The 57,671-nt window shown below is 60.2% G+C and carries 47 protein-coding genes, 1 rRNA gene, 1 other RNA gene and 1 pseudogene (1 of these 50 running past the window's edge); 40 read left to right on the forward strand and 10 right to left on the reverse strand.

What is annotated here, in order from left to right; all coding sequences use genetic code 11:
* Positions 1-32 precede the first annotated feature (32 nt).
* From rrf to VFO93_RS10195, 9 genes and pseudogenes are all read left to right on the forward strand, one after another.
* A 5S ribosomal RNA gene (gene rrf / locus VFO93_RS10160) occupies positions 33-144 on the forward strand.
* A gap of 167 nt (positions 145-311) precedes the next feature.
* A pseudogene (locus VFO93_RS22350) lies at positions 312-539 on the forward strand (BatA domain-containing protein); the annotation flags it as partial.
* Positions 540-893: 354 nt separating this feature from the next.
* Positions 894-2,360: a hypothetical protein gene (locus VFO93_RS10165; protein WP_325134259.1), complete on the forward strand. Its 1,467-nt coding sequence runs from the start codon at positions 894-896 to the stop codon at positions 2,358-2,360.
* 42 nt (positions 2,361-2,402) lie between these two features.
* A complete protein-coding gene (locus tag VFO93_RS10170) occupies positions 2,403-2,972 on the forward strand; it encodes a DUF4199 family protein (protein WP_325134260.1) in 570 nt (189 codons plus the stop codon).
* Positions 2,973-3,020: 48 nt separating this feature from the next.
* Positions 3,021-3,545, forward strand: coding sequence for a DUF4199 domain-containing protein (locus tag VFO93_RS10175; RefSeq protein WP_325134261.1), 525 nt, complete (start codon positions 3,021-3,023; stop codon positions 3,543-3,545).
* 16 nt (positions 3,546-3,561) lie between these two features.
* Positions 3,562-4,512: a glycosyltransferase family 2 protein gene (locus VFO93_RS10180; RefSeq protein WP_325134262.1), complete on the forward strand. Its 951-nt coding sequence runs from the start codon at positions 3,562-3,564 to the stop codon at positions 4,510-4,512.
* Between the two features lie 102 nt (positions 4,513-4,614).
* Positions 4,615-5,751, forward strand: coding sequence for a glycosyltransferase (locus VFO93_RS10185; RefSeq protein ID WP_325134263.1), 1,137 nt, complete (start codon positions 4,615-4,617; stop codon positions 5,749-5,751).
* A gap of 52 nt (positions 5,752-5,803) precedes the next feature.
* Positions 5,804-6,355 (forward strand): hypothetical protein, encoded by a 552-nt coding sequence (locus VFO93_RS10190; RefSeq protein WP_325134264.1) that lies wholly within the window; start codon positions 5,804-5,806, stop codon positions 6,353-6,355.
* Between the two features lie 2 nt (positions 6,356-6,357).
* Positions 6,358-7,494: a hypothetical protein gene (locus VFO93_RS10195; protein ID WP_325134265.1), complete on the forward strand. Its 1,137-nt coding sequence runs from the start codon at positions 6,358-6,360 to the stop codon at positions 7,492-7,494.
* A gap of 168 nt (positions 7,495-7,662) precedes the next feature.
* On the opposite strand, the gene VFO93_RS10200 is transcribed toward VFO93_RS10195, so the two are convergent.
* Positions 7,663-8,769 (reverse strand): glycosyltransferase family 9 protein, encoded by a 1,107-nt coding sequence (locus VFO93_RS10200; RefSeq protein WP_325134266.1) that lies wholly within the window; start codon positions 8,767-8,769, stop codon positions 7,663-7,665.
* 162 nt (positions 8,770-8,931) lie between these two features.
* Here VFO93_RS10200 and VFO93_RS10205 point away from each other — a divergent pair, with 162 nt between their 5' ends.
* Complete coding sequence (locus VFO93_RS10205) at positions 8,932-9,486, forward strand: helix-turn-helix transcriptional regulator (protein ID WP_325134267.1); 555 nt, start codon at positions 8,932-8,934, stop codon at positions 9,484-9,486.
* Between the two features lie 238 nt (positions 9,487-9,724).
* Here VFO93_RS10205 and purB read toward each other — a convergent pair whose 3' ends face one another.
* Positions 9,725-11,056 carry an adenylosuccinate lyase gene (purB, locus tag VFO93_RS10210; protein ID WP_325134268.1) on the reverse strand — a complete coding sequence of 444 codons (1,332 nt, stop codon included), beginning with the start codon at positions 11,054-11,056 and terminating at the stop codon, positions 9,725-9,727.
* Positions 11,057-11,240: 184 nt separating this feature from the next.
* Between purB and VFO93_RS10215 the strand changes: the two genes are divergently transcribed.
* From VFO93_RS10215 to VFO93_RS10225, 3 genes are all read left to right on the forward strand, one after another.
* Positions 11,241-13,394, forward strand: a complete 2,154-nt coding sequence (locus VFO93_RS10215) for a biosynthetic peptidoglycan transglycosylase (protein ID WP_325134269.1) — start codon at positions 11,241-11,243, stop codon at positions 13,392-13,394.
* A gap of 78 nt (positions 13,395-13,472) precedes the next feature.
* A complete protein-coding gene (locus VFO93_RS10220) occupies positions 13,473-14,048 on the forward strand; it encodes a glutathione peroxidase (protein ID WP_325134270.1) in 576 nt (191 codons plus the stop codon).
* 141 nt (positions 14,049-14,189) lie between these two features.
* On the forward strand, positions 14,190-15,083 hold the full coding sequence (locus VFO93_RS10225) for a 1,4-dihydroxy-2-naphthoate polyprenyltransferase (RefSeq protein WP_325134271.1): 894 nt from the start codon (positions 14,190-14,192) through the stop codon (positions 15,081-15,083).
* A gap of 102 nt (positions 15,084-15,185) precedes the next feature.
* Here VFO93_RS10225 and VFO93_RS10230 read toward each other — a convergent pair whose 3' ends face one another.
* A complete protein-coding gene (locus VFO93_RS10230; protein ID WP_325134272.1) occupies positions 15,186-17,276 on the reverse strand; it encodes a DNA polymerase III subunit gamma/tau in 2,091 nt (696 codons plus the stop codon).
* 189 nt (positions 17,277-17,465) lie between these two features.
* Here VFO93_RS10230 and ssrA point away from each other — a divergent pair.
* The 7 genes from ssrA to VFO93_RS10265 all read left to right on the forward strand — a co-directional run bounded on the left by ssrA (position 17,466) and on the right by VFO93_RS10265 (position 26,595).
* Positions 17,466-17,837: a transfer-messenger RNA gene (gene ssrA / locus VFO93_RS10235) on the forward strand.
* A gap of 897 nt (positions 17,838-18,734) precedes the next feature.
* A complete protein-coding gene (locus VFO93_RS10240; RefSeq protein WP_325134273.1) occupies positions 18,735-19,841 on the forward strand; it encodes an efflux RND transporter periplasmic adaptor subunit in 1,107 nt (368 codons plus the stop codon).
* A 129-nt stretch (positions 19,842-19,970) separates the two neighbouring features.
* Positions 19,971-23,153 carry an efflux RND transporter permease subunit gene (locus VFO93_RS10245; protein ID WP_325134274.1) on the forward strand — a complete coding sequence of 1,061 codons (3,183 nt, stop codon included), beginning with the start codon at positions 19,971-19,973 and terminating at the stop codon, positions 23,151-23,153.
* 3 nt (positions 23,154-23,156) lie between these two features.
* Entirely contained in the window at positions 23,157-24,593 is a 1,437-nt protein-coding gene (locus VFO93_RS10250; RefSeq protein ID WP_325134275.1) for a TolC family protein, read from the forward strand.
* A gap of 423 nt (positions 24,594-25,016) precedes the next feature.
* Positions 25,017-25,427, forward strand: coding sequence for a hypothetical protein (locus VFO93_RS10255; RefSeq protein ID WP_325134276.1), 411 nt, complete (start codon positions 25,017-25,019; stop codon positions 25,425-25,427).
* Positions 25,428-25,673: 246 nt separating this feature from the next.
* Complete coding sequence (locus VFO93_RS10260) at positions 25,674-25,988, forward strand: hypothetical protein (RefSeq protein WP_325134277.1); 315 nt, start codon at positions 25,674-25,676, stop codon at positions 25,986-25,988.
* 181 nt (positions 25,989-26,169) lie between these two features.
* A complete protein-coding gene (locus tag VFO93_RS10265; protein ID WP_325134278.1) occupies positions 26,170-26,595 on the forward strand; it encodes a hypothetical protein in 426 nt (141 codons plus the stop codon).
* Positions 26,596-26,675: 80 nt separating this feature from the next.
* On the opposite strand, the gene VFO93_RS10270 is transcribed toward VFO93_RS10265, so the two are convergent.
* The 5 genes from VFO93_RS10270 to VFO93_RS10290 all read right to left on the reverse strand — a co-directional run bounded on the left by VFO93_RS10270 (position 26,676) and on the right by VFO93_RS10290 (position 31,193).
* A complete protein-coding gene (locus VFO93_RS10270; protein ID WP_325134279.1) occupies positions 26,676-27,029 on the reverse strand; it encodes a hypothetical protein in 354 nt (117 codons plus the stop codon).
* Positions 27,030-27,074: 45 nt separating this feature from the next.
* Entirely contained in the window at positions 27,075-28,175 is a 1,101-nt protein-coding gene (gene uvsE, locus VFO93_RS10275) for a UV DNA damage repair endonuclease UvsE (protein WP_325134280.1), read from the reverse strand.
* Positions 28,176-28,359: 184 nt separating this feature from the next.
* Positions 28,360-29,055, reverse strand: a complete 696-nt coding sequence (locus VFO93_RS10280) for a carboxypeptidase-like regulatory domain-containing protein (RefSeq protein ID WP_325134281.1) — start codon at positions 29,053-29,055, stop codon at positions 28,360-28,362.
* A 111-nt stretch (positions 29,056-29,166) separates the two neighbouring features.
* Positions 29,167-29,880 carry a hypothetical protein gene (locus VFO93_RS10285; RefSeq protein ID WP_325134282.1) on the reverse strand — a complete coding sequence of 238 codons (714 nt, stop codon included), beginning with the start codon at positions 29,878-29,880 and terminating at the stop codon, positions 29,167-29,169.
* Between the two features lie 71 nt (positions 29,881-29,951).
* Complete coding sequence (locus VFO93_RS10290) at positions 29,952-31,193, reverse strand: metallophosphoesterase (RefSeq protein ID WP_325134283.1); 1,242 nt, start codon at positions 31,191-31,193, stop codon at positions 29,952-29,954.
* 116 nt (positions 31,194-31,309) lie between these two features.
* Here VFO93_RS10290 and radC point away from each other — a divergent pair, with 116 nt between their 5' ends.
* Both radC and VFO93_RS10300 read left to right on the forward strand, forming a co-directional pair.
* Positions 31,310-32,056, forward strand: coding sequence for a RadC family protein (gene radC / locus VFO93_RS10295; RefSeq protein ID WP_325134284.1), 747 nt, complete (start codon positions 31,310-31,312; stop codon positions 32,054-32,056).
* Between the two features lie 102 nt (positions 32,057-32,158).
* The gene (locus tag VFO93_RS10300) at positions 32,159-32,779 is read left to right on the forward strand and encodes a DUF1684 domain-containing protein (protein WP_325134285.1); all 621 of its coding nucleotides are present in this window, start codon (positions 32,159-32,161) and stop codon (positions 32,777-32,779) included.
* Here the strand turns inward: VFO93_RS10300 and VFO93_RS10305 are convergent.
* Entirely contained in the window at positions 32,776-33,378 is a 603-nt protein-coding gene (locus VFO93_RS10305; protein WP_325134286.1) for a Uma2 family endonuclease, read from the reverse strand. The two genes, VFO93_RS10300 and VFO93_RS10305, sit on opposite strands and share 4 nt — an antisense overlap.
* Positions 33,379-33,504: 126 nt before the next feature.
* Here VFO93_RS10305 and pheT point away from each other — a divergent pair, with 126 nt between their 5' ends.
* The 6 genes from pheT to VFO93_RS10335 all read left to right on the forward strand — a co-directional run bounded on the left by pheT (position 33,505) and on the right by VFO93_RS10335 (position 42,882).
* On the forward strand, positions 33,505-35,958 hold the full coding sequence (pheT, locus tag VFO93_RS10310) for a phenylalanine--tRNA ligase subunit beta (RefSeq protein WP_325134287.1): 2,454 nt from the start codon (positions 33,505-33,507) through the stop codon (positions 35,956-35,958).
* A gap of 314 nt (positions 35,959-36,272) precedes the next feature.
* Complete coding sequence (locus VFO93_RS10315) at positions 36,273-39,311, forward strand: pitrilysin family protein (RefSeq protein WP_325134288.1); 3,039 nt, start codon at positions 36,273-36,275, stop codon at positions 39,309-39,311.
* A 143-nt stretch (positions 39,312-39,454) separates the two neighbouring features.
* Complete coding sequence (locus VFO93_RS10320) at positions 39,455-39,754, forward strand: hypothetical protein (RefSeq protein WP_325134289.1); 300 nt, start codon at positions 39,455-39,457, stop codon at positions 39,752-39,754.
* A 37-nt stretch (positions 39,755-39,791) separates the two neighbouring features.
* A complete protein-coding gene (locus VFO93_RS10325; RefSeq protein WP_325134290.1) occupies positions 39,792-40,085 on the forward strand; it encodes a cell division protein ZapA in 294 nt (97 codons plus the stop codon).
* Positions 40,086-40,213: 128 nt separating this feature from the next.
* Positions 40,214-41,914, forward strand: coding sequence for a ribonuclease Y (gene rny, locus VFO93_RS10330; RefSeq protein ID WP_325134291.1), 1,701 nt, complete (start codon positions 40,214-40,216; stop codon positions 41,912-41,914).
* Between the two features lie 116 nt (positions 41,915-42,030).
* Positions 42,031-42,882: an N-acetylmuramoyl-L-alanine amidase gene (locus VFO93_RS10335; RefSeq protein WP_325134292.1), complete on the forward strand. Its 852-nt coding sequence runs from the start codon at positions 42,031-42,033 to the stop codon at positions 42,880-42,882.
* Positions 42,883-42,962: 80 nt separating this feature from the next.
* Here the strand turns inward: VFO93_RS10335 and VFO93_RS10340 are convergent, their stop codons facing one another.
* The gene (locus VFO93_RS10340) at positions 42,963-43,463 is read right to left on the reverse strand and encodes an acyl-CoA-binding protein (protein ID WP_325134293.1); all 501 of its coding nucleotides are present in this window, start codon (positions 43,461-43,463) and stop codon (positions 42,963-42,965) included.
* 198 nt (positions 43,464-43,661) lie between these two features.
* On the opposite strand from VFO93_RS10340, the gene asnB reads away from it, so the two are divergent.
* From asnB to VFO93_RS10400, 12 genes are all read left to right on the forward strand, one after another.
* The gene (asnB, locus tag VFO93_RS10345) at positions 43,662-45,566 is read left to right on the forward strand and encodes an asparagine synthase (glutamine-hydrolyzing) (RefSeq protein ID WP_325134294.1); all 1,905 of its coding nucleotides are present in this window, start codon (positions 43,662-43,664) and stop codon (positions 45,564-45,566) included.
* Positions 45,567-45,659: 93 nt separating this feature from the next.
* Positions 45,660-47,288 carry a hypothetical protein gene (locus VFO93_RS10350; protein WP_325134295.1) on the forward strand — a complete coding sequence of 543 codons (1,629 nt, stop codon included), beginning with the start codon at positions 45,660-45,662 and terminating at the stop codon, positions 47,286-47,288.
* 68 nt (positions 47,289-47,356) lie between these two features.
* Entirely contained in the window at positions 47,357-48,697 is a 1,341-nt protein-coding gene (locus VFO93_RS10355) for a UDP-glucose/GDP-mannose dehydrogenase family protein (RefSeq protein WP_325134296.1), read from the forward strand.
* Between the two features lie 122 nt (positions 48,698-48,819).
* Positions 48,820-49,767, forward strand: coding sequence for a UDP-glucuronic acid decarboxylase family protein (locus VFO93_RS10360; RefSeq protein WP_325134297.1), 948 nt, complete (start codon positions 48,820-48,822; stop codon positions 49,765-49,767).
* Positions 49,768-49,830: 63 nt separating this feature from the next.
* The gene (locus VFO93_RS10365) at positions 49,831-50,244 is read left to right on the forward strand and encodes an FdtA/QdtA family cupin domain-containing protein (RefSeq protein WP_325134298.1); all 414 of its coding nucleotides are present in this window, start codon (positions 49,831-49,833) and stop codon (positions 50,242-50,244) included.
* Between the two features lie 615 nt (positions 50,245-50,859).
* Positions 50,860-51,975: a DegT/DnrJ/EryC1/StrS family aminotransferase gene (locus tag VFO93_RS10370; protein ID WP_325134299.1), complete on the forward strand. Its 1,116-nt coding sequence runs from the start codon at positions 50,860-50,862 to the stop codon at positions 51,973-51,975.
* Between the two features lie 170 nt (positions 51,976-52,145).
* Complete coding sequence (gene gmd / locus VFO93_RS10375; protein WP_325134300.1) at positions 52,146-53,258, forward strand: GDP-mannose 4,6-dehydratase; 1,113 nt, start codon at positions 52,146-52,148, stop codon at positions 53,256-53,258.
* Positions 53,259-53,278: 20 nt separating this feature from the next.
* Entirely contained in the window at positions 53,279-54,202 is a 924-nt protein-coding gene (gene fcl / locus VFO93_RS10380; RefSeq protein ID WP_325134324.1) for a GDP-L-fucose synthase, read from the forward strand.
* Positions 54,203-54,397: 195 nt separating this feature from the next.
* A complete protein-coding gene (locus VFO93_RS10385) occupies positions 54,398-55,294 on the forward strand; it encodes an ABC transporter permease (protein ID WP_325134301.1) in 897 nt (298 codons plus the stop codon).
* 57 nt (positions 55,295-55,351) lie between these two features.
* Entirely contained in the window at positions 55,352-56,602 is a 1,251-nt protein-coding gene (locus VFO93_RS10390; RefSeq protein ID WP_325134302.1) for an ABC transporter ATP-binding protein, read from the forward strand.
* Positions 56,559-57,107: an acyltransferase gene (locus VFO93_RS10395; RefSeq protein ID WP_325134303.1), complete on the forward strand. Its 549-nt coding sequence runs from the start codon at positions 56,559-56,561 to the stop codon at positions 57,105-57,107. Before VFO93_RS10390 ends, VFO93_RS10395 begins: the two co-directional genes overlap by 44 nt.
* 2 nt (positions 57,108-57,109) lie before the next feature.
* Positions 57,110-57,671: the 5' portion of an alpha-1,2-fucosyltransferase gene (locus tag VFO93_RS10400; RefSeq protein ID WP_325134304.1), read on the forward strand. 329 nt of this gene lie beyond the right edge of the window; 562 of the gene's 891 nt are visible here — the first part of the coding sequence; its start codon is at positions 57,110-57,112; its stop codon lies off the right edge, out of view.

Consider the following 57,671-nt stretch of genomic DNA (forward strand, 5'->3'; position numbering starts at 1 on the left):
GCTGGTTGCCTGAACACGCAACCAACGCCAGCAATGGTGGCTTTAGCCCGGGTGTTCACCTCTTCCCATTCCGAACAGAGTCGTTAAGCCCCGGTGCGCCTATGGTACTGCCTTCACCGGTGGGAGAGTCGGTCGCCGCCAACTTTACACGTAGCTCCCCCTGCTTCGCTTTCACCAGCGACCAGCAGGGGGAGCTTTGCGTTTAAAGACCTTTTCAGCTATTGCTTTAATAGCTTACCCAAGGGACAATAGTCATACTTTTGGAGTTATGTCTGCGTCTTTTACAAGAAGACGAGTTTAACCGATAAAGTATGCAGTTTCTATTTCCAGGGTTTTTATGGGGGTTGTTGGCAGTAGGACTACCGATAGTCATTCATTTGTTACAATTGCGGCGGCCGCAACGGATACTCTTTACAAATACGGGCTTCATTCGGGAAGTAGAGCTTACGACCATGAAGCGGCGGCGCTTGCAAGAATTGCTCGTACTATTGCTTAGAGTGTTAGGTGTAGCTTTTCTGGTGCTGTTGTTCGCACAGCCCTTTATACCAGCTCGCCAATTAGCTGGGTTGAGTGGTAACGTTAACGTTTTGCTCGATGCATCACCTAGTATGCAAGTGCCGGGCGAAAGCCAGCAGCCTTTGCTACAAGAAGCGGTGAACAAAGCGAAGGCGTTGGGAAAGAATTTTGAAGCGGGAAGGCATTTCAAAATGCTCGGGCAGTCGCGTGGATTATTGACGCAGGCCGCTTACTTGAATGACGTGGTGACAACGCATGTGTCTGGTCAGCAGCGGGGTTGGGCTGACGTATTAGCTACCCAAGCGGGGCAGCCCGCGACGCAGGGGCCGCTGTACGTTTTTTCTGATTTTCAGCAAAGTGCTCGTAGTAAAGAGGCCATGCAGGCGCTAGCCAAAGACCGCGAGGTAGTGTTGGTGCCTCAAGTTGCGCGGCCTACTGACAACGTGTACGTGGATAGTGTATGGCTGGAAGATGCTTTTGTGCGGACGCAAGTCAACATCGGCTTGCATATCAGATTGAAAAACGGGGGCGGCACGGCGATAACTGACTGCCCGATAAAGGTGCGGCTAGGCAAGCAGCAGGTAGCGGCCTTTAGTGCGACGCTGGCGGCGGGCCAGGCTAGTACTACCGTAGTGCAGGTGCAACTCCCAGACAAGCAACTAGCGCTGGGGCAAGTAGTAACGGAGGACCGCCCGGCCATTTTTGACAATACCTTTTTCTTTACCCTTCAGCCTACGGCAGGTATTCAGGTAGTGGAAATAGGGTCAGAGCCAGTGGCAGCGCAGGCGTACCGGGCCGAAGCACTGTTCGCTTATACCTTCATGAAACCGCAGCAGGTGAATTTCAGCCAACTGCAACGCGCTAACTCGGTGCTGGTGCGTGAGGTGACAGCTATTGACCCTGGCTTGCAGCAGGCGCTGGCGAATGTGGTGCGGCGCGGGGCCAGCGTGGTAATAGTGCCGCCCGGTGGGGCAGTGGGCCGTGAGGCAACTACCCAGCTACTGCGGGCACTGGGCGTGGCCGGAGCGCAGTGGAACGCCTCCGCTGCCCCAGCAGTGCAGGAGGTAGCCATGCCCAGCCCGCGCGACCCGTTTTTTCGGGATGTGTTTGGGGCGCAGCCGCGGCAGGCGGTGTTGCCGCAGGTAGCGCCCGTGCTGAGCCTGGGGCGTGGGGGCACGGATATTCTGCGGCTGCGTGATGGCGACAGCTACCTGGCCGAATTTAAAAACGGAACTGGCCGAACGTATGTGTTCACGGCGCCATTCAGCAAGGCCTACGGCGATTTTACGGCGCAGGGCCTGTTTGTGCCGGTGCTATATCGGATGGCGATGCTGAGCTACCAGGCGCGGCAGCAGCCCGCCTACCGGCTAACGGCCCCGAGCGTGGCGCTGGAGTTGACGCCTGAGTTGATGGGCAAAGACCAGCAGGAAACGGCGTTTCGACTGGTGCGCGATAGCCTGACGCTTATTCCGGCGCAGCGGCTGCGTGGCAATACCCTGCAACTGGAGCTACCGCCCACGATGAGCCAGGCTGGCTTTTATGAGCTGCGCCGCGCGGGCCGGCTGGTGACTACGCTGGCGTTCAACGCCGACCCGAAAGAGTCGGAGTTAGCGGCTTACTCGCCGGCCGAGTTGCGGCAGCTAATAGGCCCCGACCACCCGAACGTGCAGGTGCTGGAGCCCGGTGCGGGCCCGGAAGCCCTGCTGCGCTACCGCGCCGAGCAAACGGGCCAGCCGCTGTGGCGCTACTGCCTACTGGCGGCGCTGGCGTGCCTGCTGGCCGAGGCGCTGGTGCTGCGCTTTGGGCGGCAAAAGGCGGCGGCCCGGCCGGCGGTGGCGGCGTAGGCGGGCTGCTACCTTGGGGCGGTCGTATCTTGCCGGCTGGTTATGAATGACGATATGGTGCCTTCGAATAAAGCGGCTGAGCGAGTGGCTACTGCCTCGGGCGCGGCGGCCGTGCGGCGGCTAGGGCTGCAATTTGGGCTGGCGGCTGGCGCGGCGTGCGCGCTGTGGCTGCTGTTTTTGCAATTAACGGATAACAACCCGCTGGGGCCTAAGCAATTGATGGGCCAGTTATTGGTGCCAATGGCCGCCGCCGGCAGCCAATGGTTGTTGCGGCGCACCCTGGCCCCGGCGCGGCCGGGCGTGGGGCGCGCGCTGGCAGTGGGCGGGCTTACGGTGCTGGTGGCGGCAGCCCTCGCGGCCGGTAGCCTGTGGGGGCTGGCGCGCAGCGTGGGCGAGCCAGCCTTGGCCCGCAACCGCACCGAAATGCAAGAGATAGTGCGAGTGCAGCAAGCCATTCGAGCCCCCGAAAAGCGCAACGCGCAGTTTGAGGCGGCGGAGATGCGGGAAGTTAGCCAGCTTACCGTCAATGACCTGACGGCGGCTACGTTCAAGCGGGTGCTACTGCTGGGGTTGCTGGGGGCGCTGCCGGCCGGTATCTTTCTGCGCAAATAATTGCCGCTGCAACCTATCACCATTCTTTCACCTTCTTTTACCTGAACCATGGAAGCTCCTGCTACCTCTACCTCGACCACCAGCGTAGGCACGCGCTACGGCCTGATAACGGGCCTGATAAGTGTCATTATTTCCTTTGGATTGAACATAACCCATTTGGAGCAGTCGCCGGCCAAATGGCTGACGCTGGTGGTAATGGTAGCAGGAATTATGCTGGGGCAGCAGGCTTTTAAAAAGCTCAACGGCGCGTTTATGAGCTACGGCCAGGGCCTGGGGGTAGGCATGGTAGTAGCGGGCGTTTCGGCCGTGCTGTCGGCGGCCTTCTCCTACATCTACGTCACGTTTATCGACCCCGAAATGACGGCGCGCCTCTTGGATAAAGCCCGTGCCGATATGGAGGCGCAGGGTAAGATGAGCGATGCCCAAATTGACCAGGCTATGCACTGGACCGAGATGTTTGTGCAAGGCCCGGCGCTGGTAGCCATTGCCTTGGTGGGTGGAATCGTAATGGGTCTGCTCATATCGCTTATCACGGCCGCCATTTTTAAAAACCCGAGACCTGAGTTTGAATAAGCTACCTGTTTTCCCGGTGGAAATCTCCATCGTGATACCCTTATTAAACGAAGCCGAGTCGCTGCCCGAGCTTACGCGCTGGATTCAGCGCGTGCTCGTGGCGCGCGGGCTTTCGTATGAAGTTATTTTGATTGACGACGGCTCGACCGACGACTCGTGGGCGGTAATTGAGGCGCTGGCGGGCCAGGACATGGCCTTGCGCGGCGTGCGCTTCAACCGCAACTACGGCAAGTCGGCGGCGCTCAACGTGGGCTTCGGGCTGGCGCTGGGCCGTGTGGTATGCACCATGGACGCCGACCTGCAAGACTCGCCCGAGGAGCTGCCCGAGCTCTACCGCATGGTAGTGGAGGATGGCTACGACCTGGTGAGCGGCTGGAAGCAAAAGCGCTACGACCCGCTTTCCAAAACGCTGCCCACCAAGCTATTCAACGCCGCTACGCGAGCCATTTCGGGCATTCAGCTGCACGATTTCAACTGCGGGCTCAAGTCGTACAGCAGCCGCGTGGTGAAGTCGATAGAGGTCTACGGCGAGATGCACCGCTACATCCCGGTCATTGCCAAGTGGGCGGGCTTCAAAAAGGTGGGCGAGAAGGTAGTGCAGCACCAGGAGCGCAAGTACGGCGTGACCAAGTTTGGGCTGGAGCGTTTCGTGTACGGCTTTCTCGACCTGGCCAGCATCACCTTCGTGGGGCGGTTTCGGCGGCGGCCCATGCATTTTTTTGGCACGCTCGGCACGCTCTCGTTTCTCATCGGCACTATGCTGACCTTGTGGCTGGTGGGGGAGAAGTGGTGGCTGGCCATTCACAACCTCAAGGCGCGCAGCGTCACCGACCAGCCGCTGTTCTTCATGGCGCTGGTGGCCGTTATCGTCGGGATGCAGCTTTTTCTGGCGGGCTTCCTGGGCGAGCTGATACAGCTCAATGGCCCGAAGCGCAACGACTACCTCATCCGCGAAACCATACGGTAAAAGTCATTTAACATTTATCAATTGACATTTAACAGCTTGCTTGGGAAGCTCGCAGTGTTGAGGCAAGCTGTTAAATGTTACTTGATAAACGTTAAATGACCAATGAACATCGTGATTATCGGCCCGGCCTACCCGCTACGCGGCGGGCTGGCTACTTACAACGAGCGGCTGGCGCGGGCCTTCCGGGCGGCGGGCGATGCGGCGCGTATCGTCACGTTTTCGCTGCAATACCCCGGTTTTCTGTTTCCCGGCCAAACGCAGTTTAGTACCGAGCCGGGGCCGGCCGACCTGGCTATTGAAGTCAGCCTGAACTCCGTGAATCCGCTGAGCTGGTGGGCGGTGGGGCGGCGGCTGCGCCGCGAGCGGCCCGATTTGGTGGTGTTTCGGTTTTGGCTGCCATTTATGGGGCCGGCATTGGGCACGGTGGCGCGGCTGGTGCGCAGCAACGGCCACACCCGCGTGGTAGCGATTACCGACAACGTGATTCCGCACGAAAAGCGGCCCGGCGACCGGCCGCTGACGCGCTACTTCCTCAGCGCCTGCGACGGCTTCGTGACCATGAGCCGGAGCGTGCTGGACGATTTGCAAAAGCTGGGCTTTACCAGCAAGCCCGCGCTCTACCGGCCGCACCCGCTCTACGACAATTTCGGGCCGGCCAAGCCCAAAGCGGCGGCGCTGGCCGCGCTGGGGCTCGACCCGGCCTTTCGCTACGTGCTGTTTTTTGGGTTTATCCGGGCGTATAAAGGGCTCGATATCTTGCTCGAAGCAATAGCCGAGGCGCGGGTAGCGGCGCTGCCGGTGAAGCTTATTATTGCCGGCGAATTCTACGAAGACGCGGCTCCTTACGAGGCGCTTATTCAAAAGCTGAATTTGGAAAGCCGGCTGGTGCGGGCGACCGATTTTATTCCGAATGAGCGGGTAGCCGACTATTTCTGCGCGGCCGACCTGGTGGTGCAGCCCTACAAAAATGCCACCCAGAGCGGCGTGTCGCAGGTGGCCTACCACTTTGGGCGGCCCATGCTTGTGACCGATGTGGGCGGCCTGGCCGAGCTGATACCTCACGGCGTGGTGGGCTACGTGGTGCCGCCCACGGCCCCGGCCATTGCCGGGGCGCTGGTCGATTTTTACGAGCACGACCGCGAGGAAGCCCTGGCCACCAACGTGCGCCACGAGCGCCGCAAGTTTTCGTGGGAGGTGATGGTGGCCGCGCTAAAGGAAGTAGCCGGGCTGGCAAGCTAATTGCGGGTTGGTTGCGGCTCCTGTAATTTTCTCATTAGCGCTACTTTACCCCATGAAAAAGCAACTGTTGACTTGCCTTGGAATTGCCGCTATGCTCGGGGCGGCCCGGCCCGCCGCCGCCCAAACGGGCCGCATCGCACACCTCAGCCACGGCGGTAGCACGGCTACGCTAGGCGAGGCCGAGGCGGCTGATAATTTTGGCATACCACCTAGGCGGAGCGAGGAGATGACCGATTCGCTGGTGTATCTCAACGACAGTTTGGCGCTGAGATACAGGCGCTACCGCTCGGTATCGTGGCAGGCGGGCGATGCTGAACTTAAGAAAGCTGCCTGGCAGTCGAGCAGCGAGCAAGTGCAATACTACTCGGGGGCCTACCATCCGCAGCGGTGGGAAGAAGCGGTGCAAGACTTGCGGCGGCAGTATCCACAGGCGAAGCTGCTAAAGTTTGAGAAACAGTTAAAAAAGCAGGGCCGCAGGAAATCAACCAGCCAAAGCCAGGCTTTTCCCAAGCGGCCGTTTCAATACAGCTTTTGGCGCGGGCTGGCCGGGGTAGCGGGCATGGGCGCAGTGGGCTGGCTGCTGGGGCGCAAGCACGCCGCGTAGCGGTGGCGCTGGCCTTTGCCCGGCGCTGGGCGCTGCTGTTCGGCGTGCTTTTCGCGGTTACCGTGCCGCTGGGCTACCGCGTGCTGCCGAGCCTGGGCGTGGCCCTGCGGCCCTGGCTCGAAGCCAGTGGGCAGGCACTACTCAAGCGGCCGGTAGCGTTGTTTTCCGACTCGGCCGACCTGTACGCCTACGCGGCGGGGCTGCTGCTGGCTACCGCGCTGGCCGCCGCCGCGTGGGCGGCCGGGGCGCGGCGCGCGGCCGCTACCGAGGCCCGGCTCTGGTACGGGCTGCATACGGGCGTAGCGTGGTTTCTGGCTTTGCAGCTGCTTGAATACGGTTTTGATAAAGTCTTCAAGCACCAGTTTTATTTGCCCGAGCCCAATACGCTGTACACGCCGCTCGGGCAGCTGCCGCCCGACCTCGCCTACTGGAGCGTGATGGGTGCGTCGCGTTCGTACAGCGTGTTCGCGGGGCTGCTGGAGGTGCTGCCGGGTTTGCTGCTGCTGTGGGGCCGCACGCGGCTGGTGGGCGGTATAATGGCCGTGGCGGTGCTGGCCAATGTGCTGGCGCTCAACATTGGCTTCGATATTTCGGTGAAGCTGTGGTCGGGCTCCTTGCTGCTGCTGGCGGTGCTGGTGGCCGCGCCGGGCCTGCGCACGGCCTACTACGCGCTGGTGCGCGCGTGCTACCGGCCGGCCCGCCCCATGCGTCCGGCTGGCTGGCAGGGGCGCTGGGTGGGCGCGCTGCGCGGCGTGGGGCTGGGCATTTTGCTGCTCGAAACGGCGGGCCCGTTTGGGGCCGAAGGCACTTTCAACGATGACCAATCGCCTCGCCCGCCGCTGCACGGGGCCTACGCCGTTGCCGCGCTGCGGCCTGCGGCGGCGGTGCCGCTGCGGCTGTTTGTGCATCGGCAGGGCTACTTGCTCACGCAGGCAGCCGACGGGCAGCTGCAAGCCTATAAACTGACCTACGCACCCGGCCGCTTGCTGCTGCGCGATGAAACGGGGCGCTCGGGCCAACTTAGCTATACCGTAAGTTCTGCGGGCTTGCGCTTGGTGGGCACGTTGGGGGCCGACTCGGTACTCTGGCTGGCCCGGCCGCTGCCGTGGCGGCAGTTGCCGCTGTTGCGGGGGTGGTAGGGTTTCTGGTTGTTGGGTACTTGTTGCGCCCATCCGTCATGCTGAGCGGAGCGCAGCGCAGTCGAAGCATCTCTACCGCTTCGTTGTTGAGCGTTGGGAATTAGTTCATCGGTAGAGATGCTTCGGCTGCGCTACGCTTCGCTCAGCATGACAGGTAGGCGCATCAATCTAAATCGGCACGCTTTCCCGCACGGCCTGGAACACCTTCTCGGCCGGCAAATCCTCCATGCAGCTGGTGCCCAGGCGGCAGGTGCCCCGGTAAAAGCACACGCACTGCCGCTCGGGCCCCACGAGCTGGCCCCGGCCGTAGAGGTCAAATTCGTGCGGGTTAAAGATGTTGTTCATCAAAATGGTGGCCTTGCGCAGCGCGATGCTGATGTGCATGCCCATCGTAACCTGCGTTACCACGCCCTGCATCTGGTTCATCAGGTTGATGAACTGGGGGAGAGGGAAGGTGCCCAGGTAGGTTGCGCCGGTGGCAGCTTGCAGTTCCAGGTTGCGCGGGTGCTCGGCCTCGCCGCCCAGCAGCACGGGCGCGTAGCCGGCGGCTTGCAGCTGCTGGATGAGCTGAATCCACTTCTCGGTGCTCCAGAGGCGGGTGGTCCAGCGGTCGCCGCAGCCGGTGTTGAGGCCGATGCGCGGGCCGGCGCTGGCGGGCGGCAGCGCCGACCAGTCGTAGCCCTTGTCGTCGTGGGTGTCAAAGACGTACTCCTCGCCCCGGAAGTCGAAGCCGCAGAGCTCGAAAATTTCCTGCACGTAAGGCTTGGTATTGCCGATGCTGAGCTGGTCGAAGATGCCGGTGAGGTACTTATGCTCGGCCTGCTCGTTGATGGGCCAGGCCACGCCGTCGTAGGGGCGCAGGGTGTAGCCGTATTTCTGGGTGGCTTGCACGTTCAGGAGCAGCGCGCAAGCTTCCTTTTCCTTATCAAGATTAATGGCGATGTCGAAGTGCCGGGCTTGCAGCTGCAAGGCGCTGGCGTAGTCGAACTTCAGAATCTCCTCGACCTCCTTCTGCGGCAAAATAGCCGGCGTGAGCGTGAGCCACGTGATGTAGCAGCCCGGATGCTCTTGCCGCAGCCGCCGCAGCAGCGGCGTGGTGCGGATGACATCGCCAATAGCCCCGAGCTTTATCAGCAGCACGCGCTTGCCGGCGGGCTCGTACACGGGGCAGTCGCCGCACATATAGCCGTGCTCTTTGTTGGGGCGGCAGGGCAGGTCGCCGCGAAAGAAGCGGCAGTCGGGGCGAACGGGGATGTCGTGAAGAAACTCGGGCACGGGAGGCAGGCGAAATTTGAAAACGAACAAAAGTAACGGGCCGCCCGCAATGCGGGCACAGGGCCGTACCGATTGCAAATTGGTGACAAAATAGTTTGTTGCATTATTTTTTGCAACAAACTATTTTGTCACCAAAACTATCTTATTAAGATATTTTACCGCATGGCTTCTCAACATTTTTCGCACCAGCGCGGCCCCGCGCCCAGCCAAGGCATCGCGCAAGCCGTGCGCGCCCATCTCGGCCTCACGCAGCTTGAGCTAGCGATGCTGCTCAACGTATCGCGCGGCACCCTGGCAATGGCCGAGCTGGGCCGCCGCGACTTGTCGCCCGCCGCTACCGTGCTGCTGGCGCAGCTGCTGCCCGCATTGCTGGCTGTTGCGCCGCCCGCGAGTGCCGCCCCCGCGCCCCTCACCCCCGAGCAGCGCGACGAGCTGGATTTGCGCCGCCAGGCCATCGGGCTCGAAGAATACTCCCTGCGCCAGCAGCTGGCCCGCGTGCAAACCCGCCTGCTGCAAGCCCGCCAGCGCCAGCTGGCCGAGCCCGTATTGCGCGCCGCCCTGCCCCCCACCGATACCCGCGCCCACCGCAAGCTGAGCCGCCTGGCCGAAGACGCCGAAGCCTGCCTGCGCGCCGAAAGCGCCGCGCCCGCCCTGCTGGAGCTGCGCCTGCGCGTGCTGGCCTTCGAGCGGGCCGAGCTAGAGCGGCTGCTGGGATAGCCCGGTTGCGGCCCACCAGTAGCAGCCCCAGCGGGGCGACCCATCGGTAGTAATTACCAGGCAAAAGAGGAAAAAGCCCCGTAGGGGCGACCCCCTCAGCTGGTTGGGTCGCCCCTACGGGGCTTGGAATGTCGAATCCAACCTGCTTTCTACCGATGGGTCGCCCCGCTGGGGCTGCTGATAGGCCGCGATATGCCGCAACTTGGATTAGGGTAGGGGTGGGACCAAGCCCCGCTCCCTACCGCCCCACGTAGCCGCCCGGCGTGAGGCCGCGCAGCTCCTGCTTCACCGATTCCGGCACGTTCAACTCCTCCACAAAGCCCGCGATGGTAGCCGCCGAAATGGCCTCGCCGGTGCGCGTGAGCTGCTTGAGGGCGTTGTAGGGGTCGGGGTAGTTTTCGCGGCGCAGGATGGTTTGGATGGCCTCGGCGAGCACGGCCCAGTTCTGGTCCAGGTCGCGCTGCAACGCGCTTTCATCGAGCGCCAGCTTGCCCAGGCCGCGTGCCACGGCCCCGAGCGCGATGAGCAGGTGGCCCAGCGGCACGCCCAGGTTGCGCAGCACCGTCGAGTCGGTGAGGTCTCGTTGCAAACGGGAAATTGGCAGCTTGGCGGCGAAGTGTTCGAGCAGGGCGTTGGCCACACCCAGGTTGCCCTCGGCGTTTTCAAAATCAATGGGATTGACCTTGTGCGGCATGGCCGACGAGCCTACTTCGCCCGCCTTGAGCTGCTGCTTGAAGTAGCCCACCGAGATGTACTGCCACACGTCGCGGCACAGGTCTATGAGGATGGTGTTAATCCGCTTCCAGCCATCGCAAAATGCCGCCAAGTTGTCGTAGGGCTCAATTTGAGTAGTCGGGAAGGTGCGGCTCAGCCCCAGCGTATCGCCCACAAACTGCCCGGCGAAGGCGTGCCAGTCGGTGCCGGGGTAGGCGGCGAAGTGGGCGTTGAACCCGCCCGTGGCCCCGCCAAATTTAGCCGAGTAGGGCACCTGCTTCAGCAAGGTCAGCTGCCCGTCGAGCCGCGCCACGAATACTTCTAACTCCTTGCCCAGGCGCGTGGGCGAGGCGGGCTGGCCGTGGGTGCGGGCCAGCATGGGCACCGCGGCCCAGGTTTCGGCCAGGGCGGCCAGCTGGTCGCGCACCTGCCCGAAGCGGGGTAGCAGCACGTCGTCCATCGCCTCTTTAAGGCTCAGCGGAATGGCCGTATTATTCACGTCCTGCGAGGTCAGGCCGAAGTGAATAAACTCCAGCGAGTTGCCCAGGCCGAGCTTGGTAAACTCGTCGCGCAGGTAGTATTCCACGGCCTTCACGTCGTGGTTGGTCACGGCCTCGTGGGCCTTGATGCGCTGGGCTTCGGCTTCGCCAAACTGCTCATAGAGCGCCCGTAGCGCGGGGAAAACGTCGGCCGGCACGCTGGCCAGCTGGGGCAGCGGCAGCTGGCAGAGCGCGATGAAATAATCAACTTCTACGCGCACGCGGTAGCGCATCAAGGCCAGCTCCGAGAAGTAGGAGCTGAGCGGGGCGGTTTGGCGCTGGTAGCGGCCATCGAGGGGCGAAAGAGCAGAAAGCATAGCTTTTATGGTGCTTGGTGCGTAGTGCTTGGTGCATCGTACCTAATGCGTAGCAGGTGGGCAAGCGGCCACAAAGCTAACGCCCGACCCGAGGCCTTACCTATTTCCTCGCAGTTGCCAAGCACTAGGCACTACGCACCAAGCACGAAGAAAACCCCAACCGAATAATCCTACCTTTGCGGCAATGCAGTTATCTAGAGTTGCCAAAAAACGAATTCTTTACGCCCTGGGCGGCCTGGCGGCGGTGCTGGTGCTGGGGCTGGTGCTATTTCTGTGGAAGCGCCAGCAGCTGCTCACCTACGCGCTGGGCGAGGTTAAAACCCGCGTCGAGCGCAAATACCCGGTGACGCTGACGCTGGGCCGCGCCCGCTTCACGGGCCTCAAAACCGTCGAAATCGGTGGGATGAGCCTCGTGCCCACGGCCGCCGCCGACACGCTGCTCACGGCCCGCCGCCTGCAAGCCAGCCTCAGCCTGCGCTCGCTGTTTGCGGGGCGGCCGGTGTTCAGCGACGTGCAGATTGAGCGCGCCCACCTCACGGCCCGCAAAGACGCCAGCGGGGCCGATAATTTCAGCTTTCTCTACAAGAAAAAAAGCGCCGCGCCCGTGGTGCCCCGCGACACCGCGCTGGGCCGCAACTACGGCCTGCTGCTCAACCAGGTGCTCGACGCCACCTTCCAGAGCGTGCCCGGCGAGGCCGACTTCCGGCAGTTCGTAGTAAGCTACGCCAGCCCGCGCCACCAGATTCTGCTCGATATGCCGCGCCTCAGCTTCGAGGACGGGGAGGTGAAGGGCCAGCTCACGGCCACCGTCGATTCGGTGGTGAACGAGCTCGGCGTGAGCGGCACCATAGAGCCCGGCGACGACGCGCTGAATTTGCGCCTGTTCGGCGTCAAAAACTCGGTGCAAGTGCCCTACGTGGCCCGCCGCTTCGGGGCACTCATTTCATTTGATACCATTCAGGTGCAGCTCACGGGCAAGGACTTCGTGGCCGACGACAAAACCGGCGGCCAGCTCACGGTGCGCGGCTCGGTAGCGGCCCGCAATTTTAGCCTCTACCACAAGCGCCTAGCGTCGGAGGATATCGTAATCCGGCAGGGCCAGCTCGACTTCGTAGCCACGCTGGGCCGGGGCACGGCCTCGCTCGACCCCGGTACGCGCGCCGTGCTCAACCAGCTCGTTTTCCACCCCGAAATCGCGGTGCGCCAAAAGCCCCGCTTCGCTGTCAGCCTCAAAGTGGACTCGGAGCCCACGGCGGTCAACGACTTTTTCAACTCGCTGCCCAGCGGCATTTTCGACGTGGTATCGGGCACGCAGGGCACTGGCACGCTGGCCTACCACCTGGCCGCCAGCGTCGACATGGCGCAGGTCGACAGCCTCAAGCTCACCTCGTCATTGGTGCCGAGCAAGGATTTCAGCATCACGCGCTTCGGCAAGGAAGACTTGAGCATGATAGAGCGCGAGTTTCCCTTCACGGCCTACAACGACAAGGGCGACTCGTTGCGCACCTTCACCGTGGGCCCCAGCAACCCCGATTTTACGCCCTACGCCGAGGTGTCGCCCTTCCTGCCGGCCGTCATCCAAACCACCGAAGACCCGCAGTTTTTCAAGCATCACGGCTTCATGGAAAAGGCCTTCGTGAGCGCCGCCATTGCCGACATCAAGGAAAAGCGCTTTGCCCGCGGCGGCAGCACCCTCAGCATGCAGCTGGTCAAAAACGTGTTTCTGAGCCGCGAAAAAACCATCGGCCGCAAGGCCGAGGAAATGCTGATGGTCTGGCTGATTGAAAACTGGCTCGTAGCCCGCACCCACACGCTCACCAAAGAGCGCATGTTTGAAATCTACCTCAACATCGTGGAGTGGGGCCCCACCGCCTACAAGTGGCCCAGCGGCAAGCGCGGCGTGTACGGCGTGCGCGAGGCCGCGCTGTTTTACTACGCCAAGCAGCCCAGCGAGCTCAACCTAGGCGAGTGCCTCTACCTGGCCAGCATCATCCCCAAGCCCAAGTACTACCGCGAGTCGTTCAACGTGTACGGCGAGCTGCGCGGCTCTACGCGCTGGTTTTTTCGCTTTATCGCCGATATCATGCAGGACAAGGGCCTGATAACGCCCGCCCAGCGCAATAATCTCAACTACTCGGTAAGCCTGCAAGGCCCGGCCAGCAAGTACATCGTGCGGGCCGTGCGCGACACCGCCCGCACCGTGCAGCCCGGCGACACGGCCCAGTTTGCGCCCCTCAACCTCATCGACCTGCTGAACACCGGCGCGCAGCCCGCGCCCACCATCCCCGAGGGTAGCGCGCCTGCCTCGGCCGCCCCCGCGCCCGGCAGCCGCCCCTAGCGGCAGCAGCGGCTCAAACTTCCCGGCCTGGTTTTTGGTTGTCAGCCGCTTGCTTATTCTTAACCCTCAGCCTACCCCATGAAAGTTACTGCCCTGGCCCTCGCGGCCGCCGCCACGCTCAGCCTGGCCTTCATCGCCCCCAAGCCCGCCCCCATGAGCTCCGTCGAAGCTGCTCCCAAGCCCGCTACCGTCTACGACTTCACCGTGAAAAGCATCGACGGCAAAGACGTGAAGCTCAGCAAGTACAAGGGCAAGAAAATCCTCATCGTGAACACCGCCTCGAAGTGCGGCTACACCCCGCAGTACAAGGAGCTGGAAGAGCTGTCGAAAAAATACGCCGGCAAAGTGGTCGTGCTGGGCTTCCCCTCCGATAGCTTCAACCAGGAGCTGGCCTCGAACGAGGAAGTAGCCTCGTTCTGCGAGAAAAACTACGGCGTCACGTTCCCGCTGTTCCAGACCGTAGCCGTGAAGGGCGACAATGCCACGCCGCTCTATAAGTTTCTGGCCGACAAGGATAAGAACGGCGCGGTGAGCGAAGCCCCGAGCTGGAATTTCTGCAAATACCTGGTGAATGAAAAAGGCCAGGTAGTGAAATTCTACCCCTCGAAAGTGAAGCCGCTGAGCGAAGAGCTGGTGGCCGACATCACGAAGTAGTTTGCCGTTAGAAAACGTTCGTCATGCTGAACGCAGTGAAGCATCTCTACCGCATCGTTGCATGTTGCGGTAGAGATGCTTCACTGCGTTCAGCATGACGAACGTTTGCAATGCCAATTATTCACACTTTCAATTAAAGGTATGTCTCCCTGGATTTCTGCTTTCCGACCCCGCACGCTGCCGCTGGCGCTGGCCAGCATTCTCACGGGCGGCTTTCTGGCCAAGGCCAACGGGCAGTTCAACGGTGCGGTAGTAGCACTGGCGGCCCTCACCACCATCCTGCTCCAAATTCTGAGCAACCTCGCCAACGACTACGGCGACTCGCAAAACGGGGCCGACAGCGTGCATCGCCAAGGCCCGCAGCGCGCCGTGCAAAGCGGGGCCATCACCCCGGCCGAGATGAAGCGCGCCATGTGGGCCTTCGGGCTGGCGGCGCTGGCGAGCGGCATCGCGTTGCTGCTGGTGGCGCTGGGTTTTGCGGGGGTGTGGGTGCTGCTGGCGTTTTTCGTGCTGGGCCTCAGCGCTATTTGGGCGGCCGTGAACTACACGGCGGGCAGCAACCCCTACGGCTACGCTGGGCTGGGCGATATTTCGGTGTTCCTGTTTTTTGGTATCGTGGGCGTGTGCGGCACGTATTTTTTACAAACGCAGACGCTGCCGCTGGCCGTGCTACTGCCCGCCGCTGCGCTGGGCTGCTTCGCCACGGCCGTGCTGAATGTCAACAATATCCGCGACATCGTATCGGATAAGCTGGCTGGTAAAATAACGGTGCCCGTGCGGCTGGGGCCGCAGCACGCCCGCCGCTACCACTGGCTGCTGCTGGTGCTGGGCGTGGGCGCGGCCGTGGTTTACGTGGCTCTCACGTACCACTCGCCCTGGCAGTGGCTGTTTTTGCTCAGCTTACCGCTTTTTCTCTTCAACGGCCGGCAGGTGTGGGCGCGGCAGGAGTCGATGAAAATCGACCCGCTGCTCAAGCAAATGGCCATGAGCACGCTGGCCTTTACGCTGCTGTTTGGGCTGGGGCAAATCATTTGACATTTAACAGTTAGCAATTAACATTTAACAGCCCGTCTGACGCACCGCAAAAGGGTAGCGTCAGACGGGCTGTTAAATGTTAATTGCTAACTGTTAAATGACCTAAAAGTCCGCATCCAGCCCCAGGCGCTGCTTCATTTCCTGCAAAGCCGGGTACTTCTCGGCGAGGTAAGCAAACTTGTCGTTGGAGGTGTATAGCTTGCGGCCGGTGGGGGCGGCGGTGGCTACCTCCGTTTGCACCGTGAGGCCGGGGTGGCCGGTGCGGCGCCGCAGCTCGGCCATAAACTCGGCCCGGAAGTCGTTGAACTGCACCACCTGCACGGGGTTATCGACGGTGAGCGTGATGACGTGGTCGGCCCCCGCCGCTACCGGGCGGTTCAGCACCATGTAGTCGCTCATCTTATCCTGGGCGCGGCGCTCGTCGGCGAGCTGCTTCCAGACTTGTTGCAGCAACTCGGGCGCGATGGGTGGCAGCGGGCCGGTGTGAATGGGTGTTTCTGGTTTCTGGTTGCTGGTCTCTGCTTTGGTAGGCGAATTGACCGCGGGCGTGCCTACGTCGCGTAGGCCGGGCAGGCGGGTGCCACTGCTGAGGCTGGGCAGCTTGGGCAGAGCCGGAATAGCAGCCGGTGCTGGTGCCGGCGTGGGGCGCACATCGGTGGGCCGGTGGTTGGGCTCGTGGCCCTGCATACTCGGGCGGCCGATTTCGACGTGCGGCGAGGTGTCGCGCACCTGGTGGCGCGGCGTCACGGGTTCCACCGGCGCGGGCTCGATGCTGGGCGTGTCGTGTAGCTCGCGCACGCCATTCTCGACGGGCAGCGGCTCGGGGCCGTCGGCTGGCGCGGGCGCGTGGACCAGGGTTTCCGCTGGCGCTGGCGTTTCTGGTCTCTGGTTTCTGTTTTCTGGTTGCGGGTGGGTTGGGGTAAGAGTGGGCGCGTAAGCAACTGGGCGGTCCTGTGCGGCGGCTGGGGCAGGCGGCGCAGGGGCCGCGTAGCCGTTGCTACTAGCCGCCGCTGGCGCAGCGGCTCCTTCGCCTAGGCTGCTAGTTTTTTTTTTAGCCTCGCCGTTGCTGGCCGGGGTAAGGTCGCGCACAAACTGCACGGCCCCATTGAGATACGCCAGCTTCATAAGGGCCAGCTCCACGTGCAGGCGCTGGTTTTTGGCCTGCTTGAAGTCGCGGTCGCACTGGCTCACCAGGTTCAGGGCCGAGAGTAGGAAGGGCAGCGGCGCAGCCTGCGCCTGCCGCACGTACTGCTGCCGGATGTTATCCGACACCTCCAAAAGCTGCACCGTCACGGGGTCTTTGCACACGAGCAGGCCGCGCAGGTGCTCGGCCGTGCCCACCACAAAGTTGTGCAAGTCGAAGCCCTGCTGCATCACCGAATCGAGCAGCAGCAGCGCCTGCGACAGGTTTTCGCGCAGCAACGCATCCACCAGCCGGAAGTAATAGTCGTAGTCGAGGATGTGCAGGTTTTGCACCACCTCTTTGTACGTCAGATTGTTGCCCGCAAAAGTAACCTGCTGGTCAAACATCGAGAGCGCGTCGCGCAGGCCACCATCGGCCTTCTGGGCCAGCAGGTGCAGCGCGTCGTCGTCGGCGGTTACGTGCTCGCTGTTGGCCACGTAGCGCAGGTGCTCGCGGATGTCTTCAACTTTGATGCGGTTGAAGTCAAAAATCTGGCACCGGCTCAGGATGGTCGGGATAATCTTGTGGCGCTCAGTAGTAGCCAGGATGAAAATGGCGTAGCTCGGCGGCTCCTCCAGCGTCTTCAGAAAGGCGTTGAAGGCCGCGTTGGAGAGCATGTGCACCTCGTCGATAATATAAATCTTGAAGCGGCCCTGCTGCGGCGCGTACCGCACCTGCTCTACTAAGGAGCGGATGTCCTCAACCGAGTTATTCGACGCCGCATCCAGCTCGTGCACGTTAAACGAGGCGTTTTCCTGAAACGCCACGCACGACGTGCACACGCCACAAGCCTCAGCCTCGGGCGTGAGGTTGGTGCAGTTGATGGTCTTAGCCAGGATGCGGGCGCAGGTGGTTTTGCCCACGCCACGCGGCCCGCAAAACAGAAACGCCTGCGCCAGGTGCTGGCTCAGAATGGCGTTTTGCAGGGTGGTGGTGACGTGCTGCTGCCCCACCACGCTCCGAAAAGTGGCCGGACGATACTTGCGGGCCGAAACAACAAAATTTTCCATACGCGATACTCCTACAAAGATACCATTCCGATGTAGGGTAAGCTTTAGCTTGCCGGCGCTAGTACTAAAAAGGCAAGCTAAAGCTTACCCTACATCTCGGAACAAAATCCGGCCCCAAAACATTTTCTTAACGAGCGCGTATCTTTGCGCCCCGCTACTTCGGCAGCGGCACTCGTTCTTTCTAAAATTGGGGATGACCGGAATTGACAGCTTGCGCAAGTCGCGGGTAAGCGTGTCGGGAGTTGATGGAAGCTCTCCCGCCAAAAAATCTATCAAAAAACAATCGGCGACTATTCGTACGCCATGGCTGCCTAGTTTAGAATTAGGTAATGTCATCGTGCCGCCCGGGTCGGTTTTTACACCTGGGAGTTCGGCGCGTCGCAAGTAGAAACTAGCCTCCGGAGAGCTGTGATTCGGGGGCGAAAATCAACTGCAGCTAAGGGAGTTTCAAGGGCCTGATGTGCGCCTGGAACGCCTCGAAAATTCAAGCATAGATACACACGTAGAAAGCACGTCGGCTTCCTTGTCTGGACCAGGGTTCGAATCCCTGCATCTCCACTAGTATCCTAAAAACCCCGTTTCCGGCCTGGAAGCGGGGTTTTTGTTTTTACGGCCATTTGGCCGTGGTTACTACCTCTTGTACCTGCCTGGCCGGTAGCTACCCCAAGTGGCGAAGTAGCCGCGAAGCGGCGGCATGTTGGTAGATAACGCAGCCAATCAACTGCCGAGAGCCGCAAAGCGGCGGCATAGCGCCGTGGGTGCCGCCGCTTTGCGGCTCCGGATTGCTAAAAAGCACATAAACTACCAACATGCCGCCGCTTCGCGGCTACGCCGCAACTTGGCCCGTAGCCAGTGGTTCTGCTGGCCGGCGCGCAGTAGCCTGAAGGGTACATCTAACTAGCATGAGCGGGAAACTTGCGCACTACCCCGAGGTGCGGAAGGGTAAGCTATGACTGGCTAAAGCTCGAAGGGTGGGTGTGGTAGCGCAATTTCTAGAAATATTCGTAAAAAAATTCATCTTCATAAACTTATTTAATGGCGAGATTTTGTGTAGTCAATTGTAATTCAGTAGAATAATTATTAAGACTGGGCCAAGATGAAGATGTTATGTGTTTTGTTAGTCCATTTCTTCATAACGTCTTAATGCCACGGGGCCGAATTTTGTAACACCCGGCCCGGTAAAGCTTTTGGCTGCCCCGGCTTATTCCCCCGGCCCTGCTCTCTCAGCATCGATTCGAGGCCAGTACTATGCTGGCGCTCACTAGCTTGCCCTGGTTGGCCGGGGCTACTTGCGAAGCATGTAAGAACGTTTATTTAGTTAGCCGGCCGCTGGCTTTTTTGGCGGCTTCCCCACCCCTGCGGGCGCAAGCACTGGCCCCGGCGGCTGTGCCGGCCGGGTCGCGCCCGGCTTTCTTTCGCTACCTCACCTTATTTCCCGGGATTACCAAGCACCTATCTATGGTACTTACTGCTGTTATAAAGAAAACGTCTGTGTTGCTGCTGTTGGGCGCGAGTGGCCTGCTGGCCACCGCCTGCGGCGACAAAAAAGAAGAAAAAGAAGAGCAAATCAAGCTGCTCGTCACCAGCCCGCTCCAGAAGGACACCACCATCACCAAGGAGTACGTGGCCCAGATTCACGCCTACCAGCACATCGACCTGCGGGCGCTGGAGAAGGGCTACCTGCAAAAGATATTCGTGGACGAGGGCCAGACGGTGCACGCCGGCCAGCCCATGTTCCAGATTACGCCCCTCATCTACAACGCCGACCTGCAAAAATCGCAGGCCGAGGCCGACTACGTAGGCATCGAGTACAAGAACACCAAGAGCCTGGCCGATAGCAACATTGTGTCTAAGAACGAGTTGGCGCTGGCCAAAGCCAAGTACAACAAGGCCAAGGCCGACGTGTCACTGGCCAAAACGCACTTGCAGTTCACGTCCATCAGCGCGCCCTTCACCGGCATCATGGACCACTTCCAGGCCCGGCTGGGCAGCCTCGTGGACGAGGGCGACCTGCTGACCAGCCTCTCCGATAACAGCAAAATGTGGGTGTACTACAACGTGCCCGAGGCCGAGTACCTCACTTACAAGGAGCACGCCAAGGCCGGCGATAAGGCCGTGAACGTGAAGCTGAAAATGGCCAACAACGAGGTGTTTCCCTACCCCGGCAAGGTGCAAACCATTGAGGCTGACTTTAATAATGAGACGGGCAACATCGCCTTCCGTGCCACCTTCCCAAACCCCGACGGGCTGCTGCGCAACGGCGAAACCGGCAGCGTGCTGATGACGGTGCCCCTCAAGCACGCCCTCATCATTCCGCAGAAAGCCACCTTCGAGGTGCTCGAAAAGAAGTTCGTGTACGTGGTGGACAAAAACAGCGTGGTGCACCAGCGCGAGGTGAACGTGGCTTCGGAAATGCCTGACCTCTACATCCTCAAGGACGGCATTACGCCCGGCGATAAGATTTTGCTCGAAGGCATCCGCAAGGTGAAGGACGGCGAGAAAATCAGCTATACCTACGAGAGCCCGCAGCAGGTGCTGCCCAAACTGAAAGTATATAGCGAATAGGGTATAAGTGGTCTGCGGATAGCCCCAACCGGTTGCCTTGGCGGCGACCGGCTGGCTGGCCCTTGCCGATAGCCTGCCCTCAAAAATAGTAGTGAGTAGTATTAAAGACTTGGCTAATAGTCAGTAACTATGTTTAGTAAATTCATCAGGAGGCCAGTGTTTGCCATCGTTATCTCGGTGGTAATCGTGTTCATGGGCGTGCTGGCCATCAAAACCCTGCCCACCTCGCAGTTTCCCGAGATTTCGCCGCCGATGGTGATGGTGAGCTGCGCCTACCCCGGCGCCAGCGCCAAGGTGCTTACCGAGTCGGTGCTTATCCCGCTGGAGCAGGCCGTGAACGGCGTGCCGGGCATGAAGTACATGACCTCCGACGCCGTGAGCGCCGGCGAGGCCAACATTCAGATTGTGTTCAACCTGGGCACCGACCCCGAGCAGGCGGTCGTGAACGTGAACACCCGCATCGCGCAGGTCGTGAACCGCCTGCCGGTGCTGGTGCAGCGCGAGGGCCTCATCGTGAACCGCGTGGTGCCCAACATGCTGATGTACGTGAACTTGTACAGCAAGGACAAGGGCACGGACATGAAGTATCTGTTCAACTACGCGGGTGTCAACATGATACCCGAGATTCAGCGTATCGATGGCATTGGCCGCGCCAGCATCCTGGGTAGCCGGCAGTACGCTATGCGTATCTGGCTGAAGCCCGACCGCATGCGCGCCTACAACATCTCGGCCGACGACGTGATGAAGTCGCTGGGCGACCAAAGCGTCATTGGCTCGCCGGGCCGCATCGGCCGCTCGGACGGCGGGCGCGCCGAAGCGCTCGAATACGTGCTTACCTACCAGGGCCGCTTCAACGACGTGGAGCAGTACAAGAACGTGATTTTGAAGGCCAACCCCAACGGCGAGATGCTGCGCCTCAAGGACGTGGCCGACGTGTCGCTGGGCTCCGAGTTCTACGACATCTACTCCAACCTCGACGGCTACCCCTCGGCGGCCATCATGCTGAAGCAGACCTACGGCTCGAACGCCAGCGACGTGATTGCCAGCGTGAAAGCTAAGCTGGAAGAGCTGAAGAAAACCATGCCCCCCGGCATGGACTACAAAATCAGCTACGACGTGTCGAACTTCCTCGACGCTTCGACCGAGAACGTAATCCATACCCTGCGCGACGCCTTTATCTTGGTGGCCATCGTGGTGTTCTTGTTCCTCGGTGACTGGCGCTCGACGCTCATCCCGATTATCGCCGTGCCGGTGTCGCTCATCGGGGCGTTCACGGCCATGCAGGCGTTCGGGCTTACCATCAACATGATTACGCTCTTCGCGCTGGTACTCGCCATCGGTATCGTGGTCGATGACGCCATCGTGGTAGTGGAGGCCGTGCACGCCAAGATGGAGGAAAAGCACCTCTCGCCCTACGGCGCGGTGCGCGAGGTAATCGGCGAAATCAGCGGCGCCATCATCGCCATCACGATTTTGATGACGGCCGTGTTCGTGCCGGTGGCTTTCATGAGCGGCCCGGTGGGCATTTTCTACCGCCAGTTCTCGATTACGATGGCTACGTCTATCGTGATTTCGGGGGTAGTAGCGCTGACCCTGACGCCGGTGCTCTGCGCCATGATTTTGAAGAACAACCACGGCCACGCCCGCAAGAAGACGCCCATCAACCGCTTCATCGACTGGTTTAACCGCGGCTTTGAGCGCCTGACCGGCCGCTACACCAACATCCTGGAGAAGGTAGTGGACCGCCGCGTGTTCACCTTTGGCATCCTCATCCTGTTCTCGCTCGGCATCTTCGGCATCTCCACCAAGCTACCCTCCGGCTTCATCCCGGCCGAGGACCAGGGGATGCTGTACGCCATCATTCAGACGCCCCCCGGCTCGACGCTGGAGCGCACCAACGATATTTCGCAGCGCTTGCAGCAACTGGCCAAAGACGTGCCGGGCATCGAAAGCATTTCGACGCTGGCCGGCTACGAAGTACTCACCGAGGGCCGCGGCTCCAACGCCGGTACGTGCTTGATTAGCTTGAAGCCCTGGAGCGAGCGCAAGGAGTCCATTCACGACATCGTGGAAAACCTGGAGAAAAAGGCTAAGGAAATTCCCGGCGCGACCATCGAATTCTTTGAGCCGCCGGCAGTGCCGGGCTACGGGGCCGCGGGCGGCTTCCAGCTCCAGCTGCTCGACAAGACCAACAGCGGCGACTACAAGGCGCTGGAGAAAGTCAACGAGGAGTTCATGGCCAACCTCAAGAAGCGCAAGGAGCTGGCGGGCTTGTTTACCTTCTTCTCGGCCAACTACCCGCAGTACGAGCTCAAAATCGACAACGACCTCGCCATGCAGAAGGGCGTGAGCATCGGCAACGCCATGAACACGCTCAGCATCATGATTGGCTCGACCTACGAGCTCGGTTTCATCAAGTACCAGCGCTTCTTTAAGGTGTACGTGCAGGCTTCGCCCGAGTACCGCCGCCTGCCCGAAGACGTGCTAAACATGTGGGTGAAAAATGACAAGGGCGACATGGTGCCGTTCTCGGCCTTCATGCACATCGAGAAGACCCAAGGGGCCAACGAGATTAACCGCTACAACATGTACACCACGGCCAGCATCCGGGGCGACGCCGCCCAGGGCTACAGTTCGGGCGAGGCCATCAAGGCGGTGCAGGAGGTAGCGGCCCAGACCCTGCCCCGCGGCTACGACATTGACTGGGGCGGCTTGTCGAAGGACGAAGTATCGCGCGGCAACGAGGCCATCTACATCTTCCTTGTCGTTATCGCCTTCGTGTACCTGGTGCTCGCGGCCCAGTACGAAAGCTTCCTGCTGCCGCTGGCCGTTATCCTGTCGTTGCCGGCCGGCATCTTCGGAGCCTTCCTGCTCATCAAGGTCATGGGCCTGGCCAACAACATCTACGCCCAGGTGGGCCTAGTAATGCTCGTGGGCCTGCTGGGTAAGAACGCGGTGCTGATAGTCGAGTTCGCGGTGCAGGAGCACGAGCACGGCATGAGCGTGCGCGACGCGGCCATTGCCGGGGCCAAGGCCCGCTTCCGGCCTATCCTGATGACGTCGTTCGCCTTCATCGCCGGGCTCATTCCGCTGGTGCTGGCTACCGGCGCGGGGGCCATCGGCAACCGCACCATCGGCACCGCGGCGCTGGGGGGCATGCTCTTCGGCACTGTGTTCGGGGTCGTTATCGTACCGGGCCTGTACTATGTCTTCGGTACGATTGCCTCCCGCAGCAAGCTCATCGACGATGAGAACGAATACCCCATCAGCGAAGGCGTTGAGCCGCGCGTTTTAGTGGAAGAAGGAATTTAACCCATGTCGAAGAGTCCCTTTTATAAAGTAGTAGTCGCCGCCAGCCTTGCGCTGGCGGTGGCCGGCTGCAAGCTGCCCGAGCTGGTGCAGCGCACCCCCAACCGCACCACGCCCGCCGCCTTCGCCGGCGCGCCCACCGACAGCCTCAACACGGCGCGCACCCGCTGGCGGCAGTTCTTCACCGACCCCAACCTGGTCGTGCTCATCGACTCGGCGCTGGTGCGCAATCAGGAGCTCAACATCACGACCCAGGAGCTGGAGCTGGCCCGCCAGGAAATCCGCTCCCGCACCGGCGACTACCTGCCCTCGGTGAGCCTCGGCGCACGCGCCGACATGGCCCGGCCCGGCCGCTACACCTTGCAGGGCGCCACGGAAGAGCAAATCCACATCCGCGACGACCGCGCCAATCCCGAGCCGCTGACCAACTACCAGCTCGGCGCGTTTGCGAGCTGGGAGGTCGACATCTGGCACAAGCTGCGCAACGCCCGCAAGTCGGCCGCCACGCGCTACCTGGCCTCGGTCGAGGGCCGGAATTTTATGGTCACCAACCTCGTGGCCGAGATGGCCAACTCGTACTACGAGCTGCTAGCCCTGGATAACCAGTTGACCATTATCCGGCAGAACATCGAGATTCAGCAGAATGCCCTGCGCATCGTGCGCCAGGAGAAGGAGAACGCCCGCGTGACCGAGCTGGCCGTGAAGCGCTTCGAGGCCCAGGTGCAAAACACGATTAGCCTGCAATACAAAACGCAGCAGCGCATCACCGAGACCGAGAATCACCTCAACTTCCTGGCCGGGCGCTACCCGCAGCCCATAGCTCGCGATGCGCAAGCCTTCATGGGCCTGGTGCCCCCGGTGGTGCAGGCCGGCACCCCGGCCCAGCTGCTCCAGAACCGGCCCGACATCCGGCAGGCCGAGCAGCAGCTGGTAGCGGCCAAGCTCGATGTGCAGGTGGCCCGCGCCAACTTCTACCCCACGCTGGGCATTTCGGGCGGGGTGGGTTTCGAGGCCTTCAAGCCGGGGCTGCTCTTCACCTCGCCGCAGTCGATGCTGTATAACCTGGCCGGCGACCTCACCGCGCCGCTCATCAACCGCAACGGCATCAAGGCCCTCTACTACAGCGCCAACGCCGTGCAGCTGCAAGCCGTGTACAACTACGAGCGCACCGTGCTCAACGCCTACGTGGAGGTAGCCAACCAGCTGGCCAGCATCAACAACCTGCAAAAGAGCTACGACGCCAAGCTGCTCGAAGTGCAGGCCCTCAACCAGTCCATCCGCATTTCCAACAGCTTGTTCAAGGCTGTGCGGGCCGAGTACACCGAGGTACTCTTCACGCAGCGCGACGCCCTGGAGTCGAAGTTCGACCTTACCGAAACCAAGATGCAGCAGCTCAACGCCTCGGTCAACGTGTACCGGGCGCTAGGCGGCGGGTGGCAGTAAGTGAAGCAATTTTACAATCAGTGCCTAAGGTTGTGGTAGAGACGTACACTTGCGTCTCTACCACAACCTTAGGCACTGATTGTAAAATTGCCGTAAGTATCGGCCCTTTACCCTAAAAGCCGCTGTTTCTGATTCAGAAGCAGCAGCTTTTAGGGTAAAGGGCCGGGCCGTTGCTGCGCTGCCTGGGTTGGTGGGCTGGTGCTCTGCCAATGGACAAGTGTGTAATATGCATGATAATTAAGGATAGTGCTTTGATAAGCAAGCTATTAATTTCAATAGGCTGGCGCTAATACCGCATTGTAACCCAATCTAAAACCAGCGGAAAGTAGCCAGCAATTGGGGAGGTGCGTAAAATGCCCAGCCCGGCCCGCCACCTGCGGCCAGCGCAACACTTCTTCTTTTCTCCTTTATCCGTTGTCGATTATGAACTCCTCCAAATTGATTTTCGCCGCCCTGCTCAGCCTCGGCCTCAGCCTCAGCAGCACCGCCTTTGCCCAGACTACCCTGCCCGGTGCGGGCGCGGGTGCGCCTGGCACCGTACCGGGTGCCCCCGGTACCGTAGCCACGCCCGGCGCGGCGGGCACCGTTGTGCCCGGCCAGCCCGGCACGGTAGCAGCCCCATCGGGCGGCGTGCTCGCGCCGGGCACGGCCCCGGCCGGCACCACGCCCGGCACCATTTATGCGCCCGGTACTACCGCGCCCGGCACGGCGGCCCCCGGCACGTTGCGCGGCACCCAGCCGGTAGGCACGGGCACGGCCCCCACTACCGCACCGGGCCGCTCGGTGCGCCGCGGCACTACCTCGGGTACTACTACCACCCCCGTGCGCCCATAGCAAACCGAGGTAATCTTTCTCACCAGCCAAGCCCGGCTGCCCATTTGGGGCAGCCGGGCTTTGTTATATTTTTGAATAGCCTAAGTGTATGCGAAGTAGTAAATTGTTATTTCGTATTATTTGGAAAAATATAATTTTGATTTTGGCAACATAAGCTGGGCTTTCCCTCGTATAGCACGGGCCGCTGCGCTAAGTAGCGTTAGCTTCAACTCGTCCCATTCCCCTCTCCCAACCCCCCCGACTATCATGAAAGCCATCAAATTTTTCGCCGTTGCCGCCTGCGCCCTTTGCTTCAGCACCACGGCCTTTGCCCAGACTACCCCCGCCAGCACCAGCGGTACTATGCAGAACGGTACCATGCAGAACGGCACCATGACTACCCCCACCCAAACCGGCACTGACCGCATGCAAACCGGCACCGACCGCATGCAGAATGGCACCAACATGGGCAACGGCAAGATGAACGGTAAAATGGACAAGATGGACCGTAAAACCAAAATGAACGACCGTAAGGGCATGAAGAAAGACAAAATGTCGACCACGCCCAGCGGCGCTATGTAGTACCGCGCGCCCGGGCCACCAGCCCAAGCCAGAAAGCCGGCTGACCCATACAGGGTCGGCCGGCTTTTTAGTTGTTAACATAGTTGAAAAACAAAACTTTAGTAATAGCATAGGCGTAAAATAACCCAGGAATTTTGGTAATAAATTAACCCGGCTGCCAGCCGCTACCCCTTTAGTTTTTATGAAAACGCTGTTCGCAATAGCCGCCTTTTGGGCGGTTACTACCGCCACCCAGGCGCAGGTAGTGCCCTTCGATGCTTCGGCGCCCCAGCGCGGCGGCGCCCAAAACCAGACCACCGTGCCTCCCGTGAACCCCGGCCTCAACCAAAGCACCATTCAGGGGCCGGCCGAGGTGCAGCGCACCCTCACCAGCTACGACGCGCAGCCCAGCCGCCTGCCCGAGGGCACCACGCCGCTAGCGGGTACGCCCGAGCTATCGCCCTACACCCGCCCCGACGTGCGCGAGCAGCCGATACTAATACAACAGCACAAGCGCAGCTCGACCGACGTAGTGCCGACCCGCAGCCGCGTGTCCGGTTCCAGCAACGTGCAGCAGACCTACCGCCGCCCGGCGCAAGCCCCGCTGTCGCCCGTGGGCAACTACTAGCTTGAAACAAAATACAAAAGAGCCCGCTTGCTACGCAGCAAGCGGACTCTTTTGTATCTAAGCCTATTTTGAAAGCCGGATTACTTCTTGGCTTTGGCCGAAGCGTGCTCCAGCAGTTCGTGGCCGTGGCGGCGCAGGGTGTCGGCCAGCTTCAGCAGGTCGGCTTTGAGGTCGGCGGGGGCGTGGTGGCTTACCTGGCTGGTTTGGTCGCCGAGCATCACCAGCGAGTTGCCGATGGGCGTGGCCCCGAGGTTGCCGCTGCTGAGCAGCGATTGAAGGTTGCCCATTTCGCGGGCGATGTCTTGCAGCTCGGGCAGGCCGCTTTGCAAAAACTGTTGCTGCCAGGTTTCGGTATTGTCCATGGCCGAGCCCAGGGGTAGGCTGGTGAGGCCGTTTTGCAGGCCCGATACGGTGGCTTTGAGAAGGTCGCTCATGAGGAGTAGGGGAGAGGCAGCCGGGAAAAATGCCGCCTCAAAGGGTTAGTTGGGTAAGTCGGGGGTGGGAGTAGCCGCCTTGCGCGGGCGGCGGGGCTTGGGCGGCGTGGCCTCGGTGGTTTCGTCGGGGTTGGCAGCGGCCGCTTTAGCGGGCTTTTTGCGCGCCTTGGTAGCGGGCACGGGGCGGCCCTCGGCATCGGTGAGCACCGGGCGCGGGGCAAACGTGGGCGGCACGTAGCCGGCCGGGGCGGGCGCTATCAGCGCCAGCTCGCGCAGGATGCCGATGCCGCACACGGCGCTGGCTTCCTTGTCTTTGATTTCGAGCATCATGTCCACGTCCAGCCCGTCGAGGTCGGCCAGAAAGCCGCGAAACAGCTCGGGCACCAGGCTATCGGTGTGCTTGCCTTTGCGCTCGCCGGGAGCCTGCGAGCTGTAGTCCATCATCAGCACGCCATCGCGGGTGGGGTGCCAGGTAGCGGCGGCCAGGCGCAAAGCCTCGCGCATGGGCTCGCCGTGGTTGAGGCATTCGTGGTGGAAGTTGTCGAACAGAATGGGCACGCCCGTTTCGTCGCTTAGGCTCAGGCACTCGCGCAGGCTGTAGAGGCGGTCGTCATTTTCAACTACCAGCCGCACTTTCACTTCCTCGGGCAGTAGCGTGTGGAAAGTCTCCACCCAGCGGGCCAGCGCCGCGCCCTTGTCGCCATACGCGCCGCCGGCGTGAATCTGGAGCTTGGCCGTGGAGTCGAGCTCCATCAAATCGAGCATCGAGCCCTGGTAAATCAACTCGTTCACGCTGCGCCGCACAATGTCGGGGTCGGGCGAGTTGAGTACCACGAACTGGTCGGGGTGAAACGAAATCCGCATGCCGTGCGCCTTAATGAAGTCGCCGATGGCCTTAAACTCACTCTTAAAGTGCGTTTGCCACGGAAAATCATTGACTTCGTGCGAGCCAAAGGGCACAATATCCGAGCCCATGCGGAAGAAAAGCAGCCCGTGCTGCACGTTCCATTCCAGAATCTGGCGCAGGCAGGCGAGGTTGGCGGCCACCGTTTCTACCAGCCGCTCGGGCGTGTAGGAGGCCAGCCGGAAGGTGCGCGCCGCGCTGCACGGCAGCGTCTCATTAACGCAGGGATACCCAATTTTCATATCCCCTCAGCTTACGCGAGAAGTACGTCGGGAGTTGGTAAATGAGCGAGTAACGGTCGTCATGCTGAGCGGAGCGCAGCGTAGCCGAAGCATCTCTACCGCTTCGTTGCTCAGCGTAAGAGATTAGTTCTGCCATAGAGATGCTCCGCTTCGCTCAGCATGACAGTCGTCCTCATTCACTACCTCACTCAAACCCCCGGCTGTCCCGGAATGCCTTATTATACTGGCTGCGGGTCTGGCGGGCTTTTTCGGCGGCTTCGGCGGCTTTCACGGCTTCCATTTTGCGGCGCTCTTTGCCTTGGCGCGAAAACTGGTCGTAAATCCAGTCCACGTTCGATTCGGTGATAGTGGGCTCGATGGGCTTGGGCGCGGCCGAGTCCACGGCGAAGAGCGGCTTGGGCGGCGGGGCTTTCTTGGGGATTTTCACCACGGGCGGCGCGGGCCGCTTGATGTTGCGCAGCGCCCGGTTGATGCTGGCGCGGTCGGGGCGGTCGGCGGTTACTTTCACCTCGCTCAGCTTCACCGAGTCGCGCACTAGTGCCACCTGCACCACCAGCTGCGAAAGCGTAGTACCGCTGAGCGCGAAGCGTTTGGCCTTGAAACCCAATGCCCGAAACAGCAGCGTGTCGGTGGGCAGCGCCGTGATAAGAAAATCACCCTCCACGTCGGCCGCCACGCCCCGGCGCGTGCGCTGCACCACCACCGTAGCCCCCGGAATGGGCTCGCGCGTGCCCGCCGCCGACACAGTACCGCTCACGCGTACGGTAGGGTTAGGGGCTCCGGCCTGCGCCCGCGCCTCGCGGCTCAGCAACATGCCGCTCACCAGCAGCAGTAAAAGGCCTGGCTGGGGTGGGAAGAAGGAGCGAAGAAAACGAAACACGGACTACTTAAACGCGGTGAGGAGTGCAAAGCTGCTACGGAAAGAAACAAAAAAAGCCCGCGTCGTTGCAGACGCGGACTTTTTATAGACTGGTAGGGCCAAAAAGGCGACCTACATTTTGGTTTTGTTGCCGTCAGCGTCCTTCACCTTCACGGTGCCGTCGCCTTTCACTTTGATTTTCGAGCCGTCTTCGAGCTTGGTTTTCGAATCTTTCAGGGCCGCGCCGCTGGTGGGGTCACCTTTGGTTTTCACGGTCCCGTCGTCTTTCAGCTTGATTTTCGAGCCGTCTTCCAGCTTGGTTTTCGACTCCTTCACGCCCACGCCCGACGTCATATCGGTCGAGGAAGCCGAGGCGCTGGCCGAGTTATCGGCCGGCATGGTGCTGGCCGACGAGGCATCGCCCATGTAGTTGGCCTCGTCGTAGGTCGCGCGCGACGACTCATACGACTGGTACTGCGCGGGGTCAGTGATTACGCTCTTAAACTCGGCATCGGTGTCCGTATTGTACTGGCGCATAGCGGCGGCCATGCCAGTCGTATCTGAGGCATATTTGCTCTTCATTTCGCCGTAGCGCTTCGAGCGGTTATAGTACGCGGTGCGGATTTTGCCCTGCATAGCGGGGTCGGTGATTTTCATGTCGGAGATATACTTCTCCGAAACCTGGTTTGAGCGCGTGCGGTAGGCCGCCGTGTCGGGCATGGCCGTGGCCGTAGCATCGGCCGGCGCGGTGGTAGTAGTCGTAGTGGTGTCAGCGGTTTTTTCCTGCGAGCAGGAAGCGAGCGAAAGGGCGGCAGCGCCCGCGAATAGCAACAGGGAGTTTTTCATGACGAGAGAAAGAAACAGGGTGTGGGCGGCTTTAACGAAAAAACCGAAGCTAGGTTTTTTACCTCAACGCATCAGGCCCGCCGCAGCTCCAGCACCGTTATTTCGGGTAGGAAGCCCGTCCGCATGGGCACGCCCAGGTAACCCAGGCCCACGTTCACGTACAGCTTCTGGCGGCCTTGCTCGTACAAGCCCGCCCACTGCGGGTAGGAGTATTTCACGGGGCTCCATTTAAAAAACGGCAGGTTAATGCCGAACTGCATGCCGTGCGTGTGGCCGCTGAGCGTGAGGTCGATATCCTTGTAATCGAGCACCTGCGCTTCCCAGTGCGAAGGGTCGTGCGAAAGCAACAGCTTAAAGGGCGCGTTGCCACTGGCGGCGTGGGTCTGAGCCAGCTTGCCGTGCTTCGGAAACTGCGGGTGCGAGCTCCAGTTTTGTACGCCTAGCACGGCCAGCTCATCAGCCCCGCGCCGAATGGTATGGCTTTCATCAAGTAGCAGCTTCCAGCCAATTTTGGCGTGGTTTTGGGCCAGCTGCTGAAGATTGGCGCGCTTGGCGGCCTGGCTGGGCCACTGCACGTAGTCGCCGTAGTCGTGGTTGCCGAGGATGGAGAAAATCGGCAGCTCCGACGTGATGCCCGCTAGCGCCGCAATGTGCGGCTCCACCTCCTCGGCCACGTTGTTGACCAGGTCGCCGGTCATCACGATGAGGTCGGCTTTCTGGGCGTTTATCAGGGCTACGGCGCGCTCCAGCGGCTCGGTGTTGCCGTTGAAAGAGCCCGTGTGCAGGTCGGAGATTTGCAAGATTTTAAACCCGTCGAACGACGCTGGTAGGTTAGGGTAGCGCAGCACCACGCGGCGCACGGTGTAGTCGGTTTTGCCCTTCACCATGCCCCACAGCATGGCCAGCACCGGCACCAAGCCCAGCCCCAACGCCAGCCGGCTGATAAACTCGCTGCGCGTGAGCGGCGCGCCCGTCGCCGGGGCCGCGCTGCTAAAGCCTCGCGCCGCCCAGCGCCCCAGCCGCGTGAGGTCTTCGAGCAGCAGCGGCAGCACCACTACCAGCTTGCCCGCCAGCAGCGCCAGCGGCAGCACCGAGAGGTAGCTTTTGAACTCGGCATCGCCCTTGTGGCGCGTGAACATCGCCCACAGCCCCACCGCCCACACGGCCAGCGTCAGCAGCCAGTAGCCGATGGCCAGGCCCCGCCGCCCCGCCGGCGTGGCCGGCGCAAACGCCGTGCGAACGGCCGCAAAGCCATAGATTTCGGCCACCGCGATGGCCCCCAAAATACTCCAGAACAGAAAGCGATTGCGCATAGTAGATAAGCCCAACGGGCAGCCGGGTAGTAGAGTTGGCCGCCCGCAAGCTAAGGCCGCTGACGCGCACGCCAAACTTTTGCTTTACCTTTTGGCCCTGCTTGCGCAACTACGCTATGGAACCTACTGATTACCTGCCCCCCGACGGCGACCCCATCGCCGAGCCTTACGCCACGCCCGCCAGCTTCGGCATCAAGAGCTGGGCCGAAGAAGACCGCCCCCGCGAAAAGCTGATGCAGAAAGGCCGCGCCGCCCTGTCCGACGCCGAGCTCATCGCCATTCTCCTGGGCTCGGGCACCACCAAGCTGACCGCTGTAGACGTGGGCAAGCTGATGCTGCAAGCCGTGGAAAACGACCTCAACGAGCTGGCCCGCCTCAGTATGAAGCAGCTGTGCCGCCACCCCGGCATCGGCCCCGCCAAAGCCATCACCGTGATAGCCGCCTTGGAGCTCGGCCGCCGCCGCAAAGAGAGCGGCGCGGGCCGCCGCACCACCATCACCTGCTCGCGCGACATCTACCACGCCGTGCGCCCGCAGCTGCAAGACCTGCCCCACGAGGAATTCTGGATAGTGCTCCTCAACCGCGCCAACGTGGTGATGCGCCTCGAAAAAGTGAGCAGCGGCGGCGTGGCCGGCACCGTGGCCGACCCCAAGATGATTTTCAAAACTGCCCTGGAGCACCTGGCCAGCAGCATTATCCTCGTCCACAACCACCCCAGCGGCAACCGCCAGCCCAGCGGGGCCGACATTAGCCTGACCAAGAAGCTGAAGGAAGCCGGCGGCTTCCTTGATTTGCCGGTGCTCGACCACCTTATTTATACCGATATGGGATACTACAGCTTTGCGGATGAGGGTCTGTTGTAACACCAAGCTCCAGCTTGGTGAGGCGTTAGGAGGCGTCAGAATACGTCACCCTAACGCTGCACCAAGCTGGAGCTTGGTGTTACATGACTAACTTAGCTTTACATGCGCAAACTCTGGATTGCCGGCCTCGTGCTGGCCATACTCGGCCTCCTTCTTTACAGTATATCCGGCACCCAGCCCACCAAAACGCTCGGCGAAGCCTACTTGGCCAAGCTGCGCGAAACCCGCCGCCAGAAAGACCAGACCCTGCACAACGCCGCCGATTCGCCCATTCCCGGCGCGCAGCGGGCCACGTTTGCGGGGCTGCGCTACTTCGCACCAGTGGCTGATTTTAGAGTGACGGCCAGCATCAAGCGGCTGCCGGTACTGCTGCCGCAGCCGCTGGCCATGAGCCTGGGCGCGCCCGAAAGCTACCAGCGCTGGGGCACCGCCGAGTTCGAGCTAAACGGCAAGCCGCAGAAGCTGACGCTCTTGCAAAAAGCCGGCGACAAGCAGCTGTTCGTGCCCTTCACCGACCCCACCAACGGCGAGCAGACCTACGGGGCCGGCCGCTATATCGACGTGCCCCTGCCGCCCGCCGAGGCCAACGAAGTAGAGCTAGATTTCAACCAGGCGTATAACCCGTACTGCGCCTACAACCACGATTATAGTTGCCCTTTGCCATTAGCCGAAAACCGCCTGACGGTGCCGGTAGTGGCAGGCGAGCAGGCGTTTCAGCTTTAGCTGGCGGCCTCGCGCAGCTCGCGCAAGTCGAGCCGGAAGCCGGGCAGCACGGGCTCGCCGCTCAGCTCATTGTCGAAGCCTTGCACTATTTCGACGGGCTGACCGGGGCGGTAGAGGTAGGCGGTTTCAGCATCGGCATCAAGCAAAATGGCTAGCTCAACTCCGTAGTTAAGCCATTGCGCGAAGCGGGCTTGCAGCGTATCCAAGCGGTCAAACGGCGCTTTCAGCTCCAGCACAAACTGCGGGCACAGCGGCGGAAACTGTAGCCGTTGCGCCCTGGTCAGGGTGCTATAAGCGGCTTCGCTCACCCACGAAATGCCTGGCCCAAGTACCGCCCCGTCGGGCAAGGTGTAGCCGGCCCAACTGAGCGTATGGCCGCCGTAACGGCGGCTCCAATCAGCCACTTGAAATAAGGCGATACCTACCAGCTCACTCGTGGCGAAGCCAGGTAGCGGCCTGATTACCAGCTCGCGCTGCGGTGTGCGTTCGATGTGCAGCAGCTCGTTGGCCTGGCAAAGCTCAAAATAGTCGTCGTCGCTGATGCCGGCTACTACCGCGCCGCGCAGGACAAGGGCATCCTCTGAATCGGGGTAGGACATGGGTATTGGAAATCAGCAAGAAAGACAGGAGCTGCTTACAAGTTAAGGTTGTTAAACTGACAACTTGTGTGCAGCCGTACCTTTGCTGCCCTACGGGCGGCCGCCAAAAGCCGTCGTTTTCTGGCAATGACTATCTCGTTCGACTGGCTTAAAACCTTATTTCCCACCACGCTTTCGGCGGCCGAAATCGGCGCGCTACTCACCAGCTCGGGCCTCGAAGTCGAGAGCCTGACTGAAGTGGAAAGCGTTCCCGGCGGCCTGCGCGGCGTGGTGCTGGGCACGGTGCTCACCTGCGAGCGCCACCCCGATGCCGACAAGCTGAGTCTTACCACCGTGGCCGTGGGCGACGCTACCCCGCGCCAAATCGTGTGCGGCGCGCCCAACGTGGCCGCCGGCCAGCGCGTGGTAGTGGCCCTGGAAGGTGCCACGCTGCACCCCAGCACCGGCGAGCCGTTCAAAATCAAGAAATCAAAAATCCGCGGCGCGGCCTCGGAGGGCATGATTTGCGCTGAAGACGAAATCGGCCTGGGCCAGTCGCACGCCGGCATTATGGTGCTCGATACCAACCTGCCCGATGGCACGCCGGCCGCCGAGTATTTCGGCCTGGGCTCGGATACGGAGATTGAAATCGGCCTCACGCCCAACCGCGCCGACGCGGCCTCGCACTACGGCGTAGCCCGCGAGCTGCGCGCCCTGCTGGGCCAGCCCGCCCACTTGCCCGACGTGAGCGCCTTCGCCGCGCCCGCAAGCGGCGAGAACATCGAGGTAGTGATTGAAGACGAGCAGGCGTGCCCGCGCTACGCCGGCCTGCTGCTGGATAACGTGCAGGTTGGCCCGTCGCCCGAGTGGCTCCAGCGCCGCCTGCGCAGCATCGGCCTCTCGCCGATTAATAACGTGGTGGACGTCACCAACTTCGTGCTGCACGAACTGGGCCAGCCGTTGCACGCCTTTGATGCAAACCAAATTGCGGGCAATAAAATCCGCGTGAAGCGCGCCGAAGCCGGTGAGAAATTCACCACGCTGGATGGGGTGGAGCGCACCTTGCAAGCTGAGGATTTGGTGATTGCCGACGCCCACGGCGCGGCGATGGCGCTGGCTGGCGTGTTCGGCGGCAAAACCTCGGGCGTGAGCAATGCCACGACCCGCGTGGTGCTGGAAAGCGCCTACTTCGCGCCGGCCGTGGTGCGCCACACCAGCCAGCTGCACGGCCTCAAAACCGATGCGTCGTTCCGCTTCGAGCGCGGCACTGACCCCTACATGGTGCCCACCGCGCTGAAGCGCGCCGCGCTGCTGCTGCAAGAAGTGGCCGGCGCCCACATCGCCGCACCAGTGGTCGACGTGTTTCCGCACCTCATACCCAACAACCAGGTGCGCTTGCGCCTGAGCCGCGTAACCCGGCTCATCGGCCAGGAGATAGGGGAGGAGCGCATCCGCGAAATCCTGACTGGCCTAGGCATCAAAATTGAGGCGGAAACCACCGCCGAGCAACCAGAAACCAGAAACCAGAAACCAGAAACCACCTGGCTGCTCGCCGTGCCGCCCTACAAGGTGGACGTAACGCGCGAGGCCGACGTAATTGAGGAAATTCTGCGCATCTACGGCTTCAACAACGTGGCCCTGAAGCCGCACAACTCGGCGTCGTTCCTGTCGGGCTTCCCTAACCCCGACCCCGAGGTAGTGCGCCAGAAAGTGGCTGACCTGCTCAGCGGCCAGGGCTTTTCGGAGATTCTGACCAACTCGCTCACCAACTCGCAGTACTTCGAGAAGGCCGACGCGCCCGACGCCGCGCTGGTGCGGATTCTGAACTACAACAGCCAGGATTTGAATATCATGCGGCCCACGCTGCTGACCTCGGGCCTGGAAGTGGTGCGCCACAACCTCAACCGCCGCCAGCGCGATTTGAAGCTATATGAGTTTGGCAAAACCTACCACCTCGGCGACAACGGCAAGTACAAGGAAAAGAACGTGCTGGCCATCTACTTCACCGGCAGCGCCACCGCCGAAACCTGGCAGCACGCCTCGCGCAAAAGTGCCTACCACGACCTAGCCGGGGCGGTGCAGCAGGTGCTGGCGGCACTGGGCCACCCGCCGCCCGCCTCGCAGCCCACGCAGCACCCGTACCTGGCGGGCGGCCTCACGCTGCTGGCTCAAAACCAGCCCGTGGCCAACGTGGGCGCGGTGTCACCGGCCGTGCTCAAGCGCCTCGACGTAAGCCAGCCCGTGTGGTACGCCGAGCTGGATTGGGACTGGCTGCTCAAGAAATACAAGGCCACGCTGGTGGCCCGCGAGCTACCTAAGTTCCCGGAGGTGCGCCGCGACTTGTCGCTGGTGGTGGACCAGGCCGTGACCTTCGACCAGCTGCGCACCATCGCGCAGCGCACCGAAAAGAAGCTGCTGCGCGACGTGAACGTGTTTGACGTGTACGCCGGCGACCGGCTGGAGGCGGGCAAAAAGTCGTACTCGGTGAGCTTCACCTTGCAAGACCCCACGCAGACGCTCACCGACCAGGCCATCGACCAGGTGATGCAGAAGCTCATTCAGCAGTTTGAGAAGCAGGCGGGCGCGCTGATTCGGAAGTAGGCCTGCTCACCCCACCCCCGGCTCCTCCCCTCCGGGAGAGGGGAGGGGCCGGGGGTGGGGTAATACGAGCGACGAGCACTCTAAAACTTTTCTAGAAGCCTCGGCTGCGCCAGCAGCCGGGGCTTCTCTTTTCAACTAGCGTAGCCGCTGGCTGAAAGCCCAACCAAGCGCGCGGGCGGTAAAGCTACGGCCGGGGTTAGCGGCAGAAAAAAAGCCACCGCCGCGCCGCGCCCTCTGTAATGCCGAAAGCCTTTTGGCGAGTAACATTGCAGTCCGGTTGCTCACCTTTGGCCGGTTTTGTCCCTTTTCTTCTTATGAAAGTACCTGTTCTGTCTTCGTGGCTGTGTGGGCTGGGTTTGGCACTGGCTACCGTGCCGGCCACGGCCCAGCAAAAGCCAGCCGCCAAGCCCGCCGGCGCCAAATCGACCACGCCCAAGCCGCCCACGGTAAAAGCCCCGGTAGGCGCTACTGGCGCGCGCCTAGTCGAGAAAGTAACCCAGAAGCCCGGCGAGCTCGTCATTCCTTATGAAAAATACGTGCTGCCCAACGGCCTGACCGTCATCGTGGCCGAAGACCATTCTGACCCGCTGGTGCACGTGGACGTGACCTACCACGTGGGCTCGGCCCGCGAGCAGATTGGCAAGTCGGGCTTTGCCCACTTCTTCGAGCACATGATGTTTCAGGGCTCCGACCACGTCGGCGACCAGCAGCACTTCAAGCTCGTGACGGCTGCCGGCGGTACGCTCAACGGCACGACCAACCAGGACCGCACCAACTACTTCGAAACCGTGCCGAGCAACCAGCTCGAAACGGCGATGTGGCTGGAGGCCGACCGCATGGGCTTTTTGCTCGATGCCGTAAGCCAGAAAAAGTTTGAGATTCAGCGCGCTACCGTGAAAAACGAGCGCGGCCAGAACTACGACAACCGCCCCTACGGCCTGGCCAGCGAGTACGCCGCCAAAACGCTGTATCCCTACGGCCACCCGTATTCGTGGCTGACCATCGGCTACCTCAAAGACCTCGACAACTCGAACGTCAACGACCTCAAGAACTTCTTCTTGCGCTGGTACGGGCCGAATAACGCGACCCTGACCGTGGGCGGCGACGTGACCTCGGCGCAGGTGCTGAAGCTGGCCGAGAAGTACTTCGGCCCCATTAAGCGCGGGCCGGCCGTGCCGGTGCAGAAGCTGCCCGCGCCCGTGCTGAGCGCCGACCGCTACGTGAGCTACGAAGACAATGTGCGCTTCCCGATGCTCCAGATGATTTTCCCGACCGTGCCCCACGGCCACCCCGACGAGGCGGCTCTCGACGCGCTGGCCGACATTATCGGCGGCGGCAATACGTCATTGCTTTACAAAAACCTGGTGAAAAACCAGAAGGCGGTGCAGGCCCAGGCCTACCAGCGCAACTCGGAGCTGAGCGGCGAGTTTACTTTGATTTCGATAAATACGCCCGGTACGCGCCTCGACAGCGCGGAAGTTATTTTCCGCAAAACGCTGGCCGAGTTTGCCAAAAATGGCGTGACCGATGCGCAGGTAGCGCAATTCAAGGCCAGCACCGAGGCCCAGCTTATCAACAGCCTGGCCAGCGTGCAGGGCAAAGTGAGCCAGCTGGCTTCCAACCAAACTTTCTTCGGCAACCCCAATCGCCTGCCCGCCGACCTCAAGGAGCTGCGCGCTCTTACGAAGGCCGACGTGCAGCGCGTGTTCGCCAAGTACATCCAGGGCAAGCACGCCGTGATTCTGAGCGTGGTGCCCAAGGGCAAGCTCGGCGAGGTGGCCGCCAAGGACAACTACACGCCCTCCACGGCCGGCTACGTAGCCCCCAACTACGGCTACGAAGGCCTGAAATACGTGAAGGCCGTCGATAATTTCGACCGTGGGCAGCAGCCTAAGGCTGGGGCCAACCCGGTGGTGAAGGTGCCCGCCATCTGGCAGGATAAGTTCGGCAACGGCTTGCAGCTGATTGGTACCAAAAATACCGAGCTGCCCGTGACGACCATGCTGCTCACCATTCGGGGTGGGCACCGCTTGGAGCAAGCCATGCCTGGCAAGGCCGGCGTGGCTTCGCTCACGGCGCAGATGCTGAACGAAGGCTCGGAAAAGTATAGCAGCGAAGAGTTTACGGCGGCACTCGACCGCCTGGGTAGCACCATCCAGGTAGGCAGCGGCGCCGACAACACGACCGTGTACGTGCAGACGCTCACCAAAAATCTGCCCGCCACGATGGCTCTGCTGGAGCAGCGCCTGCTGCACCCGCGCTTCGACGCGGCCGATTTTGACCGTATCAAAAAGCAGACCCTGCAAGGCATCGCCAACCAGGTAACGCAGCCGGTAGTCATTGCCAACAACGCCTATAATAAGCTGCTGTATGGCCAGAATGACATCATGGGCGTGCCCGGCAACGGCACCACGGCCAGCGTAACCAGCATCACGCTCGACGACGTGAAGCAGTTCTACGCCAGCAACTACGCGCCTAACGTGAGCTACCTCACCGTGGTGGGCGACGTGGACCAGGCCGCCACCGAGCAGCAGCTGGGCTTCCTGAAAGCCTGGCCGCAGAAAAACGTGACGTTGCCCACCGCCCCGGTGGCCCAGGCGCAGCCCGACAAAACCAAGATTTACTTTATCGACAAGCCCGGCGCGGCGCAGTCCGAAATCCGGGTGGGCTACCTCACCGCCCTGCCCTACGATGCCACCGGCGACTACTACCGCGCTTACCTTAGCAACTACGTGCTGGGCCAGGCCTTCAACTCGCGCATCAACCTGAACCTGCGCGAAGACAAGGGCTACACCTACGGCGCGCGCTCGGGCTACAGCAGCACGCGCTTCGCGGGGCCGTTCACGGCCCAGGCCGGCGTGCGCGCCGATGCCACGGCCGCTTCGGTGAAGGAGTTTATGAAGGAAATCAACAACTACCGCACCGGCATCACCGATGAGGAGCTGACTTTCCTGCAAAGCTCGGTGGGCCAGAGCGACGCCCTGCGCTACGAAACCGGCCAGCAGAAAGCGGGCTTCCTCTCGCGCCTCGTGGAGTATAACCTCCAGCCCGACTACGTAAACCAGCAGGCCGACATTCTCAAAAACCTGAAGAAGGAAGACGTGGCGGCTTCGGTAACCAAATACCTGCCCGGCGACAAAATGTACATCGTGGTAGTGGGCGACCGCGCCAAGGCCTTCCCCGGCCTCTCGGAGCTCGGCTACGAGGTGCAGGAACTCGACGTGAACGGCCTGCCCGTGGCCGCCACGGCCCCGGCCGCGCCCACGGCCGCCCCCGCCGACATGCCCGACGGTAAAACCAAAACCGCGGAAAACGGCAAAAAGGTAAAAACCAAGAAGAAAGGCGGCGCGTAGACCCACGCACTGCTGGCTAAAGCCCGCCGCTGCCCAGCGGCGGGCTTTTTTGTGGCTTCAGGCGGCGGTCGAGACGGGCTGCAGGGGCCTGAATCGAAGCCCAACAATTTCCGCTACCTTCGCGATGTAATAAAAATACCCCCTTGGCTTCATCTCAACAACACGCGCAACTCGACCGCCTGGAGCGGCAGGTAACCACCTTAGTGGCTGCCTATCAGCAGCTGCGCGAAGAGCTGGCCGATGCGCGCACCACCATCGAGCACCTGCGGGCCGATGGCCGCGAGCGCGAAAAACAGCTGCGGGAGTACCAAAACCAAGAAAATATTGTTAAACTTGTCCAGACTATAGCCGGCGGGGAACCCACCCAGGCCAACGAGCTGAAACAACGCCTCAACGAATACATCCGCGAAATAGATAAGTGCCTTGCCTATTTGAGGGAATAAATAACCTTCACCTACTCTGACTGCCTCTTGCCTCTCTATGAACGATTTAGCCATTAAAATTCGCATCGCTGACCGCGACTACCCCATGCGGGTGGCCGTGGCCGACGAAGAGCGCCTGCGCCTGGCCGGCCGGCAGCTCAGCGAGCGGCTACGCGAGTTTCGGGAGCAATACGGCATTCAGGACAAACAAGACCTGCTGGCGATGGTAGCCTTCGCCACAATGGCTGACTCTTTGAAAGTCAGCAAAGAAAAGGATGGAACCGACGCAGACCTCACCGAGCGCCTGGCGCGCCTCGATGAGCTGCTTTCTGGCGTGGTGCTGGCCGTGTAAACGCGCGTAGGCAGCACCCGTACTTTCGTTGGCCCGGCCGGGCCGGCCAGGGCAAGCGGCCCCGGCTACCCCCGGCCTGGTAACTCGCCTGTTGCTATGGTTCTGATTCACTTCACTTCCATAACTTCATGTCATCCATTCTTTTATATTGCGTGCTGACGGCCGTCATTGCCCTGGTGGGCGGACTGGTCATCGGCCGCCAGCTGGCCGGCAAGGCCAGGCAAGACCACGAAGGCGAGGCCCAGGCCAAAGCCCGCCAGATTATCGAAGAGGCCGAAGCCACGGCCAACCGCACCCGCGACGAGCGCATTCAGCAGTCGAAGGACAAGTTTCGCAACCTCAAAAACGAGTACGAGCAGGAGCAAAAGCGCGTGCGCCGCGAGTTTGACGCCGAAACCCAGCGTCTGAAAACCGCCCTGGAGCAAGAGCTTACCGAGCGCCGCCAGGGCGTGCTAGCCCAGGAGCAGGCCATCAAGCACCTCACCGAAACCACCCAAAAGCAGCTCGAAACCATCCAGCACAAGGAAAAAGAGTTGGAAGCCACCCGCGAAAAGGTGCAGGCCGATGCCGAGCACCAGCGCAACCGCTTCGAGCAGCAGGAAGAAAAGCGCCAAACCCGCCACGAAACCGCCGTGGCCGAGCTGCAAGCCAAGCAGCAGGAAGCCGAAGCCATCGTGCAGGAGGTGCAAAGCCAGCTCGAAAAAGTAGCCGGCCTTACCGCCGCCGAAGCCCGCGAGCAACTCGTTGAAAGCCTGAAGAATGAGGCCCAGCTGCAAGCCTCGTCCTACATCAAGGATACGGTAGCGCAGGCCAAGCTCACGGCGACCAAGGATGCCAAAAAGGTAGTGCTGGAAACCATTCAGCGCACGGCTTCGGAGCACGCCATCGAAAACTGCGTGTCGGTGTTCAACATCGAGAGCGACGACGTGAAGGGCAAAATTATCGGCCGCGAGGGCCGCAACATCCGGGCGCTGGAAGCGGCGACGGGCGTAGAAGTGATTGTGGACGACACGCCGGAAGCCATCATTATCTCGGGCTTCGACCCGGTGCGCCGCGAAATTGCGCGCCTCTCGCTGCACCTGCTGGTGAAGGACGGCCGCATTCACCCCGCCCGCGTGGAGGAAATCGTGGCCAAGACGACCAAGAAAATCGAGGAGGAAATCATCGAAATCGGCGAGCGCACGGTTATCGACCTTGGTATCCACGGCCTGCACCCCGAGCTGATTCGGATGGTGGGCCGGATGCGCTTCCGCTCCAGCTACGGCCAGAACCTGCTGCAACACAGCCGCGAAGTAGCCAACCTCTGCGCCACGATGGCCGCCGAGCTGGGCCTCAACGTGAAGCACGCCCGCCGCGCCGGCCTGCTTCACGACATCGGCAAAGTGAGCACCGAGGAGCCCGAACTGCCGCACGCCATCCTGGGCATGGAGATGGCCAAGAAGTATAAGGAACACCCCGACGTAGTGAACGCCATCGGTGCCCACCACGACGAGATGGAAATGACGGCCCTGATTTCGCCCATCATTCAGGCCTGCGACGCCATTTCGGGCTCGCGCCCCGGCGCGCGCCGCGAAATGATGGAAAGCTACATCAAGCGCCTCAAGCAGCTGGAAGAAACGGCCGGTGCGTTCAAAGGCGTAAACCAGACCTACGCCATCCAGGCGGGCCGCGAGCTGCGCGTAATCGTGGATGCCGAGAACGTGAGCGACGAGCGCGCCGGCGAGCTAAGCTTCGAGATTTCGCAGAAAATTGAAAAGGAGATGCAGTATCCTGGTCAGATTAAAGTGACGGTAATCCGCGAAATGCGCTCGGTAGCGTATGCTAAGTAGCGCGGACTTTTAGTCCGCGAACAAAGGAATAGCAACGTACTTGCGGACTGAAAGTCCGCGCTACAGCAAAAGCCCCGGCCGCCCGCGCAGCCGGGGCTTTATGTTTGCCCTGCATCATGAAAAAACTCGCCCTCCTGGCCGCCCTCGCGTTGCTCGCCGCCGGCTGCGTGCGCAACCCCTACGCTGCCACCAACAAAGTGTACAAGCGCCAGACCCGCGACCTGGCCCGGCAACTGCGCTCCCAGCCCACGCTACTCGCCGACAGCCTGCCGCCCGCGCCCTACTGGGCCGGCACCGTCAACTTCAATTTGCGCAAGCCCAACTACGTCATCATTCACCACACGGCGCAGCACAGTACCGAGCAGACGCTCAAGACGTTCACGCTGGTGAAGACGCAGGTGAGCGCCCACTACGTAATCGGGCGCGACGGGCAGACCTTTCACATGCTCAACGACTACCTGCGCGCATGGCACGGCGGCGCGGCCCGCTGGGGCAACGTCACGGATATTAACTCGGTATCCATTGGCATTGAGCTGGATAACGACGGTGCGGAGCCGTTTCAGGAAGCGCAGCTGGCGAGCTTACTGAAAGTATTGAGTAGCCTGAAAAAGACGTATAATATTCCGGCCGCCAATTTTATCGGCCACGGCGACATCGCGCCCACCCGCAAAAACGACCCGAGCGCCCTGTTTCCGTGGCAGCGGCTGGCGCAGCGCGGCTTCGGCCTCTGGTACGATGCGGCGGTGCTGACGGATACTACCGCCGCACCGTTTGCTACCGACTCGCTCGGGCTGCCGCTGCCGGGTCTCACGCCGCGCGAGGCGTTGCGTATTATTGGCTACGATACGCAGGATTTGAACGCGGCTATCGCGGCTTTCAAGCGGCATTTTGTGCCCGGCGAAACCGGGTCGGAACTGACCGAGCTGGACCGGCGGATTCTGTTTAACCTGTATCGTAAGTTCTTGTAATGCCAAGCTCCAGCTTGGCGAATCGTTGGTGAGCCTCGTTTGGATGGCTTAACAACGACTCACCAAGCTGGAGCTTGGTGTTACTGCGCGCCTTTTAATTTGTCTTCGCCGCCGTAGGGGGCGCCGGCCGTAATGTCGCCGCGCAGGCCGCCGGTGCTCTGGCCGGGGCCAAAGCCGGGCTGGGCCGAGGTAGTGTCGTTTTCTTTTTCGGGCACTAGCGGCGCGTCGGGGGCCATCGGGGCGTTGGTGAGGGCATCGGTAGGCACGGCGTCGGCATCGGTGCCGCCGCTGGCTTTATCGCCGGTTATCTCGGCTACTTTGGCCACGTAGCGGCGCTTGGCCTCGTCCTCGGGCACGCCTTTGTATTTGTCCCACGACTCCCATTGCGCTTGCGAGAGGCCTGCCGGGCCGCTGGCTTTGTCGGCATCATCGGCCGAAACTTCGCCGGGCTGCATGTTTACGTCGCCTTCGGTGGCTTGCTTGTAGAGGCCGTAAAGCTCGGTCATGTGCCGGGCGGCGGTGGCATCGTCGAGCTTATTAACTTGTTGCGCCGCAGCGTCAAATTGCTGTTGTAAGTTCATGAGGGTGGGGGAGGGGCTATCGAATAAGAGGCCGGCGAGCGGCCGGTTGCTAGCTTTACTAAGACTACGGGCCGGGGGTTGCGAAGGGCTGCGCTGGGGAATAGACGGAAAAGAACAGCGCGGCTACCGTTCACCAACTCACCCATTCGCCAATTCACCACCGCCCCGCCTCCTTATATTTGCCCTACTAGCTATATTATGTGTGGAATAACCGGCGCTTACGCCTTCTCTGAATCGGGCCGCTCGGCCCTCGCCCACTTGCAGGCCGCCACCGACGCCATCGTGCGCCGGGGGCCCGACTCGCAGGGCCACTTCGTGTATGACCAGTGCGGGCTGGGCTTTCGGCGGCTGGCCATTCTCGACCTCTCGGCCGATGGCAACCAGCCCATGACCGACGAGTCGGGCCGCTACACCATCGTCTTCAACGGCGAAATCTTCAACTACCGCGAGCTGCGCGCCAAGCTGCTCAAGAAAGGCTACCGCTTTCATTCGCAGACTGATACCGAGGTTATTCTGAATCTCTACATCAGCGAAGGGCGCAGCTTTATCAAGAAGCTGAATGGCTTTTTCGGCTTCGCGATTTTTGATAAAGAGGAAAATTCGCTCTTCATTGCCCGCGACCGCTACGGCGTGAAGCCGCTGCACGTGTACCGCGATGAGGACCGGTTTCTGTTCGGCTCGGAGCTGAAATCGCTGCTGGCGCTGGGTGTGCCGCGCAAGCTTGACTACGCGGCGCTGAGCCACTACTTGCAGCTCAACTACATTCCGGGCCCGGCTACCATCTTCAAGGGAATTAAAAAATTGCTACCTGGTCATTACCTGTTCATTAAGGGCGATAAGGTAGTGCGCAAGCGCTGGTATAAGATTCCCTACGACCCCAAGGAAGTTGCCAAAAACAAGCTCGACTACGAGCAGCAGCAGAAGAAGCTGGTGACGCTGATGGACGAGGCCGTGGCGCGCCGCCTCGTGGCCGACGTGCCGCTGGGCTCGTTCCTGAGCGGCGGCATCGATTCGAGCGTGGTTACGGCCCTGGCCACCCGCCACACGCCGCACCTCAACACGTTCAGCATCGGCTTCCGCGACGAGCCTTTCTTCGACGAAACCAAGTATGCCAACCTAGTAGCGAAGATGCACAACACCAACCACACGGTGTTTTCGCTGAGCAACGATGACTTGTACGAGCATCTGTTTCAGATGCTTGACTACTTTGATGAGCCCTTTGCCGACTCGTCGGCGCTGGCCGTGCATGTGCTCAGCCAGCGCACCCGGCAGCACGTAACCGTGGCGTTGAGCGGCGACGGGGCCGACGAGATTTTTGGCGGCTACAACAAGCACATGGGCGACTTCCAGGTGCGGCAGGGTGGCTTCAAGGCTGAGGCCGTAACCGGCCTGAATTTGCTCTGGGACATCCTGCCCAAGTCGCGCAACTCGTACTTCGGCAACAAAATCCGGCAGTTTCAGCGCTTCTCGCGCGGTATGCTCAGCGGCCCCAAGGACCGGTATTGGGACTGGGCCAGCTTTGCCTCCGAACAAGAATCTACCGACCTGCTGAGCGCCGCCAGCCGCAAAAAAGTAGATAAGAAGCTGGCCGCCAAGCGCCGCAAGGATATTCTGGAAAACCTGCATGCCGACGGCGACCTCAACGAGGTGCTGCTCACCGATACGCAGCTGGTACTGCCTTACGACATGCTCACCAAAGTGGACTTGATGAGCATGGCCAACTCGCTGGAAGTCCGCACGCCGTTCCTCGATTATAAGGTCGTCAACTTCGCCTTTTCGCTGCCCGTGAGCAGCAAAGTCGATGGCACGATGAAGAAGAAAATCGTGCAGGACGCCTTCCGGCCCATGCTGCCGCCCGAGCTCTACGACCGCCCCAAGCACGGCTTCGAGGTGCCGCTGCTGAAGTGGATGCGCGGCGAGCTACGCCCGCTCATCGAGCAGGATTTGCTGGCCGATGACTTCGTAGCCGCCCAGGGCATTTTTGAGGTAACCACGGTGCAAAAGCTGAAAAAGCAGCTTTTCTCCAGTAATCCCGGCGACGCGCACGCCCGCATCTGGGGGCTGATTGTCTTCCAGTACTGGTGGAAAAAATATATGGCGTAGCAAGCTGAAGCAGCTTTGTAAGCGACGGATTAAAAATTTGATATTCAGATTTTTAATCCGTCGCTTTTGTTTGATGATTCTTGATAATGATAAATGACGACCAACTCAGCTGCCAACGCATCAGATAGGCGAGCCAGTTGGTTTGCCACGGCGGCGACTACGCGCTTACTGATAATGGCCTGGAGCAGCCTACTGCTGCTGCGCCTGTTGCTGCTGGGTAGTGGCACGCTGGTCGATTACGACGAGCGGCGCTATTTCCAGTCGTTTGAAGCGGTGCGGGCGGCTGCCCACGGGCACTGGCAAGCCTGTGCTTTTGCCCTTTCGATGGTCGATGCCCGGCCCGTGGATGCGCTGTGGCGCTGCCTGCCGGCGGCGGGGCAGCTGCTACTGGCCCGCTACGCGGGCTGGGATATGTATAGTTACCCATCGCTGCTGCTACCTACGCTGCTCAACTGGACGGCCACGGTGGGCACGGCCTGGTTTTGCTGGCGTATAGGCCAGCGGCTGCTGGCCGATACGCCCGCCGCCCGGCAGTGGGCGTTGGTAGCGGCCGTGCTCTACGCCAGCCTTATCAATACCAGCATCTACGTGCGCCACGTGCTGCCCTACGACAGCGCTATGCTGCTGTTTATGGCGCTACTATGGTGGGTGTTGTGTCAGCCGCCGATGCCAAAAGCCTGGTTTTGGGCGCGGCTGGGGCTGGGCGCGGGGCTGCTGTGGCTACTTTACCCCGGCTACTACGCCGGGCCGGTGCTACTAGTGGCACCGCTGCTCGACTGGCATCGGCCGGTAAGTTGGGCGCTGGCCAATTTTAGCAGATTGCTAGCGTTGGGCCTGGGATTTGGGCTGCCGCTGCTGGGGGCCGAGGCCTTGAGCCGGCTGGGCGGTGGGCCGCCCTTCTGGGCAGTGAGCTACGATTTGTCGCTGCACATCTTGCAAGGCGACCCGGCTGAAGGCTACACCTTCTGGCTGAAGTATTTGTGGCAGGTAGAGGGTGCGTTGGGGTTAGTACTGCTGGCGCTGTTGGCCTGGGCGATAATGCGGGCTGTGTGCTACCTGGCCCTGGCCGGGGCGGCCGCCAGCGTGCCCCGCACACCCCGGCAAAAGCTACTGGCGGCGGCCCTCCTGATGTTTCTACTGCACGCCACGGCGGCGGCCGTGGGGCACCGCATTGTGTGGTATGGGCGCTTGCTGCATCTGTACCTACCTTTTCTGGTGCTGGCCGGAGTGGCGGCGCTGGCCGGCAGCCGGCAGCCGGGGCGGGCCGGCTGGGTGGGCTTGGGCGGGTGCCTAGTCGGGCTCGCTTCTTACGGATTATTTTTTGTGAAATATCAGCAACTAGCTTATCCGCCAGAAATAATCGTAAAGTATCGGCTCAACTGCTTGCCGGCTAGTAACTTGACTTATTATGAATCGGTGCGCGTGGCGGAGAGCCTGCGCTTTCGGCCGCACGGGCCGCATACGGCGGCCCCAAACTGCCGCCAGCCTACTACAAACGATGCCGATAGCCTGACGGTACTGGTTAACTTTGCCCTTCTTTACCCGCTGACGGCCAGTGCGTGCACGCCGCCCCCAGCTTTTGCACCCGCTCGCGTGCTGGTCGATACACCCTACTACCGTACCTTTCCCGCCTACGAGTTTGAGGGGCTGGCGCCTAGTGAGCGTGCTGAAAGTCAGCGACAAAAGTTTCGGCTGCGCGTGCTGCGCCTGCCCCGCCAGTAGTTCCTGCCTTCTTTTACCTTAAAACTTACCAACTAGACTATCCTATAGTCTACTACTCTCTTTCTCAAATGAAAATAGCAGTTGTCGGCACCGGCTACGTGGGGCTGGTTACGGGTACTTGCTTTGCCGAAGTCGGCATTGAAGTGACGTGCATTGATATCGACCAGAAAAAAATTGATAACCTCCGCGTGGGCATCCTGCCGATTTACGAGCCGGGCCTGGAGGAAATGGTGTCGCGCAACGTGCGGGCGGGCCGCCTGCAATTCTCTACCTCGCTGGCCGAGGGCATGAAGGACGCCGACGTAGCCTTTATCGCGGTGGGCACGCCACCCGGCGAAGACGGCTCAGCCGACCTCAAGTACGTGCTGGCCGTGGCGCGCGGCATCGGCGAAAACCTGGAAAACTACTGCGTGGTCGTGACCAAGAGCACCGTGCCCGTGGGCACGGCCGCCAAGGTGCGGGCCGAGCTCGAGGGCGCGCTGGCCAGGCGTGGGGCCAACCTCGATTTTGACGTGGCCTCTAACCCCGAGTTCCTCAAGGAAGGCGCGGCCATCGATGATTTTCTCAAGCCCGACCGTATCGTGGTGGGCGTGAGCTCGGAGCGCGCCGAGGAGATGATGCGCCGCCTCTACAAGCCCTTCCTGCTCAACGGCCACCCGATTATTTTCATGGATATTCCGTCGGCCGAAATGACGAAATACGCCGCCAACTCGATGCTGGCCACCAAAATTTCGTTTATGAACGACATCGCCAACCTGTGCGAAATCATGGGGGCCGATGTAAATATGGTGCGCCGCGGCATTGGCTCCGATGCCCGCATCGGCACCAAGTTTATTTACCCCGGCATCGGCTACGGCGGCTCGTGCTTTCCCAAAGACGTGAAGGCCCTCATTAAAACGGCCCAGGAAAACGGCTACCAGATGCAGGTGCTGCAAGCCGTGGAAGGCGTGAACGAGGCCCAGAAGGAAGTGCTGTTCGGCAAGGTGCAGAAGCACTTCGGCGGCGACCTCAAAGGCAAGAAATTCGCCATCTGGGGTTTGTCCTTCAAGCCCAAGACCGACGACATGCGCGAAGCTCCCTCGCTGGTTATCATCGAGAAGCTGCTGGCCGAAGGCGCTACCGTATCGGCCTACGACCCGGTGGCCGTGGCCGAAGCCAAGCACACGCTCGGCGACACCATCACTTACGCCAAAGACCAGTTTGAAGCCTTGGTAGATGCCGACGCGCTGCTGGTAGTGACGGAGTGGCCCGAGTTCCGCTCGCCTTCTTTCGAGGTGGTGAGCCGCCTGCTCAAGCAAAAAGTTATCTTCGACGGCCGCAACATCTACGACGCCGCCGAGCTGAAAGCAATTGGCTTTGCTTACCACTGCATCGGCGTGAAAACCGACCACAAAGAGCCGGTAGCTTAAATCTTATCTGTCATGCTGAGCGCAGCGAAGCATCTCGCCCGCACCATTGCTGACAAAAAAAATACTGCGCCACGCGAGATGCTTCGCTGCGCTCAGCATGACAACGACTTATTTATTTCAAAATGGCTGAAGAAAAAAAGCGTATCCTCATCACCGGCGGGGCCGGCTTCCTGGGCTCGCACCTCTGCGACCGGTTTCTGGCTGAGGGCTACCACGTGATTGCGATGGACAACCTCGTGACAGGCAACCTCGCCAACATCGAGCACCTGTTCAAGCGCGAAGACTTCGAGTTTCACCACCACGACGTGAGCAAATTCGTGTTCGTGCCCGGCAAGCTCGACTACATCCTGCACTTTGCCTCGCCGGCTTCGCCGATTGACTACCTCAAAATTCCGATTCAGACCCTGAAAGTGGGCTCGCTCGGCACGCACAACCTGCTGGGTTTGGCCCGCGTGAAAGGGGCCCGCGTGCTGATTGCCAGCACCTCCGAAGTGTACGGCGACCCCGAAGTGCACCCGCAAGTCGAGGAGTATTGGGGCAACGTGAACCCCGTGGGTCCGCGCGGCTGCTACGACGAGGCCAAGCGCTTTCAGGAAGCCATTACGATGGCCTACCACAACCACCACGGGCTGGAAACGCGCATCATCCGCATCTTCAACACCTACGGCCCGCGCATGCGCCTCGACGACGGCCGCGTGCTGCCGGCTTTCTTGTCGCAGGCCCTGAAAGGCGAAAACCTGACGGTGTTCGGCGACGGCTCGCAGACGCGCTCGTTTTGCTACGTCGACGACCTGGTGGACGGTATCTATCGCCTGTTGCTCAGCGACTACCACCTGCCGGTGAACATCGGCAACCCCGCCGAGATTACCATAAAGGAGTTTGGCGAGGAAATCGCCAAGCTCACGGGTGTCGAGTTCCGGCCGACCTACCAGGCGCTGCCCGAAAACGACCCCATGAAGCGCCGCCCCGACATCACCAAGGCCAAGGAAATCCTGAGCTGGGAGCCTAAGGTGGACCGCGCCGAAGGCTTACGCCGCACGCTGGAGTATTTCAAGGAGCACGTGAAGTAAGCCCTGGGCTTGCTACCTTAGAAGCGGAGTTGGCCACTTGGCCGGCTCCGCTTTTTGTTTGGAATGCCTGACTACCCCGCGCCGCACCTGCTAACGTTTGCCCAAATTGGCGATGCCGGCATCGGCTATTTGTCGGTGTCCGAAACGGCCACCCCGTCGCTGCCCTTTGCGGTGCAGCGCGTGTTCTGGACCTACGGCACGCCCGACAATATTCTGCGGGGCCGCCACGCCCACCGGGCCACCGAGCACGTGCTGCTGGCCGTGGCGGGTAGCATCGTGGTTACGACTGAGTCGGCAATTGGCGAGCTGAGCGTTTTCCGGCTTGAAAGCCCGCACGTGGGCCTCTACGTGCCGCCCAATGTGTGGCACACCATGCAGTACGCGCCGGGCGCGGTGCAGCTGGCGCTGGCTTCGCAACCGTTTATGGAGGAAGACTACCTTCGCGATTACCAGGGGTTTCGGGAGGTATGGAAGTAACCTTATCTGAGCTCGCTTATAGAAAAGTTGGCTAAGAAACCATGCCTGCCTATCAGCGCACCGGTCAGACTACGCTCAGCGCTTCGACCGGTGGTAGCCAAGCGCGCTGGATGGGCTTTTCAAACGACACCAATCACCAACAGTCGCACCGATGGGAGCAGCAGTCTGACCAGAGTGCGGCCAACGGCCTAGAGCAACTCCGGAAAGATTAGGCTAACGCTCAAACAGGTGCCAGGCGACCAGCAAAGTGGTTTTTGCTTATATTAGTGGCGAAGCGCCTGGAAACCAGGGATGAAAGCTTAACTTATCAAATCAGTGGCCTAGTAAAAGTACCAATCTTGCGAAAGAGTGGTCTGAGGCGCGTTATGGATAAAAGTAGGATAGGGGGAGATGATTCAGGCATGCAGCAGCCTGCCTTCAACCTAGGGTGAAGGTGCCTTCAGCTATGCTTCAGCCTTGGGTGAGCTATAATTGGACTAAGTTGAGGGTAGTTGGCCAAGCCAATTTTAGGAACCCAGCCAAAAGCCAATTAGCCTAAACCACCAGGCAAGGGTCAGCTGCATCTTGAATTTGTGTGTATTCGATACGGCAAGAAATTGGGTAGGTAAATTTTTTGTGACTAATTCAGCAATACCCTTCTTCTCGTCGCAGGCCATGCACGCAGCCATACGGCCCGAAGCGCTGGCCGCTATGGCCCGCGTCTACGATTCCAACTGGTACGTGCTGGGGGAGGAGGTAGCGCAGTTCGAGCAGGAGTACAGCCAGTTTAGCGGGGTAGCCCACACCGTGGGCGTCGGCAACGGCCTGGAGGCCCTCACGCTGGCACTACGGGCGCTCGGCATCGGCCCCGGCGATGAAGTGCTGGTGCCCTCCAATACCTACATTGCCACCTGGCTGGCCGTGACGCACGCCGGGGCTACGCCCGTGCCCGTGGAGCCCGACCCGGCTACCAGCAACCTCGACCCGGCCGGGCTGGCGGCCTCCCTATCGCCGCGCACGCGGGCTATTCTGCCCGTGCACCTCTACGGGCAGCCTTGCCGCATGACTGAGGTTATGGAGTTTGCCGCCCGGCACGGCCTGGCAGTGGTCGAAGACAACGCGCAGGCGCAGGGCGCAACGTGGGCCGGGCAGCTCACGGGTAGCTTCGGGGCGGTGAATGCCACCAGCTTTTACCCCACCAAAAACCTGGGCGCGCTGGGCGATGCCGGGGCGCTCACTACCCACGACGCGGCCCTGGCCGGGCAGCTGCGCCGCCTGCGCAGCTACGGCGCCATCCAGAAAAACTACCACGAGCTACCCGGCTACAATTCGCGCCTCGACGAACTGCAGGCTGCCGCGCTGCGTGTGAAGCTGCGCCAGCTACCAGCCTGGACGGCGCAGCGCCGGCAGCTAGCCGCCTGGTATAGCAGCCATCTGGCTGACCTGCCTGACCTGCAACTACCGGCCGTGGCGGCCGGGGCCGCGCCCGTGTGGCACCTCTACGTGGTGCACACTGCCCGGCGCGACGCCCTGCGGCAGCACCTGGCCGCCCAAGGGATTGAAACCCTAGTGCATTACCCGGTGCCGCCGCATTTGCAGCCGGCGTATGCGGCAATGAGGCTGCCGCCGGGCGCGCTGCCCGTGGCCGAAAAACTGGCGGCAACCTGCCTGAGTTTGCCGCTGTGGCCCGGCATGACGGAAAGTATGGTGGCGCGCGTGGCCGAAGCCGTGCGCAATTTTTGCGGCCGGTAAATTAGCTCGACAGCTATTTTTTGAGTTACTTTATCTAAAAGCCAATACCTTTGTAGATAGGGAGAATAGCTACATAGCGACTGTGTACAGCTATCAATCTTGATTAACTACAACTACTCTCTTCACTCATAGCTGATATTTCCACTCAGCAAATTTTTACATTTAACCTAATGAAGCGTGCGCTTATCACCGGGGTAACCGGTCAGGACGGAGCCTATCTGGTAGAGTTGCTACTTAGCAAAGGATATGAAGTCCACGGCATCAAACGGCGGTCGTCGCTCATCAATACCGAGCGTATTGATAGCCTGTACCAGGACCCGCACGAAAGCCACGTTCGCTTTATCCTGCACTACGGCGACCTGTCGGACTCGACCAACCTGATTCGCATTGTGCAGCAGGTGCAGCCCGACGAGATTTATAATCTCGGCGCCATGTCGCACGTGAAGGTGTCGTTTGATACGCCCGAGTACGTGGCCGACGTCGATGGCATCGGTACGCTGCGTTTGCTCGAAGCCATCCGCATCCTGGGCCTCGAGAAGAAAACCCGCATCTACCAGGCCAGCACCTCGGAGCTGTACGGCCTGGTGCAGCAGGTGCCGCAGTCCGAAACCACGCCCTTCTACCCGCGCTCGCCCTACGCCGTGGCCAAGCTCTACGGCTACTGGATTACGGTAAACTACCGCGAGGCGTACAACATGTATGCCTGCAACGGCATCCTCTTCAACCACGAAAGCCCGCTGCGCGGCGAAACCTTCGTAACCCGCAAAATCACCCGCGCCGCCGCGCGCATCGCGCTGGGCTTGCAGCAGAAGCTATTCCTGGGCAACCTCGACGCCAAGCGCGACTGGGGCCACGCCAAAGACTACGTGGAAGCCATGTGGCGCATTTTGCAGCAGGACGAGCCCGAAGACTACGTTATCGCCACCGGCGTAACTACCACGGTGCGCGACTTCGTGCGCCTCTCGTTTGCGGAGCTGGGTATCGAGCTGGCATTCACGGGCGAAGGCGTTACCGAGCAGGCGCACGTGGTAGCGTGCAGCAACCCCAGCTTCCAGCTGGAGGCTGGCACGGTAGTGGTGCAGATTGACGAGCGCTACTTCCGCCCCACCGAAGTGGAGCTGCTGATTGGCGACCCCACCAAAGCCAAAACCAAGCTGGGCTGGGAGCCCCAATACGACCTCCAAGCCCTGGTGCAGGAGATGGTGCAGGCCGACCTTAAGCTGTTTCAGCGCGACGCCCACTTGCAGGCTGGCGGCTACGCCATTCCAAACGCCTACGAGTAAGCCGCTTTTCCTGATTTATGATACCAAAAGAGGCAAAAATTTACGTAGCCGGCCATCGCGGGATGGTCGGCTCCGCGCTGGTGCGCCGCCTGACCCAGGAAGGCTTCACCAACCTCGTGACCCGCACTTCGAGCGAGCTTGACTTGCGCAGCCAGCAGGCCGTATCCGAATTCTTCGCCCAGGAGAAGCCCGAATACGTCATTTTGGCCGCGGCTAAGGTAGGCGGCATTCAGGCCAACAACATCTACCGGGCCGAGTTTCTGTACGACAATCTCATGATTGAGAGCAACGTCATCCATCAGGCTTACCTGAATGGCGTTACGAAATTGTTGTTTTTGGGCTCGTCGTGCATCTACCCCAAGTTTGCGCCCCAGCCCTTGCAGGAAGACGCGCTACTGACCGGCGAGCTTGAAAGCACCAACGAGCCCTACGCCATCGCTAAGATTGCGGGCATCAAGCTGTGCGATGCCTACCGCAGCCAATACGGCTGCAACTACATCTCGGCCATGCCCACCAACCTCTACGGGCCGCACGACAACTACGACCTCAAAAACTCGCACGTGCTGCCGGCGCTGCTGCGCAAGTTTCACGAGGCCAAAGAAGCCGGTGCGCCCGAGGTAGAAGTATGGGGCACCGGCACGCCCCGCCGCGAGTTCCTGCATGTCGATGACCTGGCCGATGCGTGTTACTGGCTGCTCGAAAACTATAACGAGCCAGGCCTGGTGAATATCGGCACCGGCACGGACCTGAGCATCCGCGAGCTGGCCGAGCTGGTGCAGCGCACTGTGGGCTACGAGGGTAGCATCCGCTTCAACTCGGATTATCCCGACGGTACGCCCCGCAAGCTCATGGACGTGAGTAAGCTGGCCAGCCACGGCTGGAAAGCTACAATTGGTCTGGAAGAAGGTGTGCAGGCGGTGTATGCCGGTGCATTCAGCCGGTAAAACAACTGACAGCGGCTGTTTTTAAACGGCGCGTGCTTCTGCTATAGAGGCACGCGCTGTTGGCTTTAGGGCTTGTTCGTATCTTTGCCCCGTTAGGAGGTGCGCCCTATAGCCTTGGCTTAGTGCAAGAGTAGCTAGCGAATAGCTCGCTCAACGGCTCCGTACTACTGGTTTTGTTATTTACTATCTCTCTTTGTGCAAACTGTTGACACTATCAAGCCAGTTGAATTAGCTACTACTTCCGCTGCTCAGGAAGAAAACTGGACGGAGGTTATTGAGCCGCGTACGGGTGTGTTCGACCTTCGCCTGGGCGATGTGTGGCGCTACCGCGACCTGGTCATGCTGTTCGTGCGGCGCGATTTCGTGTCCAACTACAAGCAGACGATTCTGGGGCCTATCTGGTTTTTTATCCAGCCCCTGCTCACTACCATTACCTTTTACATCATTTTTGGGCGGGTAGCGCAGCTGGGTACCGATGGTATTCCGCCGTTTGTATTTTACCTGGCTGGCAATACCGTGTGGGGCTATTTTTCGCAGAGCCTGACGGCGGTTTCCACGGTGTTTACGACCAACGCGGCAATGTTCAGCAAGGTGTATTTCCCACGCCTGACGATGCCGCTCTCGATTGTCATTTCCAACCTGGTGCGCTTTGGTATTCAGTTTGGACTCTTTCTGCTGGTCTGGGGCTATTACCTTTTCACCACGGACAACCTGCACCCCAATGCGCTGATGCTACTGACGCCCGTGCTGGTAGTGCTGATGGGCTTGCTCTCGCTGGGTCTGGGCATGATTTTTAGCGCCCTCACCACCAAGTACCGCGACCTGGCCATGCTACTCACCTTTGGCGTGCAGCTGGCATTGTATGCTACGCCGGTTATCTACCCGCTCTCTAAAGTGCCAGCCAAGTATATGTGGCTGATTTTGGCCAACCCCATGAGCGCCATTACAGAGACCTTCCGGGTAGCTTTTTTAGGGGCCGGAACATTCAGCTGGCTTTACCTGGGCTACAGCACGGCGGCTACCTTGGTTATCCTGCTGTTCGGTATTATTATTTTTAACAGGGTAGAAAAAAGTTTCACCGACACGGTGTAAGCATTGCAAGGCCGTCGGCTTGGCGCAGCGAAATACTAGCTAATAGTAAGTAGAATTATGAGTGACATCGCCATCAAGGTAGAAGGATTAGGCAAGCAATATCGCCTGGGAGAGATAGGCACGGGCACCATTAGCCACGACCTGAACCGCTGGTTTGCCCGCCTGCGCGGCAAGGAAGACCCTTTCGCGACAGTAGGGGAAACGAACGACCGCACCAAGAAAGGCTCCAGCGACTATGTATGGTCACTGAAAGATGTTGACTTTGAAGTAAAGAAGGGTGAGGTGCTGGGTATCATCGGCCGCAACGGGGCTGGTAAGTCAACCCTTCTGAAAGTGCTTTCGAAGGTAACAGCCCCTACTACGGGCAATATCAAGGTTAATGGCCGCATTGCGTCGCTGCTGGAGGTAGGTACGGGCTTTCATCCGGAATTGACCGGCCGCGAGAATATCTTCCTGAACGGTGCTATTCTCGGCATGACCAAAACCGAGATTCGCAGCAAGTTCGATGAGATTGTGGACTTCTCGGGAGTTGAACGCTACATCGACACGCCGGTTAAGCGCTACAGCAGCGGCATGTACGTGCGCCTGGCCTTTGCCGTAGCGGCCTTTCTAGAACCTGAGATTCTGATTGTAGATGAAGTACTAGCGGTAGGGGACGCTGAATTTCAGAAGAAATGTCTGGGGCGCATGAAGGACGTTAGCACCAATGATGGGCGAACAGTCCTTTTCGTTAGCCATAATATGGCAGCAGTCAAAGGGCTTTGCAATAAAGGTCTTGTGATGAAAAACGGACAAGTTCTTTTACAGTCATCTGTAGAAGATTCTGTTACCTTATATTATTCGCTTTTGTCATCATCGATTGACAATGAATCCTTGAAAAAAGCGAATACACATGAAATAGAGCTATACGAAATATCCTTAAAGAATTATTTCGGCCAGCCTGGAGCAGCGAAGTTTGATGAACCCTTGATTTTCGTGATAAAGGGCAAGGCATTAAAGCCGCTTAGAGACGTTACCTTCAACTTGAATTTAACAACTTTTGAGCACGTATCAATATTTACCGCTAGGCAGCTAGATAATATTCAAGCCGTAGATTTAAATGGAGATTTTGAAGTTCTTGTTTCTGTAGAGCATAATTTGCGCGCCGGTGCGTACATTCTTGCAATAGGAATAGATGCGTTTGCTCATAATATCTATTTCAATGCTTCTGCTTGCCAAGTAGATGTTTTGGAAGTAGGTAGTAAGGAATATAAGTATAAGAACTATGGCCTCATTGATACGGAAAGTACTTGGCAGATTAAAAACTGAGATTAAAAATAATATCTCAGGACAGAATCAATATAAGAAATATTCAAGTATTTCTCCGCTCGCCATTATATATGATAGTGCCAAGCTTATCAATCCCGAGAAAGTATTTATAGGTGAGTATACAGAAGTTAAAGACAATGTAATTATACAATGTTTTGGTAAAATTTCAATCGGTAAATATTGTCAGCTTAATCCATTCGTAGTAATATATGCTGGGCAGGTTACTATTGGTGATAATGTAATGATTGCTCCGCACTGCATGATTTCTTCGGAAAATCATGATTTCAGGCAAATAGAAGTACCTATGCGGTTTGCTGGTAATCTAACTAAGGGGCCGATTATTATAGAGGACGATGTTTGGATTGGCGCAAATGTAACCGTAACCGATGGCGTGAGAATTGGGAAGGGAGCTGTGATAGCTGCTAATAGTTGCGTAAATAAAGATATTCCTCCTTATGCAATTGCAGGCGGTGTGCCAGCACGCGTAATAGGTACTAGAAAATAAGCATGTCAATAGTTAATCTGATAGGAGGGTTAGGTAACCAAATGTTTCAGTATGCATTTGGTCAAAGCTTAGCGCAGGAATGCAAGATTAAAGTATTCTTTGATACAACAGAACTATTAAATCGTGCGCCAAAGGAGAATTTTACCTACCGTGATTTCGAGCTATCTATTTTTGAAGGAGAAGTACCGCTAGCATCAAGCGATTTGCTGCGGCTGTTCACGTTTCAGCCCAAATCGCTGTCAGAGCGTATATATTACAGGTTGCTTCGCAAGCTAAAGCAAGTTCGATACTACCCCGAAGCTCAAAATTTTGTGTATGAGCCGGCTGTTTGGCGTACATCGCCAAACACGTATTTTGAGGGCTATTGGCAAAGCGAGTTGTATTTTCAAAAGCACGAGCAGCTAATTCGGCAGTGCTTTAAATTCAAGACGCCGCTGGCTGGTAAAAACCTACAGTTAGCCCAGCAAATGGAAGGCGAAAATGCAATTGCTATTCACGTTAGGCGGGGTGATTATGCAAACAACCAACATATAAATGGTGTGCATGGTACCTGCTCTCCAGAAT

Origin of the sequence: Hymenobacter sp. (assembly GCF_035709525.1) — a bacterium.
Classification (GTDB): Bacteria; Bacteroidota; Bacteroidia; order Cytophagales; family Hymenobacteraceae; genus Hymenobacter.

Bases quoted from the DNA above. Each gene is read 5' to 3' on its own strand.
- VFO93_RS10350 (WP_325134295.1), top strand. From the start codon at position 45,660: ATGACGACCAACTCAGCTGCCAACGCATCAGATAGGCGAGCCAGTTGG.
- VFO93_RS10300 (WP_325134285.1), top strand. From the start codon at position 32,159: ATGCGCAAACTCTGGATTGCCGGCCTCGTGCTGGCCATACTCGGCCTC.
- VFO93_RS10205 (WP_325134267.1), top strand. From the start codon at position 8,932: ATGGCTTCTCAACATTTTTCGCACCAGCGCGGCCCCGCGCCCAGCCAA.
- gmd (WP_325134300.1), top strand. From the start codon at position 52,146: ATGAAGCGTGCGCTTATCACCGGGGTAACCGGTCAGGACGGAGCCTAT.
- VFO93_RS10335 (WP_325134292.1), top strand. From the start codon at position 42,031: ATGAAAAAACTCGCCCTCCTGGCCGCCCTCGCGTTGCTCGCCGCCGGC.
- VFO93_RS10245 (WP_325134274.1), top strand. From the start codon at position 19,971: ATGTTTAGTAAATTCATCAGGAGGCCAGTGTTTGCCATCGTTATCTCG.
- VFO93_RS10175 (WP_325134261.1), top strand. From the start codon at position 3,021: ATGGAAGCTCCTGCTACCTCTACCTCGACCACCAGCGTAGGCACGCGC.
- VFO93_RS10215 (WP_325134269.1), top strand. From the start codon at position 11,241: ATGCAGTTATCTAGAGTTGCCAAAAAACGAATTCTTTACGCCCTGGGC.
- VFO93_RS10365 (WP_325134298.1), top strand. From the start codon at position 49,831: ATGCCTGACTACCCCGCGCCGCACCTGCTAACGTTTGCCCAAATTGGC.
- VFO93_RS10355 (WP_325134296.1), top strand. From the start codon at position 47,357: ATGAAAATAGCAGTTGTCGGCACCGGCTACGTGGGGCTGGTTACGGGT.
- VFO93_RS10395 (WP_325134303.1), top strand. From the start codon at position 56,559: ATGGCCTCATTGATACGGAAAGTACTTGGCAGATTAAAAACTGAGATT.
- VFO93_RS10185 (WP_325134263.1), top strand. From the start codon at position 4,615: ATGAACATCGTGATTATCGGCCCGGCCTACCCGCTACGCGGCGGGCTG.
- VFO93_RS10260 (WP_325134277.1), top strand. From the start codon at position 25,674: ATGAAAGCCATCAAATTTTTCGCCGTTGCCGCCTGCGCCCTTTGCTTC.
- VFO93_RS10255 (WP_325134276.1), top strand. From the start codon at position 25,017: ATGAACTCCTCCAAATTGATTTTCGCCGCCCTGCTCAGCCTCGGCCTC.
- VFO93_RS10305 (WP_325134286.1), bottom strand. From the start codon at position 33,378: ATGTCCTACCCCGATTCAGAGGATGCCCTTGTCCTGCGCGGCGCGGTA.
- VFO93_RS10270 (WP_325134279.1), bottom strand. From the start codon at position 27,029: ATGAGCGACCTTCTCAAAGCCACCGTATCGGGCCTGCAAAACGGCCTC.
- VFO93_RS10170 (WP_325134260.1), top strand. From the start codon at position 2,403: ATGAATGACGATATGGTGCCTTCGAATAAAGCGGCTGAGCGAGTGGCT.
- asnB (WP_325134294.1), top strand. From the start codon at position 43,662: ATGTGTGGAATAACCGGCGCTTACGCCTTCTCTGAATCGGGCCGCTCG.
- VFO93_RS10285 (WP_325134282.1), bottom strand. From the start codon at position 29,880: ATGAAAAACTCCCTGTTGCTATTCGCGGGCGCTGCCGCCCTTTCGCTC.
- VFO93_RS10225 (WP_325134271.1), top strand. From the start codon at position 14,190: ATGTCTCCCTGGATTTCTGCTTTCCGACCCCGCACGCTGCCGCTGGCG.
- VFO93_RS10165 (WP_325134259.1), top strand. From the start codon at position 894: ATGCAGGCGCTAGCCAAAGACCGCGAGGTAGTGTTGGTGCCTCAAGTT.
- rny (WP_325134291.1), top strand. From the start codon at position 40,214: ATGTCATCCATTCTTTTATATTGCGTGCTGACGGCCGTCATTGCCCTG.
- VFO93_RS10390 (WP_325134302.1), top strand. From the start codon at position 55,352: ATGAGTGACATCGCCATCAAGGTAGAAGGATTAGGCAAGCAATATCGC.
- radC (WP_325134284.1), top strand. From the start codon at position 31,310: ATGGAACCTACTGATTACCTGCCCCCCGACGGCGACCCCATCGCCGAG.
- VFO93_RS10325 (WP_325134290.1), top strand. From the start codon at position 39,792: ATGAACGATTTAGCCATTAAAATTCGCATCGCTGACCGCGACTACCCC.
- VFO93_RS10220 (WP_325134270.1), top strand. From the start codon at position 13,473: ATGAAAGTTACTGCCCTGGCCCTCGCGGCCGCCGCCACGCTCAGCCTG.
- uvsE (WP_325134280.1), bottom strand. From the start codon at position 28,175: ATGAAAATTGGGTATCCCTGCGTTAATGAGACGCTGCCGTGCAGCGCG.
- VFO93_RS10290 (WP_325134283.1), bottom strand. From the start codon at position 31,193: ATGCGCAATCGCTTTCTGTTCTGGAGTATTTTGGGGGCCATCGCGGTG.
- VFO93_RS10340 (WP_325134293.1), bottom strand. From the start codon at position 43,463: ATGAACTTACAACAGCAATTTGACGCTGCGGCGCAACAAGTTAATAAG.
- purB (WP_325134268.1), bottom strand. From the start codon at position 11,056: ATGCTTTCTGCTCTTTCGCCCCTCGATGGCCGCTACCAGCGCCAAACC.
- VFO93_RS10315 (WP_325134288.1), top strand. From the start codon at position 36,273: ATGAAAGTACCTGTTCTGTCTTCGTGGCTGTGTGGGCTGGGTTTGGCA.
- VFO93_RS10250 (WP_325134275.1), top strand. From the start codon at position 23,157: ATGTCGAAGAGTCCCTTTTATAAAGTAGTAGTCGCCGCCAGCCTTGCG.
- VFO93_RS10360 (WP_325134297.1), top strand. From the start codon at position 48,820: ATGGCTGAAGAAAAAAAGCGTATCCTCATCACCGGCGGGGCCGGCTTC.
- pheT (WP_325134287.1), top strand. From the start codon at position 33,505: ATGACTATCTCGTTCGACTGGCTTAAAACCTTATTTCCCACCACGCTT.
- VFO93_RS10240 (WP_325134273.1), top strand. From the start codon at position 18,735: ATGGTACTTACTGCTGTTATAAAGAAAACGTCTGTGTTGCTGCTGTTG.
- VFO93_RS10190 (WP_325134264.1), top strand. From the start codon at position 5,804: ATGAAAAAGCAACTGTTGACTTGCCTTGGAATTGCCGCTATGCTCGGG.
- VFO93_RS10265 (WP_325134278.1), top strand. From the start codon at position 26,170: ATGAAAACGCTGTTCGCAATAGCCGCCTTTTGGGCGGTTACTACCGCC.
- VFO93_RS10230 (WP_325134272.1), bottom strand. From the start codon at position 17,276: ATGGAAAATTTTGTTGTTTCGGCCCGCAAGTATCGTCCGGCCACTTTT.